General features: G+C 65.7%; 51 protein-coding genes (2 of these 51 cut by a window edge). 16 read left to right on the plus strand and 35 right to left on the minus strand.

Annotated features, from left to right (window positions below):
• From purF to BLV04_RS06770, 15 genes are all read right to left on the minus strand, one after another.
• A protein-coding gene (gene purF / locus BLV04_RS06700) for an amidophosphoribosyltransferase (protein WP_093029330.1) crosses the window boundary here: on the minus strand, nucleotides 1–802 show its 5' portion. The gene continues 713 nt to the left of window position 1, outside the view; only the first 802 of its 1,515 coding nucleotides appear in the window; the start codon lies at nucleotides 800–802; its stop codon lies beyond the left edge, outside the window.
• A 223-nt stretch (nucleotides 803–1,025) separates the two neighbouring features.
• A complete protein-coding gene (locus BLV04_RS06705) occupies nucleotides 1,026–1,517 on the minus strand; it encodes a CvpA family protein (protein WP_093029332.1) in 492 nt (163 codons plus the stop codon).
• Between the two features lie 54 nt (nucleotides 1,518–1,571).
• Entirely contained in the window at nucleotides 1,572–2,204 is a 633-nt protein-coding gene (locus BLV04_RS06710) for an SPOR domain-containing protein (protein ID WP_175534517.1), read from the minus strand.
• 234 nt (nucleotides 2,205–2,438) lie between these two features.
• Nucleotides 2,439–3,737, minus strand: a complete 1,299-nt coding sequence (gene folC / locus BLV04_RS06715; protein ID WP_093029336.1) for a bifunctional tetrahydrofolate synthase/dihydrofolate synthase — start codon at nucleotides 3,735–3,737, stop codon at nucleotides 2,439–2,441.
• A 171-nt stretch (nucleotides 3,738–3,908) separates the two neighbouring features.
• Nucleotides 3,909–4,802, minus strand: a complete 894-nt coding sequence (gene accD, locus BLV04_RS06720; RefSeq protein ID WP_093029490.1) for an acetyl-CoA carboxylase, carboxyltransferase subunit beta — start codon at nucleotides 4,800–4,802, stop codon at nucleotides 3,909–3,911.
• A 199-nt stretch (nucleotides 4,803–5,001) separates the two neighbouring features.
• Nucleotides 5,002–5,823 (minus strand): tryptophan synthase subunit alpha, encoded by an 822-nt coding sequence (trpA, locus tag BLV04_RS06725; protein WP_093029338.1) that lies wholly within the window; start codon nucleotides 5,821–5,823, stop codon nucleotides 5,002–5,004.
• On the minus strand, nucleotides 5,820–7,085 hold the full coding sequence (gene trpB / locus BLV04_RS06730; RefSeq protein ID WP_281241812.1) for a tryptophan synthase subunit beta: 1,266 nt from the start codon (nucleotides 7,083–7,085) through the stop codon (nucleotides 5,820–5,822). Before trpB ends, trpA begins: the two co-directional genes overlap by 4 nt.
• On the minus strand, nucleotides 7,066–7,695 hold the full coding sequence (locus BLV04_RS06735) for a phosphoribosylanthranilate isomerase (RefSeq protein ID WP_245731765.1): 630 nt from the start codon (nucleotides 7,693–7,695) through the stop codon (nucleotides 7,066–7,068). Before BLV04_RS06735 ends, trpB begins: the two co-directional genes overlap by 20 nt.
• Before the next feature lie 108 nt (nucleotides 7,696–7,803).
• Entirely contained in the window at nucleotides 7,804–8,601 is a 798-nt protein-coding gene (gene truA / locus BLV04_RS06740) for a tRNA pseudouridine(38-40) synthase TruA (protein WP_093029340.1), read from the minus strand.
• Between the two features lie 128 nt (nucleotides 8,602–8,729).
• On the minus strand, nucleotides 8,730–11,648 hold the full coding sequence (locus BLV04_RS25535) for a FimV/HubP family polar landmark protein (RefSeq protein WP_093029342.1): 2,919 nt from the start codon (nucleotides 11,646–11,648) through the stop codon (nucleotides 8,730–8,732).
• A 162-nt stretch (nucleotides 11,649–11,810) separates the two neighbouring features.
• On the minus strand, nucleotides 11,811–12,926 hold the full coding sequence (gene asd, locus BLV04_RS06750; RefSeq protein ID WP_093029344.1) for an aspartate-semialdehyde dehydrogenase: 1,116 nt from the start codon (nucleotides 12,924–12,926) through the stop codon (nucleotides 11,811–11,813).
• Nucleotides 12,927–13,038: 112 nt separating this feature from the next.
• The gene (gene leuB, locus BLV04_RS06755) at nucleotides 13,039–14,112 is read right to left on the minus strand and encodes a 3-isopropylmalate dehydrogenase (RefSeq protein ID WP_093029346.1); all 1,074 of its coding nucleotides are present in this window, start codon (nucleotides 14,110–14,112) and stop codon (nucleotides 13,039–13,041) included.
• A gap of 229 nt (nucleotides 14,113–14,341) precedes the next feature.
• Nucleotides 14,342–15,004: a 3-isopropylmalate dehydratase small subunit gene (gene leuD / locus BLV04_RS06760; protein WP_093029348.1), complete on the minus strand. Its 663-nt coding sequence runs from the start codon at nucleotides 15,002–15,004 to the stop codon at nucleotides 14,342–14,344.
• The gene (leuC, locus tag BLV04_RS06765; RefSeq protein WP_093029350.1) at nucleotides 15,004–16,407 is read right to left on the minus strand and encodes a 3-isopropylmalate dehydratase large subunit; all 1,404 of its coding nucleotides are present in this window, start codon (nucleotides 16,405–16,407) and stop codon (nucleotides 15,004–15,006) included. The genes leuD and leuC overlap by 1 nt, the downstream gene beginning before the upstream one ends.
• An 89-nt stretch (nucleotides 16,408–16,496) precedes the next feature.
• Entirely contained in the window at nucleotides 16,497–17,462 is a 966-nt protein-coding gene (locus BLV04_RS06770; RefSeq protein WP_093029351.1) for a metallophosphoesterase, read from the minus strand.
• Nucleotides 17,463–17,541: 79 nt separating this feature from the next.
• Here BLV04_RS06770 and BLV04_RS06775 point away from each other — a divergent pair, with 79 nt between their 5' ends.
• The 4 genes from BLV04_RS06775 to BLV04_RS06790 all read left to right on the plus strand — a co-directional run bounded on the left by BLV04_RS06775 (nucleotide 17,542) and on the right by BLV04_RS06790 (nucleotide 20,165).
• Nucleotides 17,542–18,537, plus strand: coding sequence for a serine/threonine protein kinase (locus BLV04_RS06775; protein ID WP_093029353.1), 996 nt, complete (start codon nucleotides 17,542–17,544; stop codon nucleotides 18,535–18,537).
• Nucleotides 18,538–18,577: 40 nt separating this feature from the next.
• Entirely contained in the window at nucleotides 18,578–19,468 is an 891-nt protein-coding gene (locus tag BLV04_RS06780) for an alpha/beta hydrolase (protein ID WP_217633663.1), read from the plus strand.
• 34 nt (nucleotides 19,469–19,502) lie between these two features.
• Entirely contained in the window at nucleotides 19,503–19,829 is a 327-nt protein-coding gene (locus BLV04_RS06785; protein ID WP_093029355.1) for a DUF4342 domain-containing protein, read from the plus strand.
• A gap of 135 nt (nucleotides 19,830–19,964) precedes the next feature.
• Nucleotides 19,965–20,165: a hypothetical protein gene (locus BLV04_RS06790; protein WP_093029357.1), complete on the plus strand. Its 201-nt coding sequence runs from the start codon at nucleotides 19,965–19,967 to the stop codon at nucleotides 20,163–20,165.
• A gap of 208 nt (nucleotides 20,166–20,373) precedes the next feature.
• Here the strand turns inward: BLV04_RS06790 and BLV04_RS06795 are convergent, their stop codons facing one another.
• Nucleotides 20,374–21,147 (minus strand): hypothetical protein, encoded by a 774-nt coding sequence (locus BLV04_RS06795; protein ID WP_093029498.1) that lies wholly within the window; start codon nucleotides 21,145–21,147, stop codon nucleotides 20,374–20,376.
• A gap of 219 nt (nucleotides 21,148–21,366) precedes the next feature.
• On the opposite strand from BLV04_RS06795, the gene hrpB reads away from it, so the two are divergent.
• Together hrpB and rlmKL are read left to right on the plus strand one after the other, a co-directional pair.
• On the plus strand, nucleotides 21,367–23,907 hold the full coding sequence (gene hrpB, locus BLV04_RS06800; RefSeq protein WP_245731766.1) for an ATP-dependent helicase HrpB: 2,541 nt from the start codon (nucleotides 21,367–21,369) through the stop codon (nucleotides 23,905–23,907).
• Nucleotides 23,908–24,182: 275 nt separating this feature from the next.
• Nucleotides 24,183–26,360 (plus strand): bifunctional 23S rRNA (guanine(2069)-N(7))-methyltransferase RlmK/23S rRNA (guanine(2445)-N(2))-methyltransferase RlmL, encoded by a 2,178-nt coding sequence (rlmKL, locus tag BLV04_RS06805; RefSeq protein WP_093029358.1) that lies wholly within the window; start codon nucleotides 24,183–24,185, stop codon nucleotides 26,358–26,360.
• A gap of 22 nt (nucleotides 26,361–26,382) precedes the next feature.
• Here the strand turns inward: rlmKL and pufC are convergent, their stop codons facing one another.
• The 7 genes from pufC to BLV04_RS06840 all read right to left on the minus strand — a co-directional run bounded on the left by pufC (nucleotide 26,383) and on the right by BLV04_RS06840 (nucleotide 33,049).
• A complete protein-coding gene (gene pufC / locus BLV04_RS06810) occupies nucleotides 26,383–29,043 on the minus strand; it encodes a photosynthetic reaction center cytochrome PufC (protein WP_245731767.1) in 2,661 nt (886 codons plus the stop codon).
• Between the two features lie 410 nt (nucleotides 29,044–29,453).
• A complete protein-coding gene (locus BLV04_RS06815) occupies nucleotides 29,454–29,783 on the minus strand; it encodes a high-potential iron-sulfur protein (RefSeq protein WP_093029361.1) in 330 nt (109 codons plus the stop codon).
• A gap of 152 nt (nucleotides 29,784–29,935) precedes the next feature.
• Nucleotides 29,936–30,247 carry a thiosulfate oxidation carrier complex protein SoxZ gene (gene soxZ, locus BLV04_RS06820; protein ID WP_093029363.1) on the minus strand — a complete coding sequence of 104 codons (312 nt, stop codon included), beginning with the start codon at nucleotides 30,245–30,247 and terminating at the stop codon, nucleotides 29,936–29,938.
• Between the two features lie 60 nt (nucleotides 30,248–30,307).
• Entirely contained in the window at nucleotides 30,308–30,832 is a 525-nt protein-coding gene (locus BLV04_RS06825) for a thiosulfate oxidation carrier protein SoxY (RefSeq protein WP_093029365.1), read from the minus strand.
• Nucleotides 30,829–31,224 carry an Lcl C-terminal domain-containing protein gene (locus BLV04_RS06830; RefSeq protein WP_175534518.1) on the minus strand — a complete coding sequence of 132 codons (396 nt, stop codon included), beginning with the start codon at nucleotides 31,222–31,224 and terminating at the stop codon, nucleotides 30,829–30,831. The genes BLV04_RS06825 and BLV04_RS06830 overlap by 4 nt, the downstream gene beginning before the upstream one ends.
• A 279-nt stretch (nucleotides 31,225–31,503) precedes the next feature.
• Nucleotides 31,504–32,019 (minus strand): c-type cytochrome, encoded by a 516-nt coding sequence (locus tag BLV04_RS06835; protein ID WP_139191869.1) that lies wholly within the window; start codon nucleotides 32,017–32,019, stop codon nucleotides 31,504–31,506.
• Between the two features lie 10 nt (nucleotides 32,020–32,029).
• Nucleotides 32,030–33,049 (minus strand): metallophosphoesterase family protein, encoded by a 1,020-nt coding sequence (locus BLV04_RS06840; RefSeq protein WP_093029371.1) that lies wholly within the window; start codon nucleotides 33,047–33,049, stop codon nucleotides 32,030–32,032.
• A gap of 611 nt (nucleotides 33,050–33,660) precedes the next feature.
• Between BLV04_RS06840 and BLV04_RS06845 the strand changes: the two genes are divergently transcribed.
• Entirely contained in the window at nucleotides 33,661–34,401 is a 741-nt protein-coding gene (locus tag BLV04_RS06845) for a YwaF family protein (RefSeq protein WP_093029373.1), read from the plus strand.
• Nucleotides 34,402–34,427: 26 nt separating this feature from the next.
• On the opposite strand, the gene BLV04_RS06850 is transcribed toward BLV04_RS06845, so the two are convergent.
• Genes BLV04_RS06850 through cobD form a run of 3 tightly spaced genes read right to left on the minus strand, consistent with a single transcriptional unit; the run spans nucleotide 34,428 to nucleotide 37,971 of the window.
• The gene (locus BLV04_RS06850; RefSeq protein ID WP_175534519.1) at nucleotides 34,428–35,318 is read right to left on the minus strand and encodes a nicotinate-nucleotide--dimethylbenzimidazole phosphoribosyltransferase; all 891 of its coding nucleotides are present in this window, start codon (nucleotides 35,316–35,318) and stop codon (nucleotides 34,428–34,430) included.
• Nucleotides 35,315–36,811: a cobyric acid synthase gene (locus BLV04_RS06855; RefSeq protein ID WP_093029377.1), complete on the minus strand. Its 1,497-nt coding sequence runs from the start codon at nucleotides 36,809–36,811 to the stop codon at nucleotides 35,315–35,317. The genes BLV04_RS06850 and BLV04_RS06855 overlap by 4 nt, the downstream gene beginning before the upstream one ends.
• Nucleotides 36,808–37,971 carry a threonine-phosphate decarboxylase CobD gene (gene cobD, locus BLV04_RS06860; protein WP_093029379.1) on the minus strand — a complete coding sequence of 388 codons (1,164 nt, stop codon included), beginning with the start codon at nucleotides 37,969–37,971 and terminating at the stop codon, nucleotides 36,808–36,810. Before cobD ends, BLV04_RS06855 begins: the two co-directional genes overlap by 4 nt.
• A 187-nt stretch (nucleotides 37,972–38,158) precedes the next feature.
• Between cobD and cbiQ the strand changes: the two genes are divergently transcribed.
• Both cbiQ and BLV04_RS06870 read left to right on the plus strand, forming a co-directional pair.
• Complete coding sequence (cbiQ, locus tag BLV04_RS06865; RefSeq protein ID WP_093029381.1) at nucleotides 38,159–38,932, plus strand: cobalt ECF transporter T component CbiQ; 774 nt, start codon at nucleotides 38,159–38,161, stop codon at nucleotides 38,930–38,932.
• Nucleotides 38,916–39,602, plus strand: a complete 687-nt coding sequence (locus tag BLV04_RS06870; protein WP_093029383.1) for an energy-coupling factor ABC transporter ATP-binding protein — start codon at nucleotides 38,916–38,918, stop codon at nucleotides 39,600–39,602. Before cbiQ ends, BLV04_RS06870 begins: the two co-directional genes overlap by 17 nt.
• A gap of 24 nt (nucleotides 39,603–39,626) precedes the next feature.
• On the opposite strand, the gene BLV04_RS06875 is transcribed toward BLV04_RS06870, so the two are convergent.
• Together BLV04_RS06875 and BLV04_RS06880 are read right to left on the minus strand one after the other, a co-directional pair.
• Nucleotides 39,627–39,983, minus strand: a complete 357-nt coding sequence (locus tag BLV04_RS06875; RefSeq protein WP_093029385.1) for a hypothetical protein — start codon at nucleotides 39,981–39,983, stop codon at nucleotides 39,627–39,629.
• Nucleotides 39,984–40,129: 146 nt separating this feature from the next.
• The gene (locus BLV04_RS06880; RefSeq protein WP_093029387.1) at nucleotides 40,130–40,906 is read right to left on the minus strand and encodes a metal-dependent hydrolase; all 777 of its coding nucleotides are present in this window, start codon (nucleotides 40,904–40,906) and stop codon (nucleotides 40,130–40,132) included.
• 122 nt (nucleotides 40,907–41,028) lie between these two features.
• Here BLV04_RS06880 and BLV04_RS06885 point away from each other — a divergent pair, with 122 nt between their 5' ends.
• A complete protein-coding gene (locus tag BLV04_RS06885; RefSeq protein WP_093029389.1) occupies nucleotides 41,029–41,505 on the plus strand; it encodes an MEKHLA domain-containing protein in 477 nt (158 codons plus the stop codon).
• A 68-nt stretch (nucleotides 41,506–41,573) separates the two neighbouring features.
• Nucleotides 41,574–42,467 (plus strand): carbon-nitrogen hydrolase, encoded by an 894-nt coding sequence (locus tag BLV04_RS06890; protein WP_093029391.1) that lies wholly within the window; start codon nucleotides 41,574–41,576, stop codon nucleotides 42,465–42,467.
• A gap of 30 nt (nucleotides 42,468–42,497) precedes the next feature.
• Here the strand turns inward: BLV04_RS06890 and BLV04_RS06895 are convergent, their stop codons facing one another.
• From BLV04_RS06895 to BLV04_RS06915, 5 genes are all read right to left on the minus strand, one after another.
• Nucleotides 42,498–42,989, minus strand: coding sequence for a hypothetical protein (locus BLV04_RS06895; RefSeq protein ID WP_342721894.1), 492 nt, complete (start codon nucleotides 42,987–42,989; stop codon nucleotides 42,498–42,500).
• Nucleotides 42,982–43,446: a DUF29 domain-containing protein gene (locus BLV04_RS06900; protein WP_093029394.1), complete on the minus strand. Its 465-nt coding sequence runs from the start codon at nucleotides 43,444–43,446 to the stop codon at nucleotides 42,982–42,984. Before BLV04_RS06900 ends, BLV04_RS06895 begins: the two co-directional genes overlap by 8 nt.
• A gap of 197 nt (nucleotides 43,447–43,643) precedes the next feature.
• Complete coding sequence (gene pbpC / locus BLV04_RS06905; RefSeq protein WP_093029396.1) at nucleotides 43,644–45,776, minus strand: penicillin-binding protein 1C; 2,133 nt, start codon at nucleotides 45,774–45,776, stop codon at nucleotides 43,644–43,646.
• A 21-nt stretch (nucleotides 45,777–45,797) separates the two neighbouring features.
• Nucleotides 45,798–47,435 (minus strand): methyltransferase regulatory domain-containing protein, encoded by a 1,638-nt coding sequence (locus BLV04_RS06910; protein WP_175534520.1) that lies wholly within the window; start codon nucleotides 47,433–47,435, stop codon nucleotides 45,798–45,800.
• 168 nt (nucleotides 47,436–47,603) lie between these two features.
• Entirely contained in the window at nucleotides 47,604–49,964 is a 2,361-nt protein-coding gene (locus BLV04_RS06915; protein WP_093029400.1) for a DUF4407 domain-containing protein, read from the minus strand.
• Between the two features lie 567 nt (nucleotides 49,965–50,531).
• On the opposite strand from BLV04_RS06915, the gene BLV04_RS06920 reads away from it, so the two are divergent.
• The 5 genes from BLV04_RS06920 to dmeF all read left to right on the plus strand — a co-directional run bounded on the left by BLV04_RS06920 (nucleotide 50,532) and on the right by dmeF (nucleotide 54,958).
• Nucleotides 50,532–50,780, plus strand: a complete 249-nt coding sequence (locus BLV04_RS06920; RefSeq protein WP_245731768.1) for a FeoA family protein — start codon at nucleotides 50,532–50,534, stop codon at nucleotides 50,778–50,780.
• Nucleotides 50,781–50,875: 95 nt separating this feature from the next.
• Complete coding sequence (locus tag BLV04_RS06925) at nucleotides 50,876–51,109, plus strand: FeoA family protein (protein WP_093029404.1); 234 nt, start codon at nucleotides 50,876–50,878, stop codon at nucleotides 51,107–51,109.
• Nucleotides 51,110–51,153: 44 nt separating this feature from the next.
• Complete coding sequence (feoB, locus tag BLV04_RS06930; protein ID WP_093029502.1) at nucleotides 51,154–53,484, plus strand: Fe(2+) transporter permease subunit FeoB; 2,331 nt, start codon at nucleotides 51,154–51,156, stop codon at nucleotides 53,482–53,484.
• A gap of 51 nt (nucleotides 53,485–53,535) precedes the next feature.
• Complete coding sequence (locus tag BLV04_RS06935) at nucleotides 53,536–53,778, plus strand: FeoC-like transcriptional regulator (RefSeq protein ID WP_093029406.1); 243 nt, start codon at nucleotides 53,536–53,538, stop codon at nucleotides 53,776–53,778.
• 124 nt (nucleotides 53,779–53,902) lie between these two features.
• Complete coding sequence (gene dmeF, locus BLV04_RS06940; RefSeq protein ID WP_093029408.1) at nucleotides 53,903–54,958, plus strand: CDF family Co(II)/Ni(II) efflux transporter DmeF; 1,056 nt, start codon at nucleotides 53,903–53,905, stop codon at nucleotides 54,956–54,958.
• 110 nt (nucleotides 54,959–55,068) lie between these two features.
• Here the strand turns inward: dmeF and BLV04_RS06945 are convergent, their stop codons facing one another.
• Both BLV04_RS06945 and BLV04_RS06950 read right to left on the minus strand, forming a co-directional pair.
• On the minus strand, nucleotides 55,069–55,731 hold the full coding sequence (locus BLV04_RS06945) for a PqiC family protein (protein ID WP_093029410.1): 663 nt from the start codon (nucleotides 55,729–55,731) through the stop codon (nucleotides 55,069–55,071).
• Nucleotides 55,728–57,180: the 3' portion of a PqiB family protein gene (locus BLV04_RS06950; RefSeq protein ID WP_093029412.1), read on the minus strand. It continues 233 nt past the right edge of the window; only the last 1,453 of its 1,686 coding nucleotides appear in the window; its start codon lies off the right edge, out of view — the gene reads right to left on this strand; it ends in the stop codon at nucleotides 55,728–55,730. The genes BLV04_RS06945 and BLV04_RS06950 overlap by 4 nt, the downstream gene beginning before the upstream one ends.

Consider the following 57,180-nt stretch of genomic DNA (forward strand, 5'->3'; position numbering starts at 1 on the left):
TGTTGTCGATGATGGAATCCGGGCGGGCAAAGTAGACGAACTCGAAGATGCAGGGCGACAGGATGGGCTGGGCGGCACACTGGTGCGTCTTGATCTGACCGTCGACGGTGATGCAGACCGCCTCGCCCGGCGCGACATCCGCCATCAGGGTGAAGCCGATGGTGTCTAGCGCCACGCTCTCGGAGGCAATCATGTACTCGGTGCCGAAATCGGTCTCGCGACGTCCGTAGACCAAGGGCCTAATCCCGTGCGGATCACGGAAGCCGAAAACGCCGAAACCCGGAATCATCGCGACCGCGGCATAACCGCCTCGACAGCGTCGGTGAACCCCCGACACCGCGCGAAAGACGTCGTGCTCGTCGATCCGCAGCTTGCCCTGGAGCTGGAGCTCATGGGCAAAGACGTTCAGGAGAATCTCGGAATCCGACGCGGTGTTGAGGTGGCGGAGATCTTCGACGAAGAGGTCGCGCTTGAGGTCCTCGGCATTCGTGAGATTGCCGTTGTGGGCAAGCACGATGCCGTACGGCGAGTTGACATAGAAGGGTTGGGCCTCGGCCGAGCTGGCCGCGCCGGCAGTCGGATAGCGGACATGTCCGACACCCATGTTGCCGCCCAATTGGATCATGTGGCGCGTACGGAAGACATCGCGCGCAAGACCATTGTCCTTGCGCAGGTGGAGCTTGTCGCCCTGACAGGTCACGATGCCCGCGGCATCCTGTCCCCGGTGTTGAAGCACCAGCAGCGAGTCGTAGAGCGCTTGGTTGACAGGACTTTTACCGACGATGCCGACGATGCCGCACATGACTTCCTCGCCCGCGCCCAGCCCCGGAGACCGAGACGGATGCTGCTGATTGGGAACAGCGGACTATACCCCGCGAGGTTGATCCGGGACAACATCGAACGCCTGATCGCCCGATCCAAGTTTCAGCCGCGCAACCCGCGTCGGTCGCATCTCCCGATGTCCACCGCGGAAAAAACCGATCACTGGAGGCAGGAGGCAGGAAAACCCCAAGCGACGCGATCCCTCAAAGACTCTTGACCCGGGCCTGCACCTCTTCCGGCACCAGACCGATGAGCCAGCCGGCCACCGCTTGGAACTGGCCGACGAGCCGTGATTCCTGCCACCAGGAATCCTCCGGCATGGGCGTGAGGGCCCCCAAGAAGACTGCCATCGCCACGATGACCACGCCGCGGCCCGCTCCGAAGACCAACCCGAGCACCCGATCAACGACACCGAGACCGGTCTTTTCGATCAGGGCCGACAGCAAGGCGCCCAAGAGGGCACCGATGACGAGCGTCGCCAGGATCAAGCCGATAAAGGCCGCGGCCAGACGCACCGAGGGCTGCGACAGGTAGGGCACCAGCAGCTCGGCGACCTCGCGGTGGAACAGCCAGGCAAGCAGGATCGCAGCGATCCAGACCCCCAGTGACAAGATCTCGCGAATCAGACCGCGCCCGAGCCCGACCAAAGCGGACAGCAGGATAACCCCGAGGATGGCGTAATCGACCCAATTCATCGTCAGCTCCGACGCACCGGACTAGAGGGAAACGCGGCTCGGACCGGAACCTGCTCAGGGGTAACGCTGAACAAAGGGGTCCTTGTATTTCTGGCGGAGCTTGGCGGCCGTTTTTTCGGCGCTCGAGCGGTCCGCTTCGGGTCCGACACGGACGCGGTAGTAAGTGCGCCCTCCGACCTCGGCGGACTCGACGAATGCGGAGTAGCCCTCGCTTTGAAGTTTCGCCGCCATTTCCTGCGCGCTTGCCGATGTCCCCAGACTCGCGACCTGGGTGACGTAGGACGGCATCCCGTCGTCGCGCGCCATCGGCGGCGGTGCCTCGGGCACCCGAGCGTTCCCGGCCGGCGCCGTGCGGGGAGCTGCGACCGACGGGGGCGCCGCCGAGTCTCCCACCGGCTCGTCGACACCGCCCTCGTACACGGGCTCGATCTCCTCGGCAGCGGGGAGCGCCAAGGTACTCGGTTCGATCCAGGCTTCTTCCGGAGTCCCGCCGACGCCCGAATCGGCCGGTGTCAGAAAGGACTCAGACCGAAAGCGCTCGTCGACGACCGGCTGCTCCGGAATCACCGCCGGCAACGGAGGCGGATCCGTCACCGTCTCTTCCTCGAACAGCATCGGGACGAAGATGACCGCCAGCGCGACGATCACAATCGCCCCCACCAACCGTTTCTTTGCGCCTTCTTGCATAAATCGCCACCTGAATGTCGGACATCGTGCGAATCGCCGGCGCCCTGAGATCATGTTTGTCGATCGGCCTCGAAAGGCCGGAAGTATAGCATGGCCGAGCCGGAACCATACCGGTGAGCCTGAAATATCGCTATTGATTTCAATCGGATAATATCACTTCTTCGGGTCACGGCCGGAGCCGCACAAGGGCTCGGGAGACCCTCGACGCCCGAATCGGATACCGCGACCCGAGGCTCAGCCCCGATCGCCGCGACCCGGATCGAGCCTGCGCAGTGCCGCCCCGACCGTCGTGAAAGAGCCGACGACCAAAAGGGCGTCCCCCGGCTCCGATGCGGCCTCGGCGGCATCGAGTGCGGCATCGAGATCCGACAGCAACACCGCAGCAGGTGCAGGCAAGGCCCCCTCCAGACGTTTGCTCAACACCTCGACGGGCATGGCGCGCGGATCCCGGCTCTGCGCGAGATACCAATCGCCCACGAACGGCAGAAGCGGCCCGACGATCGACTCGGGCGACTTGTCCTCGAGGACCGCAAGGACCGCGCGCAGCCGACCGCGACAGGCGAAGGCGCGCAGATTCGCGGCCAGTGCCTGCGCCGCCTCGCCGTTGTGCGCAACATCCAGAATCCAGGTCAGCGATCCCGGGAATACCTGGAACCGGCCCGGCAAGCGCGCCCGCTGCAACCCTGCCCGGATCGCGTTGACCGAGATCGGCAAGCACTCCTGCAAGGCGCGAAGTGCTGCGATCGCCGCCGAGGCGTTGTCGTACTGGAACGGGCCGCGCATCGCCGGCTCGGGCAAGGCCAGACGCTCGCCCGAGGGCGCGCTCCAGATCCAGCCTCCGCCATCGCCGAGGCTCCAGTCGATCTCCCGACCGAGCTGCATGGGCAGACTCCCGCGCAGCTGCGCCTCGGCCCGCAGCCGCGCCGGGGCATCGCGTTGCCCGATGACGGCCGGACGGCCGGGACGAAAGATCCCAGCCTTCTCGTAGGCGATCTCGTCCAAAGAATCCCCCAACCAGGCCATGTGATCCAGCCCGATCGAGGTGACTACCGAAACATCCGCATCCCACAGATTCACCGCGTCGAGACGCCCGCCCAGCCCGACTTCGAGGATCACGATATCGGGGGCGCTGCGCACGAAGATGTCGAGCGCAGCCAGGGTGCCGAACTCGAAATAGGTGAGCGCCATCTCGCCGCGCGCCCGGTCGATGCGCTCGAACGCCTCGCAGAGGAGCGCATCGGAGACATCCTCCCCGTCGATCCGCACACGCTCGTTGTAACGCAGCAGATGCGGCGAGCTGTAGACCCCGGTGCGATATCCGGCAGCCCGACAGATTGCCTCGGCCATCGCGACGCATGAGCCCTTCCCGTTGGTCCCGCCCACCGTGACCAGCGGAAACGGCAAGGACGCCGGACCAAGGCGGGCCCAAACGGCCGCCACCCGTTCGAGCCCGAGCGCGATGGCCTTCGGATGCAGCTGCATCTGCCAGCTCAACCAGGCATCGAGGTTGTCAAGGCGATTCATGTCGGCCATAACGCCCCTGAATCAAGCCGCCGCGCCGACCGGCATCCTGCAGCTTGTAAGGCCCGACACACCGCCTCTTTAACACTCATTCGACATCCTGAATCGCGTCCGCTCCAAGGCCCGCAAACATACGCAAACCCGCCCCCAAACGCGATCCGTCCGAACTGCACGAGACGCGATTCAGACGGGCACGACAGTGCGCACATACCGCGGCCGATGCGTCAAGATCGCAAGCAGATCGGCAATGCGCTCGCGCAGGTCGCGCCGGTCCATGATCATGTCGAGCGCGCCCTTTTCGATCAGGAACTCGCTGCGCTGAAAACCCTCGGGCAGCTTCTCATGCACCGTCTGCTCGATCACGCGCGGACCGGCGAAGCCGATCAGCGCGTTGGGCTCCGCGATGTTGAGATCGCCGAGCATCGCGAGACTCGCCGAGACGCCGCCCATGGTCGGATCCGTCATCACCGAGACGAAGGGAAGCGAGTGCTCGCGCATGCGTCCCAAGGCCGCGCTGGTCTTGGCCATCTGCATCAGGGAGAAGAGACTCTCCTGCATGCGTGCGCCGCCGCTCGCCGAAAAACAGACATAGGGCGAATTCTGCTCGAGCGCCGCCTCGACACCCCGCACGAAGCGCTCGCCGACCACCGAGCCCATGGACCCGCCCATGAAGCCGAACTCGAAGGCCGAGGCCACGATCGGCTGACCTTTCAGCCGACCACGCATCACGATCATGGCCTCCTTCTCGGAGGACTGCTTCTGGGCCTGGACGAGACGGTCTTTGTATTTCTTCAGATCCTTGAACTTGAGCGGGTCCAGAGACTCGAGCTCGGCCCCGATCTCCTCGCGGCCCTCCGGATCGAGAAACGTCTCGAGGCGGCGGCGCCCGCTCAAGCGGCTGTGGTGGCTGCACTTGGGGCAGACCTCCAGGTTCCGCTCCAGCTCCGCCCGGTAGAGGATGGCCTGACAGCCCGGGCATTTCGCCCAGACACCCTCGGGCACCGCGCGCTTGGTGCTGGCATCGGTACGGATGCGGCTCGGGATCAGCTTCTCGAACCAGCTCATACTCTTGTCCATCGCCTGCTTGATGGTGGCCGCGCGATCGCCCTTGAGCTCTTCGGCGGTTCGGCGCAGTGCGGATTGGCCCTGCGTGGTTTGGCCCTGCGTGGTCTGAGCGGGCGTGGCTTGGCCGGACGCGGATTTCCCGGACGGGCTCGCGCCGGGTGCAGCTGGCTTATCCAAACGCGTCAGCGCGTGGCGAACCCGGCTGGGGGGCTTAGGCGACATGAGCATCCACCTCGTCGATGGCCTGGCGTAGACCGGTGAGAAACTCGGAGACAACCTCGGGGATCCGCTCCGGGGTCGCGGCAAGCGCCTCGATCCGACTCACGATGGCGCTGCCGACGATGACCGCGTCGGCGACCCGGGCGACCGAGGCCGCGGTTTCGGGGTTGTTGATGCCGAACCCGACCCCGACCGGGAGTCGGATTAGCGACTTGATCAGACCGACCTTCTCGGCGACCGCGGCGGTGTCCAGGTTGCCGGCCCCGGTCACGCCCTTGACCGAGACATAGTAGACAAACCCGGAGGCGACCTCGCCGATCCGCTCGATGCGCGCCTCTGTCGAGGTCGGCGCCAGGAGATAGACCAGATCCAGCCCCTGCGCCTTGAGCATCGCGACCAGCGCGTGCCCCTCCTCGGGCGGTACGTCGACAATCAGGACGCCGTCCAGCCCTGCCGCGTGCGCCGCGACCGCGAAGGTCTCGTAACCCATCACCTCGATCGGATTGAGATAACCCATGAGGATCACGGGCGTCTCGGTGTCGCGCTCGCGGAACTGCCGGACCATGTCGAGCACGTCGTCAAGCGAGACGCCTTGGGCCAGAGCCCGCTCGGTCGCCCGCTGAATGACCGGGCCGTCGGCGATCGGATCGGAGAAGGGCACGCCCAGCTCGATGAGATCCACGCCCGCGGCGACCATCGCGTGCATCAGCGGAACGGTCACGGCAGGCGATGGATCGCCGGCGGTGACGAAGGGGATGAGCGCGGTGCGACCGCGGTCGCGAAGCTGCTCGAAACGTGCGGCGATTCGACTCATAAGACCAACCCGTCGTGACTGGCGACCGTGTGCATGTCCTTGTCCCCGCGACCGGAGAGATTGACGATGATCGTCTGATCCTTGCGCATCGTCGGGGCAAGCTTGTGCACGTAGGCCAAGGCGTGACTGGACTCGAGCGCGGGGATGATCCCCTCGGTTCGGGTCAGATGATGGAAGGCGCGCAGGGCCTCTTCGTCGGTGACCGAGTCGTAGCGGGCGCGTCCACTGTCCTTGAGCCAGGCGTGCTCCGGGCCGACACCCGGATAGTCGAGCCCGGCCGAGATGGAGTGGGTCTCGACGATCTGACCGTGGTTGTCTTCCATCAGATAGGTGCGGTTGCCGTGCAGTACGCCCGGCCGGCCCGCACAGAGCGGCGCGGCATGGCGACCGGTCTGCAGACCGTCGCCCGCGGCTTCCACGCCGTAGATGGCCACGCCTTCGTCCCCGATGAAGGGATAGAAGAGCCCGATGGCGTTGGAGCCACCGCCCACGCAGGCGACCAGGGCATCGGGCAGGCGCCCGCTGCGCGCGAGCATCTGCGCGCGGGCCTCGCGGCCGATGACCGCCTGGAAATCCCGGACCATTGCCGGATAGGGATGCGGGCCGGCGACCGTGCCGATGATATAGAAGGTGTCGTCGATGTTGGTCACCCAGTCGCGCATCGCCTCGTTCAGCGCATCCTTGAGCGTACGCGAGCCGGAGGTCACCGAGACCACGCGCGCCCCGAGCAGGCGCATGCGATAGACGTTCGCCTCTTGGCGGGCGATGTCGACCTCGCCCATGTAGACGACGCACTCCAGACCCAAGCGGGCGGCGACGGTCGCGCTCGCCACACCATGCTGACCGGCACCGGTCTCGGCGATGATGCGGGTCTTGCCCATCCGCCGCGCGAGCAGGGCCTGACCGATGGTGTTGTTCACCTTGTGCGCGCCGGTGTGATTCAGATCCTCGCGCTTGAGGAAGATCTGCGCGCCGCCGAGCTCGTGGCTCCAACGCTCCGCGTGATAGAGGGGCGAGGGCCGGCCGACATAGTCCTGGAGGTCGGCATCGAGCTCGGCCAGGAACTGCGGATCGGCCATGTAGCGCTCGTAAGCCGTGCGCAGCTCTTCGAGCGGATGCATGAGGGTCTCGGGGACGAACATCCCGCCGTAGGGTCCGAAATGACCGCCGGCGTCCGGCAAGTCATAGGCACCGGGATGCGAGCGCCGCGCATGCGCGGCACCGGCAAAGGCCCAGTCGAAATTATCGGGAGATGTCGACATCGTTCACCCTCTGCATGAAATCACGAATCTTGTCATGGTCCTTGATCCCCTTCGACGCCTCCACACCGCCGCTCACGTCGACGCCGAACGGGCGGACCCGGCGGATCGCCTCCGCGACATTGTCCGCGTCGAGACCGCCGGCGAGGACGATCGACGGCGCGATGGCCGCTGGAATGCGATCCCAATCGAAACGCTGTCCAGTCCCCCCGGGGCGAGCCGGGTCGAAGGTGTCGAGCAGAAGTCCGGCGGCCTGCTCGTAGCGCTTTAGCTGGGCCGCGAGATCGATGTCGGGGCGCATCCGCACCGCTTTGATCCATCGCCGACCGAAGGAGGCGCAGAGCTCCGGGGCCTCATCACCGTGGAATTGCAGCAGCTCGAGCGGAACCTGGTCGAGGGTCGCGCGGATCTGCTCGGGAGAGGCATCGACGAAGAGCCCGACGGCCGTCACGAAGGGCGGCAACCCGGCGCAAAGGTCTCGGGCATCCTGCGCCGACACTGCCCGTGGACTCGGCGGATGGAAGACGAAGCCGATCGCGTCGACCCCCGCGGCCACGGCCGCATCCACGTCGGCCCGACGCGTCAGGCCGCAAATCTTAACGCGGGTTCTCATGATTGGCGAATGCCGGCTGAACCGCGTCCTTGAGCGACTGACCAACGGGGGTCGGAGCATCGCACGTCGGGGCGACATGCGAGGTTCGAGTCGACGCGGTTCAGGTGATTACAAGCAAGAGCGTGTGACATTGTGCTGATCCGTCGATGGTGCCAGCGCCCGACCGGACGGCAGTCGAAAACCTTCCGGGTAGTCGGCGCGTACGAAATAGAGCCCTTGAGGTGGGGCGGTCACACCCCCGAGGCGGCGGTCGCGCAGCTCCAGAAGCTCGCGCGTCCACTCGACCGACGCCTCGCCGCGGCCGATCGTCATCAGCACGCCGGCGATGTTGCGAACCATATGGTGCAAAAACCCGTTGGCACCAACCCGCAGCTGAATGAGGCCATCCGTCTCGCTCAGCTCGAGATAGTGCAGATGGCGGATCGGACTCTTCGCCTGACAGGCGACCGCGCGAAAGCTGGAGAAGTCGTGCACGCCGACGAGTGCCTGTCCGGCCTCGCGCATGCGCTCGATATCCAAGGGCCGGTGGCTCCAGACGGCGCGGTCGCGCTGCAGGGGCGAGCGCGTCGCACGCACCATGATCAGGTAGCGATAGTGACGGGCCTGCGCCTCGAAACGGGCATGAAACCGTGGATCGACCGGACAGGCCCAGCGCACGGCGACATCGGGCGGAAGATTGACGTTGGTCCCGAGCACCCAGGCGCGCTCGGTGCGACGGGCCGCGGTGTCGAAATGCACCACCTGCTCGTCGGCATGAACACCGGCATCGGTGCGTCCGGCGCACTGGACGCGGATCGGGTGATCTGCGACGCGACCGATCGCCTCTTCGAGCGTCGCCTGGACGCTGCGCACGCCGACCTGGATCTGCCAGCCGCGAAACGCCGAGCCGTCGTATTCGATACCCATGGCGATCCGTTGCGGGCTCGCCGCGGTAGCCGGCGCCGATCCCTCGGGCTCGGGCGTGGAATCCGGACTCGGCCCGGATGCCCGCACGGTTCTCGGCGCCTGAATCGGCACCGGGGTCACCTCGGCATTCAGGCGAGTGTCCTCAACATGTCTTGCGCCTCGCTGCGCTGCTCCTCGCGACCGTCCGCGATCACTTCCTGGAGGATCTCGCGCGCGGAGGCGACATCGTCCATATCCATGTAGGCGCGAGCGAGGTCGAGCTTGGTGGCGTTTTCGTCCCAGATCCCGGAGTCCATCGCCCATTGATCGGAGAGCGCATCGCCGGGGGACTCGAGCACGTCCTGTCGTGGCGCGCTTCGAGGCTTATCCGGTTTCGCTTGCGAGAGGCCTGCCTCGTCCCCGGGAAGCTCCAACCGCGAGAGCGACGCCTCCGGCTCGGACTGCGCCGAGGCAGCCGGCGACGACGCAGCCGGAAATGAGTTAGCCGGCGGCGATCCTGCGTCGAGGAAGGCGTCGAGATCCAAATCGCGCGAGTCGCGAAGATCGTCCAGCGTCAGGATCAAGTCGTCTTCGGCGAGAAGGTCGGCCTGCCGATCACGCTCGTCGGGATCCGCGGATTCGGGTAGGTCCAACAGACCGGAAAGCTCGGGCAGATCCGGCGGGCTATCCAAGGCGGAATCGTTGAACAAAAGCGGAAGATCCTCGTCCTCCGTCGGGAGGGACGGCACTTCTGCCGCCGGCGCGGGTGTCGCCGATCGGGAAGTTGGGCCGGGAGTCGGCCCGGGACGAGGTTTGGACTCGATCTCGTCGAGATCGAGCCTGAAGAAGTCGTTGTCGTCCTCGCGAGCCTCGCCGAACAACGCATCGGCAGCGCCGTCCGAAGGATGTCGTTGGTCGCCCGTTTCGGTTGCGGGGACGCCGGTCGCCTCGGTTATCGCCATGGTGGCCCCCGGGTCCCAGGTGCCGCCTTGCTCGACCACCGCGGCAATCGCGCTCAGCCGCTGCCAGCGCGCCGGCTCGGCGGTGTCCGCGCCGGCGGCCTTGAGATGCTGCATGAGCTTGCGCAACGCATCCGGGTTCTCGGATCCGGCATAGACCTCCGCCAGCTTGAATCGCACGTCGAGGCGTTCCGGCGAGCGCTTGAGCTCGCGCTTGAGCAGCTCCTCGGCCTCCTTGTAACGACCGTAGGCGATGTAGATATCGGCCTCGGAGAGTGCATCGGCCTCGTCGGTCTCCGTCTCGAAGTGCCCGAAAGAGGCCAGCTGGGAGGACGGCGTCAGCAACCCGGAGTCGATCTGCGGCTCTTGGGCCGCCGGCTCGGGTGTGGGCGGCTCCGGCTCGCGCGGCGGCGCGAGGCTGGCATCGGCCCGCGACCGGGCCGCTGCATCGGCCGAGAGACGCTCGGAAGCATCGGGCTCGTGCGTAGCCGGCTCAGGCTGCAGCTCATGATCGGGGAAGTCGAGGACGGCGGAGTCGATACTCCATTCGTCTTCGTTATCCTCCTGCTCGCGGCGACGACGACGTGCCGACAGCAACGAGAATGCGAGGACGCCGAGGGCGGTCACCCCGGCGAAACCGGCCAACGGGAGCAGATAGTCATGCCAGGTTGAGGTGGACGCGGTGTCGGTCTCCGCCGGAGTCGCGATCTCCTCGTCCTCCACCGACGCCGGGGCCGCCGGGGATATTTCGGCTTCGACCTCGGCGACGCTCGGGTCGACGCCCGGAGCCTCCTCGCCCGGAGCCGTCTCGATCTCCTCGGCAATGGACTCCGACCCCTCGGGGGCGGCGATCTCCGTCTCCACAACCACCGGATCGGGCACCTCCGCGGAAGATTCCGAATCGACCTCGATCGCGACGGATTCGCCCGACGCTCCCTGAAGGCGCGCCACCTCGGCGTTTCTCAGTTGCAGCAGGTTCTGGATGTCGGTGAGCTGCGTCTCCAGGTCGCGGACCCGTTCGCGAAGCTCCTCGGTCTCCTGACGGGCCGATTCGCTCGCCTCGATCACCAGCAGTAGCTCCTGCTCCAGATCAGCCCCTGGTGACAGCGCGCTCCCGGAGTCCGGTCCGGTATCAACGGCGGCTTGCGCCGGCGCCGCCTCGACGGTGCCGGGGACGGTTCCGGACACCGCACCGGCAGCTGCGCCCGCGATGCGCAGACGGGCGCTCTCAGCCGCTGCGGCGTCCTCGATCCGAGCAACCTCGGTGATGGGCGTACGACGCACCGTGCCACCCTGCAGCGCCGCCTGAAGCTCCGCCGCCGCGGCGGTCTCGTCGAGCGCAAACAATTCGGCACGCGTGGGGATGACGAGTGTCTTGCCGGCGATCAGACGATCGATGTCGCCGTTGATGAAGGCGTCCTGATTGTTGCGATAAAGCGCCAGAGCGGTCTGGGCCGCCGTCGCGCCTGCGGTTTGAGCCCCGCGCGCCAGTCGCAACAGACCCGTCCCGGAACGCACGGGACCAAAATAGGCGGGGAACCCATCCGCCCCGCCCGGGATCCGAGAGACTGGCTGCGACGGGGGCCGATCGACAGCATCGCTGCGCGGCGGTGCGGGGTCGGCGCGCGCAGCCGATCGAGGTGGCGCAGGGGGCGTCGCCGGTCGACGATCCGCAATGGCGGGCGGGCGAACCGCCGGTGCGGGACGCTCGGACATCGAGGGAGGATCCAGGAGAACCGTAAATTCCTTGACCAGTTGACCGGCCGGCCAGACGACCTCGACGAGAAAGTCCATGAAGGGCTCGCGGATCGGCTCGCGACTCGTGATGCGGATCACCGCATCCCCGCGCCCGGACATCTCAGGTTTAAAGGCGAGCTGCGTCAGAAAGTGATAGCGCTCGATGCCGGATTTCGCGAAGGCATCCGCGGTGGCGAGCGACGCTCTGATGGTGTCGAGCTCGTCGGATTTGACGTCGAAGAGAGCGATCTCGCCGACGAAGGGTTGGTTGAGGGCAGACTCGGTACGTAATCCTCCGAGACCGAGGGCAAAAGCGTCGGTGCCCATCAGGGCCAAGACAATGATCGACGCCGGAATGACCTGACGAGACATCCGCCTCCCTCGTGCGCTGGCGGCATCGGACCGCCGGGATTGGGAGGGCCGGCGGCCGATGGCTCGTCCGGCCCGAATTCCCCCTGAAGCAACCGGACTATATCCGAACGCGTCCGTGCACACCAAGAACGGCTTGTGCCCCGGAGGTCGAATGCGACCGGATCAGCGCGCGATCAGGATGCGCAGCATACGTCGCAGCGGCTCGGCTGCACCCCAGAGCAACTGGTCGCCGACCGTGAAGGCCGTCAGATAACGTTCGCCGAGATTCATCTTGCGCAGCCGCCCGACCGGGACGGTCAGGGTGCCGGTGACCGCAGCCGGAGACAGGCCCTGCACCGTCTCTTGCCGATCGTTGGGGACGAGCCGCACCCAGTCGTTGGAGGCGGCGATGATCTCCTCGATCTGCGCGATCGAGCAATCACGTGTCAGCTTGACGGTCAGGCCCTGACTATGGCAGCGCATGGCACCGATGCGCACGCAGAGACCGTCGATCGGCACCGGATCGCCCTCGCGCCCGAGGATCTTGTTGGTCTCGGCCATGCCCTTCCATTCCTCGCGGCTCTGACCGTTCGGCAAGGCGGTGTCGATCCAGGGGATCAGACTGCCGGCCAGAGGCGCCCCGAAGTTCTCGGTCGGGAATGCGGTGCCCCGCATGGTCTCGGTGACGCGCCGATCGATCTCCAGAATGGCGGATGCGGGATCGTCCAGGAGCGGCGAGACCGCGCCATGCAGCGCGCCCATCTGGGACAGCAGCTCGCGCATGTTCTTGGCACCCGCGCCGGAGGCCGCCTGATAGGTCATGGCGCTGATCCATTCGACCAGACCCTCGCGAAACAGCCCGCCGATCGCCATCAGCATCAGACTCACGGTGCAGTTGCCGCCGATGAAGTCGCGCTTACCCTGCTCCAGTGCAGCATCGATCACCGGCTGATTGACCGGATCCAGGATGATGGTCGCGTTCGGGTCCATGCGCAGCGCCGAGGCCGCATCGATCCAATAGCCGTCCCAGCCGGTGGCGCGCAGCTTGGGATAGATCGCCTTGGTGTAGTCCCCGCCCTGGCAGGTCAGGATGAGGTCCATCTCGCGCAGTGCATCGATGGACTCGGCATCCTGCAGCGGACGTGCGCCCTGTCCGACGTCCGGACCCGGCTGACCGACCTGCGAGGTGGTGAAGAAGACCGCCTCCGGGATCAGGTCGAAATCGCCCTCCGCCCGCATGCGGTCCATCAAGACCGAGCCGACCATGCCACGCCAGCCGATGAATCCGACACGCATCATTGAGCTACTCCGCAATCGTGGATCGTTGTGTCTTTCGTTGGGCTTCCTGCCTCCTGCCTCCTGCCAAACCGAAGCTAATGGCTAATGGCTGGCGGCTGGAAGCTGGCGGCCCCTAAAGCTCCGCCACCACCGCGTCGCCCATCTCGGCGGTGCCGACCTGGCGCATGCCGCTCGACATGATGTCCGCGGTGCGCAGGCCCTGATCAAGCACCTTGGACACGGCGGCCTCGATGCGCTCGGCGGCGGGTACCGCGTCGAGCGAATAGCGCAGCATCATGGCGACCGAGAGGATGGTGGCGAGCGGATTGGCAACGCCCTTGCCAGCGATGTCCGGCGCGGAGCCGTGGATCGGCTCGTACATGCCCTGCCCTTTTTCGTTCAGGGAGGCCGAGGGCAACATGCCGATGGAGCCGGTCAGCATGGCCGCGCAGTCCGAAAGGATGTCGCCGAAGATGTTGCCGGTGACCATGACGTCGAATTGCTTGGGCGCACGCACCAGCTGCATGGCGGCGTTGTCGACGTACATGTGCGAGAGCTGGATCTCCGGATAGTCGGCGGCCGTCTTGGTCGCGACCTCGCGCCACATCTCGGTGCATTCGAGCACGTTCGCCTTGTCCACAGAGCAGACCTTCTTGCCGCGCTTCATGGCGATGTCGAAGGCGACCCGGCAGATGCGCTCCACCTCGGACTCGGTGTAGACCATGGTGTTGAAGCCGCGCCGTTCGCCCGACGGCAGGGTCTCGACCCCGCGCGGCTGGCCGAAGTAGATGTCGCCGGTGAGTTCGCGCACGATCATGATGTCGAGACCGGAGACCACCTCGGGCTTGAGCGTGGAGGCATCGGCCAACTGCGGATAGAGGATCGCCGGGCGCAGGTTTGCGAAGAGACCGAGACCCGCGCGCAACCCGAGCAGGCCCTTCTCGGGACGCTTGGAGATATGCAGCGGCTCCCACTTGGGTCCACCGACCGCGCCGAGCAGGACGGCATCGGATGCGCGCGCAGCCTCCAGCGTCTCCTCGGGCAGCGGATCGCCCGCGGCGTCGTAGGCCGCGCCGCCGACCAGGCCGTCCTGCAGAGTGACATCGATGGCCCCTTCCGCTTGCAGGACGTTCAGAACCTTGACGGCCTCGGCCACGATCTCCGTGCCGATCCCGTCACCCGCCAACACCAATATTCTTTTGCTCAATGGTTTCTCGCTCAATCCAGTCTCGTGTTATTCCGCTCTCAAACCGCGCCCGGTTCAGTATGCGTCGTTTGTCGGAGTGGCTTGACCGAGCCGGCTCCGACGACCGTCGGAGCCGGCTCGGCTTAACAACGATTCAAAAACAACCGAAAGACGTAGGATGGGTAGAGCGCAGCGAAACCCATCCTCCAAGCACCAAGGTCTCACATCTCCATCCCAAGATGGCAGCGAATCAAACGCCCAATCCGGGCGGCGGCGCGACAAAGAGCCAGGGCGCCTCGCGCCGCCGCCGCTCCTCGTAGGCACGGATGGCAGCGCCTTGCTCCAAGGTCACGCCGATGTCGTCCAGGCCCTTGAGCAGACGCTCTTTGTTGCCTGCGTCGACCTCGAACGCAATGCGGGTGCCGTCGTCCAGCACGAGCACCTGCCCGGGCAGATCGACCTCGACCCGCAGCGCCTGCGGACCGCCCGCGCGGGCAAAGAGGTCGTCGACGATCGTCGGCGCCAGAACGATCGGCAGAAGACCGTTCTTAAAGCAGTTGTTGTGAAAGATGTCGGCAAAGCTCGGGGCAATGATGACGCGCAGCCCGAAATCGGCGATCGCCCAGGGCGCGTGCTCGCGCGAGGAGCCGCAGCCGAAGTTCTCGCGGGCCAACAGGATCTGCGCGTTCGCGTATCTCGGGTCATTCAGCACGAAGGTCGGATTCACCGGCCGGTGCGTGCAGTCCATACCCGGCTCGCCGTGATCCAGATAGCGCAGCTCGTCGAAAAGATACGGCCCGAAGCCGGTGCGCGCGATGCTCTTCAGAAACTGCTTCGGGATGATGGCGTCGGTATCGACGTTCGAGCGATCGAGCGGCGCGACGATGCCGGTGAAGTTTTGGAAGGGTTCCATCAGAGCTCCCTCACGTCGACGAAGTGACCTGTCACCGCCGCGGCGGCGGCCATCGCGGGGCTGACCAAATGGGTGCGACCCCCTTGACCCTGTCGGCCCTCGAAATTGCGGTTGGATGTGGAGGCACAGCGCTCACCCGGCTCGAGCCGATCGGCGTTCATCGCCAGACACATGGAGCAGCCCGGCTCGCGCCACTCGAAACCGGCCTCGGTGAAGATACGGTCCAGGCCCTCGGCCTCGGCCTGCGCCTTGACCAGACCGGAGCCGGGCACGACCAGCGCCAGTTGGATGCTGTCGGCGACCTTGCGGCCTTTGACGACCTCGGCCGCGGCGCGCAGGTCTTCGATCCGCGAATTGGTGCAGGAGCCAATGAAGATCTTGTCCGGGCGGATGTCGCGGATCGCGGTGCCGGCCTCGAGACCCATGTAGTCGAGCGCACGGCGGATCCCCTCGGCCCGCACCGGATCCTGCTCGTCGCGCGGATCCGGAACCTGACCATCGATCGGAACCACCATCTCGGGCGATGTGCCCCAGGTCACCTGCGGCTGGATCTTCGCCGCATCCATCCGGACCACGCGATCGAAATGGGCGTCCGGGTCGCTGACCAAGGTGCGCCAATGGGCGGCTCCCTGCTCGAAGAGGTCGCCGGCCGGGGCATAGGGACGGCCGCGCAGATAGTCGATCGTCTTCTCGTCGACACCGATCAACCCCGCCCGCGCCCCGGCCTCGATGGCCATGTTGCAGACGGTCATGCGCCCTTCCATCGAGAGTGCGCGGATGGCATCGCCGGCAAACTCGATCACCGAGCCCGTTCCGCCGGCCGTGCCGATCTCGCCGATGATGGCGAGCACGATGTCCTTCGCGGTGACGCCCGGCCCGACCTGTCCGTCGATGCTGATCAGGAGCGTCTTGGACTTGCGTTGGATCAGGCACTGGGTCGCGAGCACATGCTCGACCTCGGAGGTACCGATCCCGAAGGCGAGCGCACCGAAGGCGCCGTGGGTCGAGGTGTGGGAGTCGCCGCAGACGACGGTCGTGCCCGGCAAGGTAAAACCCTGCTCCGGGCCAATCACGTGCACGACACCCTGGCGCGGATCGGACATCCGAAACTCGGTGATCCCGAACTCGGCACAGTTGCTGTCGAGCGTCTCGACCTGGATCTTGGAGACCGGATCGGTAATGCCGGCCGCGAGATCGCGCGTCGGGACATTGTGATCCGGCACGGCCAGATTCGCCGCGACCCGCCACGGACGCCGACCGGCCAGACGCAGCCCCTCGAACGCCTGCGGCGAGGTCACCTCATGCACGAGCTGGCGGTCGATGTAGAGCAGGGCCGTGCCGTTCTCGTCGAGATGGACGACATGCTCGTCCCAAAGTTTAGCGTAGAGGGTCTTGGCACCCATGGCTCCGGCCTCGAAACAAAAACGAATCGCGAAGGATAAACGCCGGGGCAGTCAAACTCAATTGCGGCGGCGCAGCATGTCCACGAGCTTCACTCCTGTATCAACCGATCCCGCGAAATCGGATACATCTCGCTGACCCCGAACGGCTCCTCGGCCTGCGCATCGACACTGATCCAGACCCCGCCGACCACGGGCGAGCCAGGTACCTCGGTGCGCACGAAGCGCCTGAAGGGCGCGCCCGTCGCCGGGTCGATCAGGGGGCGATCGTGCTTGAAGCGATGCGTGTCGCCGTGGATCGCAAGCACTGGCCCCGGATAGGCGCCCATCAGCTCGACGAGTGCGCGCCGCAGCCGAACGAAACCACGCGCCGGACGGGCCTTCTCGAATTGCGGATTCGAGTGAAAGACGATGACCATCGCGGACGCGTCGCGCTCCGCGGCCAGCGCGGTCGCTTGGCGAAGAAAATGCACGTTCGCGACGTCGCGCGCCTCGAATTCGGCGACCGCGGCCGGGTCGTCCGGCGCATAGCCGTTGTTGCTGCCGACGACATGGACCGAGACGAAAAGGACCCCGTCGCGGATGAAGGTGTAGTTCTCCGGATAGTCGGTCGCGTCGGCGCCCTCGCCGCGAAAGGCACCGAGACGATCGAGCCGCAAGACGCCCGGATCCCCGTAGAAGATCTCGCGCACCCGCGCGAGCCGCTCCCGCGGGTCCTTGGCGCCGGCACGCTCACGATTACAATCGGTCCATTCATTGTCGCCGGGCGTGAAGACGACAGGCACGGCCCGCGCCCGAAAGAGATCCGCGATCGCCTCGAGGTTGGCGTCCGTGCAGGGACTGCTGCCGGACTTGATGTCGCCGACATGGATCAGCAAGGGCGTCCCTTCGGCCTCGGCCGTGTCGAAGAGTTCGCGAAGCTGCTCGGTCTCGGCGGAGAAATAGGGCAGATCGCCGGCCGCGAAGAAGCGGAGCGGCTCGGCCCGGGCGGACGCTGCGCTCAGGAGGACGAGCAAAGCGACTGGCCAAACGCCGAGCTGTTTCGGATGTCGATACATGACTTTCGTGCTCCCGCGGTTCCCTTCAACCCAGATCCGTTTTCCGACCCCGCGGATCGGGATCCGTTAGAATCGGCTCATGATAACGCCCAATCCCACCCCCTACGCCGATCTCAGCCCGGATCTCGTGCTCACCGCGATCGAGAGCCTCGGGCTGCCGACCGACGGTCGCATGCTCGCACTCAACAGTTACGAGAATCGCGTCTATCAGATCGGGATCGAGGATGCGCAGCCGCTCATCGCCAAGTTCTACCGACCCGGACGCTGGAGCGACGAGGCCATCCTGGAGGAGCACAGCTTCACCCGGACGCTGGCCGAGCATGAGATCCCGGCGGTGCCGCCGTCGGTCATCGAGGGCCGCACCCTGCACGCCTATGCCGGCCACCGCTTCTCGCTCACGCCTCGGCGCGGCGGTCGCACGCCCGAGCTTGACGACCCGAGCGTCCTCGAGTGGCTCGGGCGTCTGCTCGGGCGCATCCATGCGATCGGCGCACTCGAGCCCTTCGCGCACCGCCCGACGCTCGACATCGCCTCGTTCGGCGAGGAGCCGCGCGCCTTTCTGCTGGAGCACGATTGGATCCCGAAGGATCTGCTGCCCGCCTACACGAGCGTCGTCGAGCAGGCGCTCGTCGGCGTGCGCGCCTGCTACGCGCGCGCCGGCTCGCCGGCCTTGATCCGGCTGCACGGCGACTGTCATCGCGGCAACATGCTCTGGACGGACGCCGGACCGCACTTCGTCGACTTCGACGACGCACGCATGGGCCCGGCCATCCAGGATCTCTGGATGCTGCTCTCGGGTGATCGCGAGGAGATGAGCGGGCAGCTCGCCGACGTCTTGGCCGGCTACGAGGACTTCTTCGAGCTGGACTACCGCGAGCTTCATCTGATCGAGGCGCTGCGCACACTGCGCATCATCCACTATGCCGCGTGGCTCGCCCGACGCTGGGAGGATCCGGCCTTCCCCGCCGCCTTCCCTTGGTTCGCGGCTCCGCGCTTTTGGGAAGATCACATCCTGCAGTTGCGCGAGCAGATCGCGGCGATGGAGGAAGGGCCTTTGTGGGCGAACCCGCCCTAACGCGCTCTGAAAGCCGATCGACCACCTAGGCGCCCTGAGCATGCTCGGACTCCCGACGTCGGTTGCCGACCTCGCCTCCGGTCTGCTCTCCGGTCTCGGCTGGATCGCATCGGCGATCCTGCTGCTCAACGCCGCAATGTGGCTGCTGCAACCCGGCATGGTCTTCTACCCGACGCGTGTGCTGGATGCGACGCCGGCCGATTGGGGTCTCCAGTTCGAGGACGTCGAGCTGACCGCAAGCGACGGCACCCGGCTCCACGGCTGGTTCATCCCGCACCCGGACGCGACCCATACCCTGATTTTCTTCCACGGCAACACCGGCAACATCAGTCATCGGGGCGACTCGATCGCTATCTTCCATCGGCTTGGGCTGTCGGTCCTGATCATCGACTATCGCGGCTACGGGCGCAGCTCCGGGCGCCCGAGCGAAGCAGGGATCTACCGCGATGCACTCGCCGCCCGGGATCATCTAGTCGGGGTGCGCGGGGGCGACCCCGCGTCGATACTCATCTTCGGACGCTCGCTCGGTGCAAGCGTCGCCGCCGATCTGGCCTCGCGCGGCCCCTCGGCCGGGGTCATCCTGGAGTCCGGCTTCAGCTCGGCACGCGACATGGCGCGGCATCTCTATCCGGGACTCCACCGCGTTCTCTACCTGCGTTTCGACTTCGATGCCGCCGAGCGGCTGTCGCGCGTGCGCAGTCCGGTCTTGGTCCTGCACAGCCCGGACGACGAGATCGTGCCCTACGCGCTGGGCCGGAAGCTCTTCGAGGCCGCACGTGAGCCGAAGCGCTTCGTCGATCTGCGAGGCGACCACAACAACGGCTTTCTTGCCAGCCAACCCGACTACGAACGCAGCCTTGCGGCCTTCATCAGCTCGCTCGGGCCGTCCCAACCGCCCGAAACGAGTGACGAATCGGCTCGAAACCGCTAGGATGCCCGGCCAACCAAGACCGCGGATCCCGACCATGCGTAACCACAAGACCGGCAACCGAAGCGGACGCGGCACGACCGAGGAGATCACCGTGATGGGCAGCACCTTGGTCGAGAAGGTCAAGGAGCTGATCCAAGAGGGCAATGTGCGTCGGCTGATCATCCGCCGCCCGAGCGGGGAGGCGTTGGTGGAGATCCCGCTGACGGCTGGGGTCGGCGTCGCCGCGCTCTTGACCTTCCTCGCGCCCGTGCTCGCCGCGCTCGCCGCCATGGCTGCGCTGATCGCTCAATTCCGGGTCGAGATCCAACGCGACGGGACGGAGCGATTCCGCAACCCGCGCGACATCGACCAGGACGATTAAACCGCGCCCGGTGCGGTATGCGCCGTTTGCGGGAGTGTCTTGGCCGCGCCAGCTCCAACGACTGTCGGAGCTGGCGCGGTTTAAAATGTTAAAAATGATTCGAAAACACCCGCCAGACAACAGAAGAGAACCACGATGAACGAAGTCAAGAAGACCGCCGAGTATCGGATCTATCAGAAGAAATCCGGTCGCTATGCCGTGCAGGCCAAGGGCAAGCAATGGCTCCACGGTGCAGAAAAGGAGAAGGTCCTGCTCGACGAGCAACTGATCACGCGCCTCCGTCCGAAGGCGCCGCCGGCACCCGAAGCGGCCGAAGAGACCGCAGCCGCCGAGTAACCCAAACGGCACCGACGCCTAAACCGCGCCCGGTGCGGTATGCGTCATGTGTTGGAGTGGCTTGGCCGCGCCAGCTCCGACGACACTCGGAGGTGGCGCGAATTAAAATATTGAAAAAATTAAATTTTAAACCGCGTCTCACCGAGGTCGAGGACATCGCCAAAGCCAAACGCAACATGAATATGACGCATGTCGCTCGGGACGCGGTTTAGATGCGTCGCCGCATTCGCACGGGTGCGATCGGCAACATGATCAAGAAGCCGATGCCAGTGACCACGGCCATCCAGGTCGCAAACCCGAAAAGCCGACGCACACTCAGATTGGCCTTGTGGAGCACCTCGAACTCGTCGAGATAGACGGTCTCGCAGGCGCCGTTGCCCGTATCTTCGCGTGTCAGGCTGGTCTTGCGTGCGTAGCCGTTTCCGGCATTGACGTACTCCGCCAGGACACCCTTTAACCGAATCTGATCCCCCGGCTCGGCGGACATCAGGGCATCCTTGATGGCCCGGTCGTCGGTGAGCAGGTGGTTGTTGGAGAGTGCGTTCATCTTGAATCGGGCGGTAACCGCGGGATCCGACCAGGAGGCCCAGCAGGTCCAGCTGTCGTTGCGGAAGCGCATGTCGCGATAGACGCCGGACGCCACATTCTCGCCCCAGACGACGCAGAGATCCCGCAGGTTGAGAAAATCCTTCCAGCTCTTGTGATGCCAGATATTCTTGATCGCATCGGCGTTGCTGTAGCTGACCACGACCCCGTCGAGCGCGTACTCGGCCTTCGGCTCGATCCGATACTCCTGATCGTGCACCCGCACGGTAAAGGGCTCTCGATCCGTCGGCGTCTGAATCGGGGCCTCGAGCCTGCTGCGATCGAAGGTCTCGGGCGCAGGAAGGTCATCCTTCTGCCAATAGGTCACCCCGAGCAACACGAGACTGGCGAGGAAAAGCCATTTGAAGGCCGATTCAAGCAGGCATGTGATCGGCACGTCGATCGACTCCGGTATCGTTTCGGGCAAGGTCCGATAAGGTCGAGAATGTCATTTGGCCGCGCTTACGGCGCGACGGCACGGGCGTTGGGTGCGGGCATTACGCGACATCGCTGCAGGGCCAAGTCCGCGTGTTGATCGCATGATCGGTCGGACGCTGAACAAGTTCACGCAAAGGTCGCGCCTGCTCTATCCTGATCGATCCCCTGGACGAGGCCGATGACCCCGAACGCGACCCAGCACACGAGCCCGCCGATGGAATCGCTGCCGATCGAGCCCGTCTTGGACGACCTGCGCGCCGCGCTGCGTCGTGGCCATGCGGTGCTCCAGGCGCCGACCGGCTCGGGTAAATCCACGCGAGTTCCGCTCGCCTTGCTGAACGAGGACTGGCTCGGCGCCGGCCGTATCCTCATACTGCAACCGCGCCGGCCGGCGGCACGCATGATCGCTGCGCGGATGGCCGCGCTCCTAGGCGAGCCGCTCGGCGAGCGCGTCGGCTACCAGATCCGCTTCGAGCGCCGAATCGGCCCGCGCAGCCGCATCGAGGTCATCACCGAGGGCATCCTGACCCGACGCATCCAGTCCGATCCAACGCTCGAAGGGGTCGGACTCCTGGTGTTCGACGAGTTTCACGAACGCAGTCTGCAATCGGACCTAGGGCTCGCGCTCGCGCTGGACCTAGTCGCCGGGCTGCGCCCGGATCTACGGCTGCTGCTCATGTCCGCGACCCTGAATGCCGAGCCGCTGGCCGAGCTCTTGGGCGATGCCGCCGTCATCCGCGGCGAGGGACGGAGCTTCCCCGTCGAGGTCCATTATGCCGATCGCGCCCCCGGCGCCGATACCGTCGCGGGCGTGATCACCTGCGTGCGCTCCACGCTGGCCGAGCATTCGGGCGACATTCTGGCATTCCTGCCCGGCACGGGCGAGATCAATCGCTGCGTCGCGCGGCTGCGCGAGCTGCTGGACGGGCGGATCCGGATCCTGCCGCTGCACGGCAGCCTCCCGACCGAGGAGCAGGAGAAGGCGCTGGTCCCGAACGCAGGATCCGACCGCCGTGTGCTGGTCGCCACCGATATCGCCGAGACCAGCCTGACGATCCCGGGCATCCAGGTCGTGATCGACAGCGGTTTGACTCGCAAGCCGCGCTTCGATCCGGGCTCCGGGCTCACGCGTCTGGTGACCGAGCCGATCGCGCGCGCCTCGGCCGAGCAGCGTGCCGGGCGCGCCGGGCGTCTGGGTCCAGGTGTTTGCTATCGGCTCTGGACCCACGCGCAGGAGCAAGGCCGGCCCGAGCGCCGGACACCCGAGATCCTCCAAGCCGATCTGGCCTCGCTCGTCTTGGAGCTGCGGCTTTGGGGCGTGGCGGATCCGACCGGGCTGCGCTGGGTCGATCCGCCGCCCGGCCCGGCGTGGGATGCCGCCGCAGCACTCCTGACGCGCCTCGGCGCCTTGGATGCACGCGGCGCCATCACCCCGCTTGGCCGGCGGATGGCCGAGCTGCCGGTCCATCCGCGACTGGCCGTGATGCTGCTAGGCGCCGCCGAGTCGGCCCGCGGCGACGCCGCCGATCTGTGCGCGCTGATCACCGAGCGCGACCCGCTGCTCGACACGCCCGGACAACGCCGGCCCGCCGATCTGGGTCTGCGTCTGCAAGCCCTGCACGCCTGGCGCGAACGGCGCTCGGTGCCGGGGGCCGATCCACGTCGGCTGGCCGCGGCGGATCGGGTCTCGCAACAGTTGCAGCGGCTGACGCGCAACGCCCCGTCCGGATCCGCCCGGTCGGCCGCCGAGCTGCTCGCACTCGCATACCCGGAGCGTATCGCACAGCGTCGCGAGGGCACCGACGGGCGCTATCGTCTCGCTGGCGGCTCCGGTGCGCTCTTGCCGCAGGACGACGCCTTGGGGATTCATCCCTATCTGGTCATCGCCAGCCTCGACGCCGCAGGCGCGGACGGCCGGATCCAGTCCGCACTCCCCATTGCCGAGTCCGAGCTCCGCACGTGCTTCGCCGAGCGGATCGAGGTGAGCCGCCGCCTGTCCTGGGACGCCCAGCGCGACGCGGTAGCCGCCCGTGCCGTCGAGCGTCTGGAGGCGATCACCCTGCGCGCACAACCGGTCGCCTTGGAGGCGACGGACAATGTGGGCGGCATCCTGCTTGAGCAGATCGCCGCGCGATTCGACCAAGCCCTCGCCTGGAGCGATGCCGCGCTCCAACTCAGCGCCCGCGTCGCCCTGATGCGTCGACTCGAGCCCGACGGCGGCTGGCCGGATCTCTCGCCCGAGGCGCTGCGCGCGGATCTCCATGTCTGGTTGGCGCCGTACGTGAGCGGGATGTCCCGGCTCGCGCAGGCTCAGAAGCTCGACCTCGTGCCGATCCTCGCCTCCCGGCTCGACTGGGGTCAGCGACAACGCCTCGACAGCGAGGCACCCACCCGGATCGAGACTCCGGCAGGCCGCGAGCGAGCGATCGACTATCGTGCCGGCGAGACCCCGATCCTCGCGGTCCAATTGCAGGAGCTCTTCGGCCTCGCCGAGTCCCCGCGCATCGGTCGCGGGCGCTTGCCGCTGCTGCTGCACCTGCTCTCGCCCGCACGCCGCCCGATCCAGGTGACCCAAGACCTCGCCGGCTTCTGGGCGCGGGGTTACGCGGAGGTCCGCAAGGAGCTGCGCGGGCGCTATCCCAAACACGCCTGGCCGGAGGATCCGACGACGGCGGCACCGGTCGCGGGTGTCCGGCGTCCCCGCCGAGCCGAGGGCTGATCAAGCGCGTAGGTCGGGTTAGGTGCGCCGCGATGAGGCCGAATGGTGCCCACCGGGACCGATGCGCACCGTAACCCGACGTTCGGCGGTTACATGCGCCCGCGGCTGTCGGATTACGCTATCGCTAATCCGACCTACGACCCATCGACCAACGACACGGAAACTCCCGCACCGTCTCCTGGTTGCGCCTCGCGATGTTCGGCACGCCCTCGCAGGGTTTCCGGACGGCAGGTATATACTGCGTGGCCCAATCCCCTGACGACCCGCCGCCCAAAATGCCCCAGCACACCTTCTTCGCCTCCGCACCCAAGCACATGGGAAGTCTACTCGCGGAGGAGCTGGCTCGACTCGGCCTGCAGGGGGCGGTCGAGGCACGCGGCGGGGCGCGATTCGTTGGCGAGATTCAGGACGCCTATCGGGCGTGCCTCTGGTCGCGGGTCGCCAACCGCATCCTGCTGCCGCTCGCGCAGTTCCCGGCGACTGGACCGGATGAGCTCTACGCCGGGGCGGAGAAGATCCGCTGGGAGGAGCATCTCTCGCCCGAGAGCACCTTCGCCATTCAGCTCGACGGCGTCGTGAACGGCGTGACGCATGGCCAATACGCCGCCCTGCGTGTGAAGGATGCGATCGCCGATCGATTCACCCGGCTGTTGGGTTACCGGCCGAATGTGGATGCCCAGTCGCCGGACCTTCAGATCCATGTCTATGTCCATCAGGATCAGGCATCGGTCAGCATCGACCTGTCCGGCACCTCCCTGCACCGACGCGGCTACCGCAGCGAAGGCACCTCGGCGCCGTTGAAGGAGAATCTGGCGGCGGCCATCCTGCTGCGCGCCGGCTGGCCCGCTATCGCGGCCGAGGGCGGCGCCTTGCTCGATCCCATGTGCGGGTCCGGGACATTGGTCATCGAAGGGGCTTTAATCGCGGCAGATATCGCGCCGGGTCTGTTGCGCGAGCGTTTCGGGTTCATGGGCTGGCTACAGCACGACCCGGCGGCCTGGCAACGTCTGCTCGACGAGGCCGAGATCCGGCGCAGTGCCGGGCTACAACGTCTCGGCTCGCTGCGCGGCTACGATCAGGACCCTCGCGCGATCCGAATCGCGATCGAAGACCTGGCGCGGGCAGGACTGGCCGGGCTGGCGCACTTCGAGCGCCGCGAGCTTGCCGACTGCCGGCCGGGTCGAGACGACGACCGCGGTCTCGTCGTCGTCAACCCGCCTTACGGCGAGCGACTCGGCTCGGAGGCCGAGCTGCCGGCTCTGCATGCCCGCCTGGGCTCGGTGCTGAAGGAACGCTTCGAAGGCTGGCGTGCCTCGCTCTTCACCGGCAGCCCGGACCTCGGCAAGCACATGGGCCTGCGTGCGCACCGGATTCACCATCTCTACAATGGCCCGATCGAATGCCAGCTCCTGCATTTTCGGATCGAGCCCAGTGATTTCGTGGCCAATCGGCCACGTACGCTCGAGCCGACCGAGCGCAGCGACGGCGCGACCATGCTCGCCAATCGGCTCGCGAAGAATCTTAAGGCGCTCGGGAAATGGCGCCGCAAGGAGCAGATCGACTGTTTTCGGGCCTACGACGCGGACCTGCCCGAGTACGCGGTGGCCGTGGATGTCTACGAAGGCGAGCCCGAAGGCGACGCGCCTCAGCGCTGGGTGCATGTGCAGGAGTACGCCGCGCCGACGAGCGTCGACCCGAAACGTGCTCGGCATCGGCTGCGCGAGGCATTGAGCGTGATCCCGGAGGTGTTCGAGATCCCGGAATCACGGATGTTCTTCAAGATCCGGCGGCCGCAGAAGGGCAACGCCCAGTACGAGCGGCTCGCCGAGACGCGCCGCTTTCACGCGGTCAAGGAGGGCGGGCTCAAGTTCCTGGTCAATTTCGAGGACTATCTGGACACCGGGCTCTTCCTGGACCATCGCGACATTCGCCGCATGATCGGCGAGCTGGCCGAGGGTAAGAGCGTCCTGAATCTCTTCGCCTACACGGGGACGGCGACGGTCTATTCTGCCAACGGCGGCGCGGCCCGCACCACGACCGTGGACATGTCCCGGACCTATCTGGACTGGGCGCGCGACAATCTCGCGCTGAACGCGATCCCGATGCAGCGCCATGAACTGGTTCAGGCGGACTGTCTGCAATGGTTGGAAGAGGCCGCCGGCAAACGCCAATTCGACCTCATTTTTTTGGATCCTCCCAGCTTCTCGACCTCCAAGCGGATGACGGAGACGCTCGACATCCAGCGCGACCATGTCGGCCTGATTCGAGCAACCGCCCGGCTGCTCAAGCCGGGTGGTCTGCTGGTCTTCTCGAACAATCTGCGCCGGTTTCGGCTGTACTCCGAGGATTTGGCGGATCTCGACATCCAGGACATCAGCCGCGAGACCATCCCCCGCGACTTTGCCCGCAACCCGCGGATCCACCAGTGTTGGCGCATCACCAAGCCTGGGTGACCGTGCCCGCCGACAAATCCGCTCAGCTCTCGGTGAGGTTGCTCACCGTTCCGTTGTCGGTCTGGTCGATCATCACGATCTCGACGCGCCGATTCTCGCGCCGCCCCCGATCGGTCGCGTTATCTGCGATCGGCCGTTCGGCGCCGTAGCCTTCGGTGCTGAGTCGGGCGGGATCAACCCCGCGATCGATCAAGGCCTGCATCACCGATTCCGCACGCTGCCGAGACAGGGCCTGATTGATCTCCGGATTGCCCAGGCTGTCGGTGTGCCCGGCGATCTTCGCCTTCAGATCGGGTCTCGCCGCCAACATCTCGGCGATACGGTCGAGCGTCGGCAGCGCACCTGCCGGCAGGACGGCACTGCCGCTCGGGAACCGAAGCTCCTCCCCGCCGAGATTGACCAGAATGCCCTCCGGGGTGATCCGTCCGCCGACCTCGGCTGCACCCTCGTACAGCGTGCGTATCCGCGCAATCGACCCCTTGACCTCTGCCAGCTCACGCGCATGCTCGGCCGCTGTAATCTGCATCTGCGCACGCAGGTCCGCGGCGGCAGCGTCCGCCTCGGCGAGCTTTGCCCGCAGGGCATCCATTTCCTCCGTCAACGCGGCGATCCGCGACTCGGACTCGGTGTCCGCCAAGGCGGCTTCGCGCTGCCCACGGACCACACCGAGCTGCTGCTGCAGGGCGATTCGCTCCTGATCGAGTCTCGCTTCGGCGGCCCGCAGCGTCCTTGCGTGCTCCGCGGCCAGCTCGGCGATCTGCGCCTCGGCATCGGCCGCGACCGCATCGCGCTGCCCGCGAACCACCGCAAGCTGTTGCTGCAGGGCAGTGCGCTCCTGATCGAGCCTCGCCCCGGCGGCCCGCAGCGCTGCGGCCCGTTCATCGGACAACCTGGCGATCTGCAACTCGGCCTCGACTGAAACGGCATCGCGCTGGGCGCGAACCACCGCGAGCTGTTGCTGCAAGGCGACACGCTCCTGATCGAGCCTCGCCCCGGCGGCCCGCAATGCTGCCGCACGCTCTTCGGCCAGCATGGCGGTCTGCATCTCGGCATCGGCCGCAACGGCATCGCGCTGCGTACGAACCACCGCGAGCTGCTGCTGCAGCGCGGTGCGCTCTTGGCTCAGCCTCGCCTCTGCCGCCCTCAGCGCTGCCGAGCGCTTCTCGGCAGACTCTTCCAGCAGCCGTGCGATCCGCGCCTCGGCATCGGTCGTGGCGGCGTCGCGCTGGCCACGAACCAGCGCGAGCTGCTGCTGCAATGCCGTGCGCTCTTGCTGCAACCTGGCATCCGCGGCCGTGAGACGCCGCTCGACTTGGCTCAACTCGGCTGCATGCAGACGATCGAGCTCGGCGGTCTCGACCTCGGACGCGACCTCCTCGAGTGCCGGCAACGCCTCGGTCTCGGCAAGCCGGGTCTCGCCTGCGGAGGCGATCGTGTCGCCGGCCTCCTGCTCATCCTCCTTCAGGGCCAGCGTTTGAGGCACCGGCTCTTGCGCGGCATCGCCCTCCGCCAAGGTCTCTTCGCCCGTTCCAGCATCGGAGATCTGCGTTGCCGACTCGGAAACGGACTCCTGGGCCAGGTCAGCCACGCCTTCCTGCGCTTCCGCCTGCGCATCCTCCGCTGCTGCAATCAGTGCGCTGTCGGTGCCCGCATCCGCGAGGTCGAGTGCCGCCTCGTACTCCGGCACGACGCCGGGTCGTTCCGTGCGATACCCAGCCAATTCGGGATAGTCGCCAAGCATGCTGACCCCGAGAAGCGGTTTGAATGCACCCTTGTGGCAGGTGTCGCAGGCCACTTTCGGCGCATCGCCGGTGGGCCCCAGTCGCTCTGGGGGATACAATGTTTTCAGCGGGTTGAGATAGTCTCCGTTGAGATTGCGCACCATCCGAATGCCGTGCCAAGCGGTGACACGTTGCGGCGTGCTCTGCTCCCAGACGCCCATCGCTCGGGTCTGGTGACAGTAAGTGCAATTGACGCCCAGCGAATTGGACATGTACATCATCAAGGCGTATGTCCATTCCGCCTTTTTGACCGAATTCTGATTGTCCGACGGCAGTGCCGTGGTTCCCTGAACCGAGACCTGCGTGTCGCCATCTAGATAGGGCGTCAAGGGATCGAACGGGAGCGCCGCGTTGCCGACGGTCCGCATGCCCGCAGTATTCTGCCCTGCTTTGACCCCGGTGATACCGGCCGATGGGGTCTGCTGGCCGAGGTTCGTGAACCAGGTTCCGGAGGGAACTGCCTGACCGCGGTGACAGGTCCAACAAGTCACCCCGGTCCCCGCGACATGGGACTTCCAGTTCGTGTTGATTTCCCGGGTCATCCGCAGCATCTGCCGCGAGACCACCTTGGTGTATTTCTCGTCCGAGGCCAGGTTTTCGGTGTTGTGGCAATATTCGCAGCCCTGCTCCGGGGCGACCCAGGTCGAGATGGCCTGCATCAGGCGTGCGAATTCGAGGGCATCCAGGTCGGTGAGGACCTGGACATTCTCATTGACGTCTTTCGCGAGAGGTATCTCCGGATCGGGCGGATCGCGCGGCTCGGGCGCCGGGATGCTGTGAATATCGGCCGCCGATTGTAATCGACCGGGTTTGTCGATATGAATCATGGAGGTACCGCGCTCGCCCCACTGCACGCTCTCCGTGCGATCGCAGCCGACGAGGCCCAGGAAACTGCAGATCATCAGGCCCGTCACCATCCAGGTCGGGCCCCGCCCGCTCGATTCTCGATGTGGCCGAAATGTCGCGTTCAGGGTTGAAGGCGGCAAAGCTCCGATGGCTGTTTGCCGGTCGATCCGCTGCATGCGCCGGTGCTCGATATGCACCCACGCTTGCTCCGAAGTGCCTGCGGGACACCTCATCGCTGTGACCTCCAATGCTCGATGCCCTGCGTCCGGCGCACCGGACGACCGGCTTTGTTTTGTGGCGGGGTTGCGAGGCCAATCCCCGATTTCCGGCCCGTGTATCCGAGCCGATCGATCTTTTCGCCCGAGTCCAGCGAGCGGCCCTGTCGCGTCGATCGAGCCCGCTCCGAGGGGAGTCGGTATTGCTGCGCCGACCCGCCATTGTTCTTATCGGTCGGCGCGCCGGACGACTATGCTGCGCCTTTAGGTTTGAAGTTTCGGCACCATCCATCGACCGGAACCAAGCGCTTCCCGAAAAAGGAGCAGGGTCCGAGCGGCTCTCCCGGCCCTCCGGAGAACAACTGACATTCGCTGCATTTCTGCTCGGCCGTGTGCTTGGGATACTTGGCCTGATCGACCTGCGTGGTATCCAAGCGGAAGCCCATCGACTTCGCGTAGGCGTCGTCTTCGGTTAGAACAGCCTTCTTCGCTTCCTCGGCAAGGCTCAAGCGACTCAGGGCGAGCGCCGAGCCCCCAGCAACAAGTCGAAGCATGAAAGTCCGGCGATTGTATTTGCTCATGATGTATGCCCTCGTTTGGTGGTCTGTGTCACGTCGCAACGGAGGGTCTCGTCACCGACGCAGAGCCCGTTGCGCCTGGTTTTCGAACGATCGCGGACAGGGGCAAAGGCGCGATCGGATGGTCGGCCGCCGCCATATTCCGGTATCGACGGTCAAACAATCGAGGCCGACCCGGTTCCTCGGTCACCGAAGTTATCCGTCCAGGTGACGCTGATGCGATCACCCGACTCCCCCCCCTTGAATCGAAACGAGATCAAGGGATCCTTCGAAACGGCGATGCTCAAACGAGCCCGCAGCACCGTCCGATCGCCTAGCTTGATCTCGACGTCGCTGATGTAGTGGGCGCGACGCCCCGTCCCCGATGCATCCAACCCTAGTCCCGTCTCCATCGGATGCGGCATCAAGACCATGACCTCGGTGATGCCGCCGTTGCTTTTTGCGCGGATTCGTATCGGATCAGCCATCCTGTCTCACTCTCGAACGAGTGGCCCGGTAAAGATGCCCGTTGCGTAGGACCCGAACGTTCAAGCGCATCCGCCAACCGTCACCCGAGTCTCCGCGACCCTGGAATAAAGACGGCCATTCGCTCTCACCACGGCGTATACCGCACCGGTTTGCGCCAGCTTCAGGCGTATCGAGACGAACGGCTCGGTCCCGTCCGGGATCTCGAAGCGAACCGCGACCGGATACGGATTGCTCGCGACCAAGACGTAGATTTCCTCGACATCTTCGAGTGTGCTCGACACCGTCACGGGAACCACGGCTCCGTCCTCGACGACGCCGGGCAGAATCAACTCGACCGAAGCGTCGTCTATCGGGGTGCTCCCCAGCGCGGCGAGAGCGTCGTCGAGCGTCGTCGCGGTAAATAGATCGTCGTGTCCGAGTGCTTCCGCGCGAACCGAGCCGAGGAGATCAACCTGCAACAACGCCAAGAAGGTCCCGCCGGCAGCAATAATGCGTCGCCGTTTGTGATCGACACCGTCCTCGGCACCGGTCGGGAGTCGCCGCCCAGCGTCGTCACGGTGCTTGAGAATCCCGTCGTCGATCATGGCGCGGTGCGAACGAGTCGCACCTCGTGCCGCTCGGTTTTCGCACTGTGCTCCACACCTTCCGGTCCGAAGCTCAGTGCGTACGCAAAACCTTCGAAGCCCTCGCCCGGTCGTAACGAATCGGTCCAGAAGAGGCTCGGCGGGGTATTCGGAAAGACGGTCAGATTGATGCGAGGATTCTCGCATTGCCGCTCGGCAATCATCGCCAGCTCACGCAGTTTCGGAATCCTCCAGTCGTTGAAGAATCGGGATCCATTCGCGTTCAGCGCGGACGCAACCTCCTGTGCCGCTTCCCAGCCGTAAGCGGCTGCTTCCCCGAGGCAGGTGCCGCCGGACCAAGTCTGCCCGACCGAGCACCGCATCCACATCAGTTGGGCCACAACATCCGTCACGGTGCCGTCGCCGTTGTCGTTGAATCGATCCGTCGGTGAAGACAGCGGGTATCGGCCGGTATCGCAGATTTGTTCGGCGATGGCCGGGGCGACAACTCCGCCTTGGACAATCAGTAATAAGAGGAAAACCGCTCTCATAAGCACAACCGGCAACCGATTAGAAGGCCCGACAAAAACGCCGTTCCGGCGCTCGACGCAAGATTGTGGACATCACCCACGATCCATCTGCGGGCGCCCGCAAAACAGGAACCCGCAGATGCCCGAAAGTCCGAGATGGCCTCAGGGTTTGGTATCGACCCCGACGCCCGTCGGGGTCCGTGCGTAGCCCGCACCGTATTCCACGACAATGGGCGTGGTTTGCTCACTGGCTAGACCAGGTGTTATTTCCTTCCCGCGATGCAGGTAGAAGGCGTAGGCTTCCATCGCGGTCATGTCGTCACCGTTGACGTCGAGCCGAGCCCCTGCCTGCGGATTCTCGATGCACCAATTCACCATTTCGCGAAAGGGAATGACCTTACCGTACATCGTCATGTACTTCGGGAAGGTTTGTGGATTGGACGCAGCCGTATCGGGATGACAGTTTCCGCACGCGAGGCCGTTGGTCGTCATATCCGCGCGGCTGCCGTGCCAAAGGTCATATCCCAAAGCAATAGACTCCACTAAAGCGGCCTTCTGCTCCGCGAGCTCTTCATCCGTGAATGGTGCACGGGCCCAACTGGTTCCCGCAGCAAAAACCGCGGCGGCCGCGGACACGGCCAAGATCCGTTCGATTTTCAGCATCTGATTCGTCATCATCGCTATCCCCTTAGACCTTGAACCCATCTCTCATGAATGGTGTAAGCGAGTCTTCGAACGGCTTGTATTGAACCAGACCTTCGAACGACCCGCTAAGATCGATGACTTGCGTACCCATACCGTCGGTCGCAATCGAGGGATCGGCCCGATTCATCCGAGTCTCGGGGAAGGCGAGCTCGACCGGGGGATAAGGCCAAGGCCACGCAGTGCCCAGTGCCGCAACCGAGCTCATGTTGCCGATCCGGTTGTACAGGGTTTGATGGACATGGCCGTGGTAGGACATGACATTGTCGAACTTCGACAGGATCTCGCGAATCTCCGGCGCATCCGAGGTTTGGAAGTTCCAGCGTGGGTAGTAGTCCCACAGCGGCGAGTGCGTGAAGATCACGACGGGGGTATCCGGAGCCAGGTCCTTGACGTCGTTGGCGAGCCATTCGAGCTGCTTTTCATGCACACCCCAAGGACCGGGAATCGGGCTTTCGAGCATTTCCATGACGGTCATGCGCTCCAGCGGGGTCATTCCCGCCTCGGTCCAGAAGTCGCGGACCAGGATGGAGTTGAGGCCGATGAAATGTACGCCTTTGTGGTTGAACGACCAGGTCTCGTCGCCGAAAAGACCCCGCCAAGCATCGCCCATGTCGAGATACCAGTCGTGCTCGCCGGGGATGAGCTTCAACGGCATTTTAAGACCAGCGAGGATCTTGTTCCCCTTCACCAGCTGGTCTTCCGTTCCGTTTTGTGCAACGTCGCCGCCGAACAAAACGAAATCCGGCAGCGGCGTCATCGCATTGACCTGTGCAACCGCATCCGCGAGCTGTTGGTCGAACTTATGGTCGGGCATGCTATAGAGGTGCGCGTCGCTGATGATCGCAAACCGGAACGGCTCGACACCCCGTTTACCCGTCTGCGCGCGAACGATATCGACGACACCGAGATTGATTCCGACCGCCTGTGCGACCAGGGTCGTCAAGCCGGCCTTTCCCGCAAACGACAGAAACTGCCTTCTGCTGTGATCTACAATGTCAGACATTGTTGTCTCCACCTCGTTGTTGGCGTCTTCTGAACAGCGCCGATAGTGTTTTCACGTATCCAAGACCTATTCAACGCATCGACAGGGCAATGAACGGCTGCTGACCTAGCGAGGCGATTACGCGGATATCCAGGCCGCGCTCATTCGAGCGGAGATATCTATCGCTGTAGTCGTTAACACCTATCGTCATTATTGACGTGATTAGGATGTAGTGTCGACAGGAATGGTGTCAAGAGTCCGACCAAAATAATTTTATCGGTGTGCAGCCTTCCGATTATTCCATAATATTAGTAAAATCGAATGCTGTGGATCTATTGAGGTCCAACGCATTTCCAATCCGGACGACGCTAATTCATTTATTGAATTGTGGTAATTCGAGGTGTCGGGCTTCGCAGAGTGAGCCGGGGTTGATCGAGACGAAAATACAGTGGCTCGGATACCCAATCTCATTCGCTCGGATATCTCGTCAGATCAAAAGTGGCAGACATATCCGGTGAGTACGCTATCATCCAAAACCATCGGGGTGATGAACGAAGGCAGACACCTCGAAATCAAAGCATCGATCAGGGCGCGGACTCGCGCAACGACACCCACACCTCAGGAGTAGATCGATGAGCACGGCGGGCCCACTCATCCTTTTCGGTACGGCACATTTAAGCAGCGTGCTCGTGATCGCCGCGGTCGGGATCGGGTTACCGTTTCTGGCGCGCCGCACGCTGAGCAGCGCGGCGCAATACCGAGTCGGGTTCTTAATCGCGGCCCTTTTGATCGGTCAGGAAGGATTTCACATCTGGTTGTTGGCGAACCACTACGATCGGCTCTTGAGCAGCCTGCTTCCTCTGCATCTGTGCGGACTGTCGGTCCTGCTCACGGCATGGACCCTCGCGGCACGGTCGTCTTCCGCGTACGAGATCGTCTACTTCTGGGCTTGGGGCGGGACCCTGCAGGCGCTCGTCACACCGGATCTGGACAGGGGATTTCCCGATCCGGCCTTCATCGCCTTCTTTCTCGGGCATGGGCTCGTCATCGTCGGCGTCCTTTATGCCACCTTGGTCTATCGTTTCAGACCGCGACTCGTGTCCATCTTCAAATCCCTCGGTGTTTTGCTGCTCGTGGTCGCCGTCGTTGCTCCCGTCAACCTCTGGCTGGGGACGAACTATCTCTTCCTCTGCAGCAAGCCCGAGCAGGCGTCCTTGATGGATCTTCTCGGTCCCTGGCCTTGGTACATCCTGAGCCTGGCCGGATTGGCGCTGGTGTCGAGCTTCATCTATTACCTGCCGTTCCTGATCGGGGATCTCGTCGCGGCGAGGTCGCGTGCGACGCGGCGCTCGCCGCCGTCATCGACGCCGTGAAGCCAGGCGCACCGGGCCCAATGGACTCAAGCGGCGCACAGGCTGCGCGGACGCTCCGGGGAAGGTCGCGAGAACGGGCGGACGACGGGTATCGGGTCGAGCCAGGCACGCACGCCGGGGTTCAAGCCGACCGCCGCGTCGACCGCGATGCCGCCTGCAGGATCCGGTAGACAGAACGGGATTCCCATCTGCGCAGCGGCGACGGCAACGCCGACCAATGCGGCGATCTCGGGGCTTCCGAGATCACCCAAGGCATCATAGGGGTCGAAGCAAACGGATGGCTCCGGGAGATATCCGTCGAGACCGGGCAGCTCATGCGCCGCATCAGGTGCAGAGGCATCCGTCGTGCCGAGCCACCACTCGGTCGCGGGGTGCACCGACGGGGCCACACCGATCAGGTGCGCGACCCCTGCAAGCTTGGCCCGCTCCGCCGCGTGGCGGCCGGCGCTCAAGGCGATGTCCAGACGGTGCTTGTCGAGTGGACGGGCCATCCGACACGGCGGATCCTCGCCGCGGATCCATCGACAATCCGGGGCGAGACTGTCCGAACACACCTCGGAACAGGCCCGGAGCCGAAGGATCTCGATCTTGAGGTTCGCGTCGTCTTCGAGGTCATTCAGGCGCCGGGCAACAACGGGCAGGTTGGGCAACGCGACCCGCACCCGTCCCGCGCCGGAGAAGGAAAGGCTGCCGCCTTCCGAATCGAGCTGGACGCGCACCACCCGGATGCCTGGCGCGACCGAGATCGCCCGATCGACCGTCAGCGCGACATCGGATCGGGCTGCACCGAGATCATCCGCCCCATTGTTGCCGAGCGAGCCCGATCGCTTGCGGTGAGCGCAGACGTCATCGGATCCCTGCGAACCCCGGGGGCGATCGCGATGCGCCGCGGGAACGCTCAGCCAGCCCGGTCTCAAGAGGATTCGGTCCCGCTGCCCGGCGCCGCGTCGCACAGAATCCGCTCGATGCGTCCGAGATCCAGATGCTGCTCGATGCTGTCGGCCAAGCGCTCCAGGGCCGCCTCGCGGATCGCACGATAGTCCGGGGTCTCCTGTACCGCCAGGCCGGCCCAACGCAGCAACGCCGACGTCGCGGCGGGCGACTCGAAGAGTCCGTGTAGATAGGTCCCCAAGATCCGTCCGTCCTCCGAAACCGCACCGTCCGGACGCTCGCCCCGTCCATCGTTCAGAAGCACCGCCGGATGCTCGAGCGCCGGACCGCTCGTCCGGCCGGCATGGATCTCGTACCCCGTCACCGCGGCGTCCTCCAGCCGGAGTCGGCCGGAGACATTGGCCAGGATCTTCTCGGGCGCGAGCCGGGTCTCCAGATCCAACAGACCAAGACCCGGCCCCTCGCCCGGATCGCCTTCCAGACCCTGAGGATCGAGGATCCGGGTGCCGAGCATCTGAAAGCCGCCGCAGATCCCGATCAGCCGGCCGCCGTAGCGCAGATGCCGCGCGATCGCGGGCTCCCAGCCCTCGCGACGCAACCAATCCAGATCCGAGCGTACCGACTTGGATCCGGGAAGGATGATGAGATCCGCAGGCGGCGGAACCTCTCCGGCCAAGACATACCGCAGGTCGACCTGAGGATGGAGCCGCAGGGGGTCGAGGTCGGTGTGGTTGCTGATGCGCGGCAGCCGCGGGACGATCACCCGCAGGGCGTCGCTCGGCTTGTCGCCCTGGCGCACGGCAACCGCATCCTCGGCCTCCAGATGCAGACCGTGCAGATAGGGCAAGACGCCGAGCACCGGCTTGCCGGTCTCGCGCTCGAGCCAGTCCAGACCCGGCTGCAGGAGCGCAATGTCGCCTCGGAAGCGATTGATCACGAATCCGACCACCCTCGCCCGCTCGCTCGGCGCGAGCAACGCCAGCGTGCCGACCAGATGGGCGAAGACCCCGCCGCGGTCGATGTCCGCGATCAGGATCACTGGGCAGTCAACCGCCTCGGCGAACCCCATGTTGGCGATGTCGTGCTCGCGCAGATTGATCTCGGCCGGACTGCCCGCGCCCTCCACGACGATGCGATCGAAGGACGCGCCGAGCCGGGCATGGGACTCCAGCACGGCGGCGCGGGCGACGCGTTTGTAGTCGTGATAGGCGACGGCGTCCATGTTGCCGACGGCCCGGCCCTGGATGATGACCTGGGCGCCGCGGTCCGAATTGGGTTTGAGCAAGACCGGGTTCATGTCGACGGTCGGCGCCAGCCCGCAGGCCTGCGCCTGAACGGCTTGGGCCCGGCCGATCTCGCCGCCGTCGGCGGTCACCGCGCTGTTCAGGGCCATGTTCTGCGGCTTGAAGGGAGCGACCTTCACGCCGCGTCGGCTGAAGCAACGGCACAGACCAGCCACCAGGACACTCTTGCCCGCGTCCGAGGTCGTGCCTTGGACCATGAGGGTCGCTGCGGTCATCTTGGAGCTCCGGGGACGGGGGCGGGAACGGGGGCGGGGGGCGGGGAAATCGACGAGAAAGGCCGAATGCCGGGGGTCTCGGCGACTGCTTGCGGGAACACATCCGTGTGCGCATCCGACGCCAGACACCGCAGCCCCGACTCGAGCCGCGCCCAGCCCGCCTCGGTACCCGGCAGTCCGAAGCGAAGACTCGGCGGTGCCTCGAAGCGCCGTACCCAGATCCCCTGACGCGCGAGTCGATCCTGGATGGCCGGAGCCTCCGCCGTGCAGATCCATTGAAACAGATCGGTTCCGCCCGTCGGCGCGAGACCGTAATCGGACAGCAGGGCAGCAAGCCGAACGGAGGCCAGGCGCAGCGACGCGCGGGTCGCCTCCTGCCATGGCGAATCGGTCAAGGCGAGCCGCGCGACATGGCGGGCCGGGCCGCTCAATGTCCAGGGTCCGAGACGCGAACGCAGGGCCTCGCGCAGATCGGACGTGCCGAGCACGAACCCGACGCGCACCCCGGCGAGCCCGAAGAACTTGCCCAACGAACGCAGGACGATCAAACCCGGGCGATCGGTATAGGGGGCGAGGCTGTGCTGCGGGGTCGTATCCATGAATGCCTCGTCGACCACGAGCCAGCCACCCCGTGCGGCAAGCCGCGCATGCCAGTCGAGCAACCGACTTACCGGCCACACTCGGCCCGTCGGGTTGTTCGGGTTGATGACGAGCAGGACGTCGAGTCCGTCCGCACCCGCGCCGGGCCCGTCCCCGGGGTCTCCGTCATCGAGGTGCACCAGGGTGTGACCGGCGCGCCGCCAAGCCCGGGCATGCTCCTGATAGCCGACCCTCGGCACCCCGACGCGTCCGGGCACTCGCAGCTCGGGCAAACTCTGGATCGCGGCCTGCGAGCCGGCAACCGGGAGGAGCGCAGACGCGCCGTAACACCGCGCGGCCGCCTCTTCCAATCCATCCTCCTCTTCGGGCAGTCGTGCCCATGCGGTGCCGGGCACCTCGGGCACGGGCCAGCCATCGGGATTGATGCCGGTCGAGAGATCCAACCAATCCTGCGAGGGGATGCGGTAACGCGCGGCGGCCTCGCGCAGACGCCCGCCGTGGTCCAGAGGCGGCGGCGTCGGAGCGAGCGATCGGGCAGTAGGCAAGCGATGGGCAGTCATCGCGCCAATCTGCCAGCGGGGTCGGTTTTGTGCAAGCGCACAAGCGGCCGACATTGATGGTGCCGGGGCCGTTCATTTAGACTGACCGGCCGGGTCGCAGGTACGGCGCGCTCGTCACGACGGCGACGCCCGATCCGTCTTCGGCCGAACCACAACCACCCAGACGGGCGTCCCCGCCGAGGTCAACATGCACATCGTCGACGCCTTGTCGGATCGGGCCGAGCACGGCTTGCTCCGAACGCTCGACCCGCGTCTGCGCATCATGGCCGCCGCCCTGTTTGCCTTGGTCGTGGTCTCGCTATCCGGTCTCGCGACACTCCTGACAGCGTTGGGCCTGGCCCTCTCGGTGATGCTCGCGGCGCGTCTGCCGGCCGGCCCGACGCTGCGACGCATGGCCGCGATGGACGGCTTCATGCTGATGATCCTCGTCCTGCTGCCCTTCACCGTGCCGGGCACGCCGATCGTCGAAAGGGGCGGATTCACCGCGAGCGCGGAGGGACTGATCAAGGCCGTCGAGATCCTGCTCAAGGCCAATGCCGTCGTCTTGGCTCTCTTGGCCCTGGTCGGCAGCCTGGATGCGGTCACGCTCGGACACGCCTTGGCGCGCCTGCGGATGCCGGCGAACCTGGTCCAGCTGCTCTTTTTTACGGTGCGTTACATCGGCGTCATCAGCGAGGAATATGCCCGCCTGCGCACCGCCATGCGTGCGCGCGGTTTTCGGCCGGCGAACACCCTCCACACCTACCGCAGCATCGGCTATCTCGTCGGGATGCTTCTGGTGCGCAGCCTCGAACGCTCGGAGCGCATCCTCGCGGCGATGCGTTGCCGCGGGTTCGAAGGTCGCTTTCATCTGCTCGACGCCTTCGCCTACGGCCGAGCCGACGCCCTCTTCGCCGGGCTTACCGCCGTCGCCTGCACGGGACTGCTGATCATGGATCTTACGTATGCCGCTGCTGTTTGAGCTGACCGGGATCCGCTTCGCCTATCCCGGCCGCCCGCCGGTGCTGAACGGGCTGAGTCTAAGGCTCGACGAGGGCGAGCGCATCGCCTTGGCCGGGCCCAACGGCGCCGGCAAGAGCACGCTCCTGCACATCATGGTCGGACTGCTGCGCCCGCAGGCGGGGACGGTTGTCGCGTTCGGCGTGCCGCGCCGCAACGAGCGGGAGTTCCATGAGGTTCGACGGCGTGCCGGCTTGGTGTTCCAGGATCCGGACGACCAACTCTTTTGTCCGACGGTGGCCGAAGACATCGCCTTCGGGCCGCTCAATCTGGGCAGATCCAGGGCCGAGGTCCTTGAGATCGTCGATCGCACGCTTGCGCGCCTGGACTTGTCCCATCTGCGCGATCGCGTCACGCACAAGCTCTCCGGCGGCGAGAAACGCCTGGTGAGCCTCGCCACGGTTCTGGCGATGGAGCCGGATGTGCTCTTGCTCGACGAGCCCGGGAACGGGCTCGACGAGGAGACCCGCGGGCGCCTGGTCAGGATCCTGAACGACCTCCCGCACGCCTTGGTGGTCATCTCGCACGACGCCCGGTTCAGACGGGCGGTCACCAGTCACCAATACCGTCTCCGCGATGGCCGGATCGGTCCGTCGGAGACGCACGTCGCCGGCGGTGCGGTCGAACCCTGATCCGCGGCGCGGCGCTGGACGCGCTCACTCGGTCTGCTTGGCGTCCAAACCGATCGGGCTGTATTGGATCCGCACCGCCATCCAGAAGGCGTAGGCCGCAAGGACCATCAGGAACCCGAGGATGTCGAGGACGGAAAAGACCCGCTCGCGGTCGACGACGAACCAGATCGCGGCCAGAACCATCCCCGTGAAGAGGATTCCCATCACATAGAGAGGTGCGAGGCCGAGCCGCATGCCTTCAAGGTGTTGATGGATCTTCTGCTCGCGGTTCTGCGCGGCGGCGCGCTCGCGGGCCCCGATCACGGCACGTCGATGGGCCAACGCTTGGTATACCAACCAGGCGCCCATGAGGAGACAGACTGCTCCGAGATAATATTTCATCGCGTGGTTACCTCGATCTTCGGTCCAGGACAGAGGTCTCGGCACCCCGCCGAGCCGGGGGCGATGCTACTCGCGAGCGCCGATGCCAACAAGCCGGCGCGGTCTGCTGCATGGCCCGCCCGGGGGCAGCGGGAAGCGATCAGCTGTCAAAGGTTTGCCGCTCCCGTGCGGATCCAGTCGATCAGGGACTGCACCGCCAGTCCGGCCCCCTCGATCAGGCCCCCGAGCGTCTCGACTAAACGATCGGCGACGACAACGGCCATCTGAGGCAGGTTTTCGGCCGGCAGCAAACCCCGATCGAGCGCGGGTGCAAACCACGCCAGCGCGACGACGACGGCCAGCATGCCGAGACTGCTCCGAGGATCGGTCAGACTGAAGGGCTTGAGCGCGGTCCCGAAAGAGCGCTTGACCCGACTGTTCAGGAGATCGACGCTGTAGAGCTCGTCCAGGACAAGATGGGTGAGGTAGCCAATCCCGACCATGAGGCCGGCGATCCAGGCCGACTCCGCGGTCCGGTCCATCGTCCAATGCGCGATGTTGACGGTCGCCAGCGCCGCCGCGGCGATCCCGAGCCAGGAATGCCAGATGCCGCGGTGGACCGTCGCACGGGTGAAGATCTCGATGATCAGGTAGCGCACGCAGAGAAAGACGCCGACCCAAATGAGTGCAACCTCGAGCGGAAGAAACTTGCCGATCAGAGGAAGGGTCATGGCGAAGGCGACCGCAACCCCGAGCACATTGAAGAAGGCACGCACGGGCTTGGAGGCATCGGCATCGATGTCCGGAAGGAGACTCCCGGCCACGCCCAGTGCAAAATAGTCGAGTGTTGCGCCCTGCTCGACCAATCCGGCGCCGTGCAAACCGAGCACCGCGGTCACGCTCACGAAGATGCCGCCGTTGAGATGAGTCTGAAAATTGGCCATGCGCGACCTCGGGTTCGGGAACAGAGGGGACCGATTGCCGGCCCCGAAACCCGCAGAGACTAACAGGGCGGAGGCTCAAACGGTGAGCCTGCCCCTTCGAATTCAGACAGGATCATCAGGCGATGCCCTTCCCCTACCCCGACCCGTCCAATGACTTCCTCAGCGACCATACCCGACTGCTGTGCGCCAGCTATCGACGGCTCACGGGGCGCGATCTGATCGATCCCGGCTTGGATGACCGCGAGGCCGCACGGCGTTTATTCGCGGCGCCCTTCGCGCTCCTGTCGCACAATGCCGACCCGGATCCGATCCTGACCTACGGCAACCGAAGGGTCCTGGATCTGTTCGAGCTCGATTGGGAGCAGCTCACGCGGATGCCCTCGCGCTTGACCGCCGAGGCACCGGATCGCGAGGAGCGCGCACGCCTGCTCGCGCAGGTGACGGCCCACGGCTTCATCGACCATTACAGCGGGGTGCGCGTATCCTCGGGCGGTCGGCGGTATCGCATCGATGGGGCTGTTGTCTGGAACCTGATCGATCGAAAGGGACGGCATCTCGGGCAGGCGGCGACCTTTGCGTCCGTGCAACCGCTCGTGTAACCGAGCACACTACCCGCCGCGCTCAGTCAGTCACACACCTGGATCTACTATTTTCGGAGGTTGGCGTCATGTCGGGATCCCCTTTCACCATCGCACTCGTGCAGGAAACCGATCACGGCAGCGTCGCGGCGAATCTCGACGCCTGTGAACGGGGTATCCTCGAGGCCGTCGCGGGCGGTGCGCGGCTCGTTCTGCTCCAGGAGCTGCACAACGGCGCCTACTTCTGCCAGACCGAGGATCCTGCCAACTTCGACCTTGCCGAGCCGATCCCGGGTCCAAGCACCGCGCGACTCGGTGCGCTGGCAGGTGAGCTGGGCGTGGTCATCGTCGCCTCGCTATTCGAGCGCCGCGCCCCCGGGCTCTATCACAACACCGCCGTGGTCCTGGACAGCGACGGGCGACTGGCCGGGGTCTACCGTAAGATGCACATCCCGGATGATCCGGGCTACTACGAGAAGTTCTATTTCACGCCCGGAGACCTCGGCTTCGAGCCGATCGACACCTCGGTCGGACGCTTGGGCGTGTTGGTGTGCTGGGATCAATGGTATCCGGAGGCCGCCCGTCTGATGGCTTTGGCCGGTGCGGAGATCCTGCTCTACCCGACCGCGATCGGCTGGGATCCGAACGACGCGCCGGAAGAGCAGACCCGACAGCGCGAGGCATGGGTCGGGATCCAGCGCAGCCATGCGATCGCGAACGCCCTGCCCGTCGCGGCCTGCAATCGGGTCGGATTCGAGCCAGATCCGAGCGGCACGACGGCCGGCGCACGGTTCTGGGGCCACTCCTTCGTCTGCGGCCCCCAAGGCGAGATCCTCGCACAGGCCTGCGATCAGAGCCCGCAGATCCTACTCGCACAGATCGAGCCCGCCCGTACCGAGCAGGTCCGCCGACTCTGGCCCTTCCTGCGCGACCGCCGCATCGACGCTTACGGCGACCTGACCCGTCGCTATCGGGATCGGTAATCCGCCATCATCGCCAAACCCGAACGCGATTCAATCCCTCCGCGTCTCGAATCGAAACGGCGCCGCCAAGATCCCCTCGGCCGTGTGGACCAGCACCCTCGCCTCCCACTCCATGCGCGCACGCACGCACACCGGCAAGGTCCCCTGCCCTGTGTAGACGCCCGGACCAGCCGGCTCAAGCGCAGCGCGGTTGTACCCCATGTTCATGTCGACACCCGCGAAATCGACCTCCACGGCGCGGACATCCAGACCGCTTGTCTCCACGACGAGCCGCAGCGGCGTGACGACCGGGATGCTCTGCGGCTCAATCGCAAAGCGCACGCTCCCCCCGCCTGCAAACCGAGTGGCGCAGGGTCCGGCACGCAAGTCGCAACTCGGATCGAGCGGCGCGACCTCGACCAGCATCGGGTTCAGCAGCGGCCACGCCTTATAGAGTGCGACCGCGACAACGGCGACGAGCAGCAGGCCGGCGACGGCCCAGAGCAGGGCCGTGGTGCGTCGGGGCGAAGAGATATCAGTCACGGCGGGTTGCATCGGTTTCATCGGGACCCGGGGAAAATGAAGGATCGAGGACCTGTTTAGACCGATAGGGACAATTTTGGGGAAACTCGCTCTCGTCCTTCCCCGTTTCATCGGCAGCCCATCGAACCGCGCTGTCGTAGGCATCGACAAGCAGATCTGTCAGCCGGGGCTTCAGGCTCGGGCTGTCATCCAGGAGCTTGGCGACCTGCTTGCGCTGCTCGATCAAGGTCCGCTGCCAACTCTTGGAACGCTGCTCCGGCTGGTACTCCCATTTGAGGAGGTGAACGAGCAACACCACGAGACGATGCTCCAAGGCGCGGCGCTCGCTCTTGCCCATCGACTCCACCTCCTCCGCAAGATGCAGCGTATCGATCTCGGCGTAACGCCCTTCGCGCAACAGGCGAGCGGTCTGCATGGACCAGTCGTATAGATCTCGGTCGTAAAGCGTTTGAGACATGATCACGGACTCCGGGATTGGCGCCGACCTCGACTCGTGCAACACGGCAGATGTATCGAGCCCGTTCGTTGTCGTTGTCGTAATCGACCATCGATACGACCACGACAACGACAACGCAAATGATCTCGGACGGGCTCGGAATCTCTGCACTGCACCACTAGCCGGAAGTGTGAGGGTGAATCTTCCCGAACGCCAGATCACTCGAGAAACACACTCACCCTCGCCGCACCGCCGCGTGCATCGACGACCGAGATCGCGACATATCCCGGGCCGTCCGGTGTCCAACGGGCCGTTCTGGCATAGGGTTCGCGCAGGACCGGCGCGCCGTCGACGAACCAGGTGAAGGGCGGGACACCGTCGCGAACCCGCAAGACCAGATCGGCGGCCCGACCTCGCCCGAGACCCAGCTCGACGCGCGCACCCTCGGGTGGATAGGCGATCTGCGGGGCCTGGGCCCCACCAAGCGATTGGCCGCCCGAGGCGGCGCGCGGATCCTGAACGCGACGTAGCGGCGGGGGCAGCTCCGCAGAGGTCGTGGTCAGGATGCCGGGAGGCGCCGGAGGAAGCGGTGTCGTCGGACCGAGACGCGAAAAGACCTCGACCAGCACGGGTGCTGCGGCATCGATGCCGGCGAGTCCGGGCACGGGCGTGCCGTCGGGACGGCCAACCCAGACGCCGGCCACATGGCGCCCGTCGAACCCGATCGCCCAGGCATCGCGATAGCCGTAGGAGGTCCCGGTCTTGAAGGCGAGCACGCCGGGCGCGCTGTTGGTCGGTGCCGGCGCTCCGGCGAGGATCGAGGCGACATACCAGGCCGCGCGCGCCTCGAGCACGGGCGCACCGGCATCCGCGCCGATGCCGACGACGCCGAGCGATTCGAAGTCCGCGCCATCGTCGTCGAGGGTGTCCCGCAAGCTTACCGGCCGGCCGCCGCGCGCGATGGACGCGTAGATGCCGACGAGGTCCGTCAACGACACGCCGACCCCGCCTAGGCCGACGGCAAGCCCGGGCGGGCTGAGATCGGGAAGCTCCGGACGCGCACCGGCTCGTCGCATCCGAGCGACCAGACGCGCCGGTCCGACTGCATCCAGCAGCTTGACCGCCGGGATATTGAGCGAGAGCTGCAACGCCCGACGCACCGTGACCGTTCCTTGAAAACCCAGGTCGAAATTGGCCGGGACATAGCCGCCGAAGGCGCTCGGACGATCCTCGATCAGGCTCTCCGGATGGGCGCGGCCGTCCTCGAAGGCCAGTCCGTAAATGAGCGGCTTGAGCGCCGAGCCCGGCGAGCGCACCGCGCGCGTCATGTCGACATGACCCTGCCGAGCGGTCTCGAACAGGCCTGCGGAGCCCACGCTGGCCAGGATCTCGCCGCGCCCGTGATCGGCGACCAGGATCCCCATCGACACCCGCGGACCGAGCGCCGCGGCTCGCGCGTTTGCGAGCTGCTCGAGGCGCTCCTGTAGGCCGGCATCCAGCGTCAGGCGATGGACCGCGCGCTCGGGCCGGGCGCGCCTGAGTCGATCGGTGAGATGCGCCGCCAGCATCGAGGCATTCAAACGCGTGGTCGGAACGGGCTCGGCGCGTGCCGCAGCCGCCTCGTCCGCGTCGATGACGCCGGCCAGACGCACATGCTCGAGTACCCGATCGCGCGCGCGACGAGCGGCCTCGGGGTACCGATCCGGCCGGCGTGTCTCGGGCGACTGGGGCAATGCGACGAGCAACGCTGCCTCGGCCGGGGACAGGCGTCGCGGCTCCTTGCCGAGCCAAGCGAGCGAGGCCGAGCGCACGCCTTCGAGGTTGCCGCCGTAGGGGGCGAGGGTTAGATAGGTTTGCAGGATGGCGTCTTTGTCGAGACGTCGCTCCAACCAGAGCGCGGTGCGGATTTGGCTAAGCTTGCCGCCCGCGTCCCGTGTCGATCGCATCTCCAGCAGCCGCGCCAGCTGCATGGTGAGGGTCGAGCCGCCCGAACGGATGCCTCCCTGGCTCAGCAGCTGCCAGCCTGCGCGCATGAGGGCGAGTGCATCGACACCCGGGTGCGAGGCGAATCGGCGATCCTCGTAGGCTAGGAGCATCGCGATATAGGCCGGATCGACCGCATCCAGATCGACCGGCAGACGCCAGCGTCCGTCGGCGACCGTGAAGGCCCGGAGGAGACGCCCGTCGCGATCCAGCATGAGGGTCGAGGTCGGGATCCCCATGTCGAGCGGCGGCGTGGTCTCGATAAAGGCGTCCAACCCTGCTCGACCGCCCGCCAGCAGGAACAAGACGGCGCCGACGGCCGCAAGCGACTTGATCAGTGCGCCATTCACCGACAGCACCAGGGACATGTCACGGCGGAACCTCCTCCGTCAGCCGTTCGTCGTGCCGTTGCCTCCCGGAACCCCGGCCTCTGACTCGCGCGGCTGGGCGTCCGCAACCAGCAGCCCCGCGCGCGCAAAGATGCCGAGCAGACGCTCGAGACTGGCCGGTGCAATCTGCTCCGACCGGCCCTTGACCTCGCCGGGCGACCCCAGCGCCGCGGCCAATTCCGGGTCGGTCCGGATCTCGGACGCGAGGTCCGTCAACAAGGCGTTCAGATCACGCGTGCCGTCGAGCAGCATGAGCAGCCGGGCGGACAAGGCGTCGAGCCCGAGACTGCGGTGACGCACGCTCGCGACATGCCCCTCGCCGGATGCCGCCTGAGCACGGGCCAATGGGGTGGCCCGGGGCCATGCGCCGACCTGGTGCGGCCAACGGCCGGCGCGTCGGGTCAGCCCGATCCCTTGCGAGATATAGAGGTTGAAGAGCTCGCTCAGACAGGCATCGCGGTCATCCGCATAGCGTCGCCCGCCGGCCCCGGCGACCTCTTTCGCCGCCGCGTCCATGAGAGGTCCCAACGGCATCGCATTCGGATAGACCAGTGCAAGCCCTTCCAGAACGGCCTTGGTCAAGGGATGCTCCACCTGCAGACGGCCGCCGTCCGCCGTGGCGTATTCCTGACGCTTCACGCGGTTCAGATGGACCCGCTGCAAGGGGGTCAGATCGGCATGGATCGAGAAGTCGTAGAGTCGCTCCAGATCGATCTCCAGACAGGGCCGCGCATCCGCGCGCACGAACAGGGTCTGCCGAAAGGCCCGCAGGCGCAGGAAATCCATGTACTGCTCCTGCACGAGCTGATCGCCGAGCCCGTCGAGCGCGGCCTCGGCCGCAGGCCCGAGGGTGGAGGCGAACATGGTGTGCAGCTTGGACTCGGCGAGGAAGGCAAGCCCGTGACGACGCCCCCGCGCCATGACATCGCTGAACAGCTCAGGGCTGTTCGTCTCTTCCAGATACTCGTGATAGAGATAGCTCGGGCGGGCGGTGCGCAGATACTCGACCTCGCGCCGCAGCGTCTCGGCCTCGGGTCGCGGCTGTCCGTCCGGATGCTTGGCCGAGACCCCTCGGGCGAGCCGATCGAGCAGATCGCGCGCACGGCTCAAACGCTCGCCGGGGGACGTCGCGCCGCGACAGCGAAACAGGAGCATGTCGCGCAACATGCCGCGCTGACGCCAACCCGGCAGGACGTTGTAGCTGACATAGGCGATCCCGCGCTCGCTCAGGAGCCGACCGCAGAGGTGCAGGATGTGCTCCTTGACCGCCTCCGGCACCCAGGAATAGACGCCGTGGACCAGGACGAAGTCGAACGGGGCTTGTGTCTCGTCGACGTCGAGGATGTCTTGATGGAGCAGACGCAGATTGGTCAATCCCAGCTCGGCGATCATGGCCTGCCCGCGCCGGGCCTGCTCGGCCGAGAGTTCGACCCCGACGAATTCGCTCCACGGCAGATGAAAGGCCATGGGGATCAGATTCCCGCCGCTCGCCGCGCCCAGCTCCAACACCCGGCAACGCTCCGGATCGGCCGTAGTCAGACCGAGCAACCGGCCGAGCGTCGCGAGATAATCCGGATGGGTCTCCGGGATCGCGAAGCTCTCGTAGGGGATTTGATCGTAGCTGTCGAGCGTCGTCATGGGTGTCGAACCGGGAAGCGCTTTAGCTCTGTCGAGCGGGTGCGTGCAGCCTAACCCGACGCTCGGTCTTTCGACAGACCGCAGGCGTCGGGCGACAGGGCCAAGGTGATGTCCGCCGACCCCGATGCCGAGCATCCGATGACCGATCGCGCCCTGTCCGCAGGTCGCCTAGACCTCGGCGTCGTCGGTCGTCGCTCGCTCCACCGTCAGCAGGGTGCCGATCGCGTCTTCGTGGAAGAGGATGCGTGATCGGATACCGGAGATTCGCGTTTCGATCTCGTGCAGTTGGTCCTCGTGGGTGATTCGGCGCAGCTCCAAGGCGCGTCGCTCCTCGCTCAAGCCCGCAAGGCGCTCGCCCTCCTCGCGCAGCCACTTCTCGAGCGACTTCAACTCACGCCTCGCCTCGCGAGCGCCCTTCCCATCCTCGGGCCGCCCCGTACGCGACCAAAAGCCGCCACCGGAGGGACGAGCGGTCTCTCCGAGGTCGTCGGTCCGGCCGTCCGCGATCCGCTTCAGCTCGGCCATCCGTGCGCGGGCCGATGCCAGCGCGCTCTCGCTCGACCCGATCTTCCCCCTCAATGTCTCGATCGCGTCCTTCAGACGGTAGCCGGCCTCGCGCAGTGTTGATGCCTCGGTCATGTCGCGCGTCTCCAGCTCACGCAGACGGCTCAGCTCGTCGCGCATCCCGGCGAGACGCTCCAGACGCTCCTCGCGGCGGCGTCGGGCTTCCAGCTCCGCGACCTCGACCCGATGACGGTGCAAGCGTTGCACATCGGCCTGACGCAGCTCCTCCTCGCGCTGAATACGGCGGATCTCCATCTCCTTCTCGCGCAGACGCCGGTCCTCGCGCGCCAGCTCGATGGAGCGCTCGAAGGCGGCCATGCGCTCGCGCATGTCCTCTTCGTCGTGGGCCTTCTGCAATGCCCAGGACTCGCGCGCCTGCTGCAGCTCGTGCTCGAGCTCGGCGCGCCGATAATGGTGCTTGGCGCGCGTCTCGTCGGCCAACTGCGCGCGCAGCTCGCCGGCACGCAGACGCTGCTCGTTCTCGTAGGCCGCGACCTCGATCTCGCGACGGCGCCGCGCCAGATCCAGCTCCTGATCGAGGTTCTCGCGACGACGCTCCATGAGGGTCTCAGCGAACGACTCATCCGCCAAGCGCATCCGCATCGGCTCGGCGGCCGCCAGGCGCGTCTCCTGCTCGGCGAAATGACCCTCCGGATCGCGCTCGTAGCCTTGCCAGAGGCGCGCGAACTCGACCGGACTCAGGCGTTGTGCGGGATCCTCCGGGCAGGCGAAACCGGGTATCCCGGCCAGTGCGCCGTCGAGATACTTACGGTACTGGTACTGCAAGGATTCGCTGAAGTAGGCCCGCACCGCGGCCGGCTCGAACAACTTCAGCGCGATCAGCGAGAAGAAGAGGATCGCCAGCGCCGCCTGCGCAAAGCCCTCGACCGTCTCGAAATGCGGCACACCCGCCTCGTCGGGACTCTCGCGCAGCGCCTGCAGGGCCTTGGAGCGCGCGGCGAAGGTCAACCGCGGCGGCAGCTCCTCGGGCTGCGCGGCGGCCACCTCGGCACGGATGCGGTCCATGCGCTCCTGTTGTTCCAGACGGATGCGTTGCAGCTCGTCCGTGCGCGCGCGCAGGCGTTCTTCTTGGTCGGCGATCGTCTGCGCGACCTCGGCGATGCGCCGATCGATCTCGGACTGTTTGTCGGCCAGCGCGGCGACGAGCGCATTGACCCGCGCGTCCCACTTGCGCGCCTCCGGACCATAGCCCTCAGGCCGGTCGCCCCGCCCGTGGATCTCGTCGCCGAGGCGCTCCTGTGCGGCGGCCAGCTCGGTGCGCAGCACCGTGATCTCCGGGGTGTATTCGGCCGCGATTTGATCACGGCGTTGCCGCTCGGCATCGAGCGAGCGATTCAGACGTTCGACCTCCTCCTCCAGGGGAGCGATCAGCCCGCCGTAGCGCGTCTCGATCTCTCCGGCACGCGCGGCGACTTGCGCCTGGAAGGCCGCATCGCGTTGGGCGTAATACTGCTCGACCAGGCGCTGGTGATAGCTCTCGATGTCGTCGGCACGGATCAGCTTGGCCAGAAAGGGCGCGGTCACATAGAGCGAGACCGCCACGATCAGCACCCGGATCAGCAGACCGAAGAACCAGCGTGCACCCGCGCCGCGCTCCTCCGGCCGGGCGTCCCGAAGGCCGCCCCCGAGCGCACCCCGGGCGCGGGTCGGACGCTCGGACATGATGAGCGAGGCGTCGACGATCCAGATGATCGCGAACATGAGCACGAACATGAAGAAACCGGCGACCGGCCGGAGCCAGGCGGCGGCCTGCGGGACGATCGAGGCACCGACGAAACCCCAGACGATGCCTTCGATGCTGGCCATCAGCAGGATGATGACCCAGGCGAAGCCGAGCCAAACCGCAACGGCCGGTGTCGCGAGGCTGTCGCCGTAAGGACGCAGCCGCAGCGTATTCAACGAAGGGACCTTGAAGAAGCGCCGAGATCGCCGCCCGAGATCCATGTTCCTACCCTCCCTTGACGAGTGCGAGCACCGCAATCAGGACAGGATAAACCATCGGTGGCCGCCGACCGATACGATGTGTGAATGCGAGAGCTCCCCCCGACGGGCCGGGCGATGCGTCTAGCCGGCGGCGCGCAAAGCAGGCATGCCCGACACAGTTGTCGTGAGCGGGTCCGTCACTCTTCCTGAAAACCCGATTCCGATCATGTGCCGCGGCTCTGAAAGCTGCTGAAATAGGCAACAACCGCAGCCTCTCGGCAAATCGTCTTTCGACGCAAATGACGATCGAATCGTCACCGCCGAGCACCTCCGCGTTGAGAATCATTTGCAATTAGAGCCGAGCTGGACTAGCATTTCCATCAGACAGGATGCCTGCCGGTCGAGCCATCGCAGCGCCCCGCGATAGGCCTATCCAGCCGATCCATCCAGACGTTCAACGCCCCTCGCGAGCGCCGTGCCGCCCTTGAAACTCGGCGACACCTCCGGATCCCGGGGACCTCAAGAATTGGAGAATCGACGATGTTCGGTCAACACGGCCTCTCAAACCCCGTCCGCCATGAGCCCCTCATGATGGGCGTCCCAACCGTGAAGGGATTTCCGCTCATGATGGCCGATGAAGGCGCCCGCGTGAGAATCGTCGCCCTGCATGGCGGCAAAGGATTGACGACGCGCCTGACGGAGCTGGGTCTGAACGTCGGATCCGAGCTCGCCGTCGTGCAACGCCAAGGCGGCGGTTTACTGATTGCCCGCGGCGAGGCGCGCATCGCGCTCGGCGGCGGCATGGCGGCCAAGATCCAGGTCGTTCCCCTCGCCTGACGGCGCAATCCCGACCGCTCGGTAGACGACCGAGATCCGGCCCGGACGGCCGGGAAACCGACCTCATTCGATTTTCAAGCGATGTAGCAGCACTCATGACCACACTCAGAGACATGAATTCCGGCGATCACGGCCGAGTCAAGGGCTTTGACGCCGGCGCACCCGCCTATCGCCGCAAGCTCCTCTCGATGGGGTTGACGCCCGGGGCGGAGATCCAGGTGATCCGGGTCGCACCGCTCGGCGATCCGGTGGAGATTCGCGTGCGCGGCTGCTCGATCAGTCTGCGTAAGGACGAGGCGGCCGCCTTGCTGGTGGAGGGCCTGTCGTGAGCAACCCCTCGAACGGAACCGGCAGCGAAGCCGGGAAGCAAACCATGAGCAAACCCTTAACCATCGGCGTGGTCGGCAATCCGAACTGCGGCAAAACGACCCTCTTCAACGCCTTGACCGGCTCACGTCAACGCGTCGGCAACTGGCCGGGCGTGACCGTGGAGCGCAAGATCGGGCGTTATCGCTTCGAGGGATCCATCGTCCATCTCGTGGACCTGCCCGGCACCTATTCGCTGGATGTCTCGGATCACGATCTCTCGCTCGACGAGCGCATTGCACGCGACTTCATCCACGATCGCGAGGCGGATCTCGTCCTCAACATCCTCGACGCGACCAACCTCGAACGCAATCTCTATCTCACGACTCAGCTGATCGAGATGGGCCGCCCCTTGGTCGTGGCGCTGAACATGATGGACGTGGCCCGCGAGCGGGGCATGAAGATCGACGTCGCGGCCCTCGCCAAGCGTCTGGGCTGTCCGGTCGTTCCCATCTCGGCCGCCACCGGCTCAGGCATCGCGGATCTCAAGCGCGTTTTGCTGGAAAGCCAGGCGACCCATCCGATCCCGCAGATCGAGATCCCCTACCAGCCGCTGCTCGAAAAGGCGATCGCCGCGCTCTTGCCGCGGGTCACGCCGATCGCTCGCGAGAACGGCGACTCGCCGCGCTGGCTTGCCGCCCGTCTGCTGGAGGGCGACGATCTGGCGCAGCGCCTGGTCGGTGATCAGGTGGCACCGGGCGAGGTCCGCGCGCTGCTCGGCGATCAGGCCGATGATCTCGACATCCTGGTCGCGGATGCCCGCTACAGCTTCGCGCACGCACTGACACAGGCTACGGTGACGCAGGTCGGCAAGGTCTCGCGCAACCTCTCCGACCGCATCGACCGGGTCATGCTCAACCGCATGCTCGGCATCCCGATCTTCCTGGTCGTGATGTATCTGATGTTCATGTTCACCATCAACATCGGCGGGGCCTTCATCGATGTCTTCGATCAGGCCGCCGGCACGCTCTTCGTAGACGGGACGGCCCATATCCTGGCCGGCCTGGGTGCGCCCGCATGGCTGATCCTGTTGCTGGCCGACGGCGTCGGCGGCGGCATCCAGGTGGTGGCGACCTTCATCCCCATCATCGCCTTCCTCTACATCTTCATGTCGATACTGGAGGACTCGGGCTACATGGCACGCGCTGCCTTCGTCATGGATCGCTTCATGCGCGCCATCGGCCTGCCGGGCAAGTCCTTCGTGCCGCTCCTGGTCGGATTCGGCTGCAACGTGCCTGCGATCATGGCCGCGCGAACCTTGGAGAACCAACGCGACCGGACATTGACGGTCCTGATGGCGCCCTTCATGTCCTGCGGCGCGCGTCTGCCAGTCTATGTGCTCTTTGCCGCGGCCTTCTTCCCGGTCGGCGGTCAGAACATCGTCTTCGGGCTTTATCTCATCGGCATCGCGGTCGCGGTGCTGACCGGCTTCGTCATGAAGAACACCCTGCTCAAGGGCGACGCCACACCCTTCATCATGGAGCTGCCGCCCTATCACCTGCCGACCCTGAAAGGCGTCGCCTTGCGCACTCTCGACCGCACCGGCGGCTTCGTCATCCGGGCGGGTCAGGTCATCGTCCCCATGGTGCTGGTGCTCAACGTCATGAACAGCGTCGGCACGGACGGCTCCTTCGGCAACGAGAACAGCGACAAGTCGGTCCTCGCCGAGGTCGGGCGCACGCTCTCGCCCGCCTTCGCGCCCATGGGTCTGGATGCCGAGAACTGGCCGGCTACCGTCGGCATCTTCACCGGCATCCTGGCCAAGGAGGCGGTCGTCGGTACCCTGGATGCGACCTACTCGGCCCTCGCCGTCGCGGATGCCGGCGAGACCGAAGAGGAAACACCCTTCGATCTGAAGGCCGGCCTGCTCGGCGCCTTGGCGACGATTCCCGCGAACCTCGCCGATGCACTCGGTAGCTGGGAGGACCCGATGGGCTTGAATGTGGGCGACCTGACCGACACGGCCGCCGTGGCCGAGTCTCAAGAAATCACCACGGGCACCTTCGGGGCCATGGCCTCGCGCTTCGACGGGGCCGCCGGCGCCTTCGCCTATCTGCTCTTTATCCTGCTCTATGCACCCTGCGTCGCGGCGATTGCGGCCATCTATCGAGAGACCTCGCCGGGCTGGGCGGCCTTCACGGTGCTCTGGACGACCGGGCTCGGCTACATCGTTGCGACCGTCTTTTATCAGAGCGCCATCTTCGCGCGCGACCCGACCAGCTCGGCGGCCTGGATCGCCGGCATGCTGGCCCTCTTCGCCGCCGTGGTGATCGGGATGCGGATCAGTGCGGAACGCGGGGGCCCGCGGCAGACCGAATTGGTCCGCGAGGGCGCATAACCGCCGGTTCGGATCGACGCCCTCGACCCCACATCATCAAGGAGACGTAGAATGATCCTCTCGGAGCTCACCGGTTATCTCGAGCAGCACCGCCGGGTCGGCTTGATGGACTTGGCCTATCGCTTCGAATCCAGTCCGGATGCGTTGCGCGGCATGCTGACCATTCTGGAGCGCAAGGGCCGGGTCCGTCGGATCACGGGCGCGGCCGGATGCAGCTCGGGGTGCAGCAAATGCGATCCGGCGACGGTCGAGACCTATGAGTGGGTCGGCGAGGGGGCTCGGACGGAGTCCTGATGTCGGGGGAGAGGAGTCATCCGTGGTCGGCGATGAGTTCTCGGTCATCAGCTCTCAGCTAACAGCTAACAGCTACAGCTACAGCTCGGATTCGATAGCGGCTTCGATCACAGACGAGATGCCTATGCACACACACGACATCAGCGACTGGGGTCACAGCCACGACTTCGCGACCGCCGACCAAGCGGATGCCGAGCGTCGGACGCGCTGGGTCGTGGGTCTCACCCTCGCGGCCATGTGCGTGGAATTGGTTGCCGGCTGGATCACCGGCTCGATGGCCCTGCTGGCGGACGGCTGGCACATGGGCAGTCATGCCGCGGCGCTCGGTATCGCCGCCTATGCCTATGCCTTTGCACGGGAGCGCGGGGCGGATCGGCGCTTCACCTTCGGGACCGGCAAGGTTTCCTCCCTCGCAGGCTATACGAGCGCGCTGCTGCTGGCCGCCGGCGCCCTTTGGATGCTGTTCGAGTCACTGAGCCGCCTCGTCGATCCAGTCGAGATCCGCTACGAGGAGGCGATGATCGTCGCTGTCTTTGGACTCGCCGTGAACCTGCTCAGCGCCTGGTTGTTGGGCCACTCCGGACATGAGCACCATCATCACGGGAATGATCATTCTCACGAGCATGATCATGAGCACGATCACCATCATGCACACGACGACCATGCCCACGACCACCATGGGCACGACCATCATCACGGGCTCGCCGACATCCAGGATCACAACCTCAAGGCGGCCTATCTGCATGTCATCGCCGATGCCCTGACCTCCGTCTTGGCGCTGGTCGCATTGGCGCTGGGCATGCTCTACGGTTGGGCCTTCATGGACCCGCTGATGGGAATCGTCGGCGCCGCTCTGGTCGGCCGCTGGGCTTGGGGGCTCGCTCGCGAGAGCGCACGGGTGCTGCTCGACGCGGGTGACAACGGCGCGATCGAGCAGGAGATACGCCGGCGTATCGAGGCCGATGCCGACAACCAGGTTGCGGATCTACACGTCTGGCGGATCGCACCGGCCGGACGCGCCTGCATCCTGTCGCTGGTCACCCACCACCCGCGACCCGTGGAGCACTATCGCGGTCTGCTCTCCGGCATGACCGGCCTGCTCCACATCACGGTCGAGGTAAATCAGTGCAGAGAGCCCGCGTGCGGGGCAAGACTCGCCCCGGGGCCGCGAACCGCATAACTCGACTCCCGTCGTAGGATGGGTAGAGCGCAGCGAAACCCATCATCCCCCGCGTCGCTCCAGCCAAAGCTCACGTAGCTGACCCCGACCCGCGCGCCGCCAACCGCAAATCAGGGAATGCGCAGCGAGCCGTCGCGACCGTCCGGCTGCTCCGGCGCCGGCGGCTTCGGCTTCGGGAGCTGCTTCAAGGTCACCGCAACATCCCGGCTGAAATCACCCAAGGTCTCGCTCATCGCCGCGATGAGTGCACCCTCGTCTTTCGGCACGGCCAGCGGACGACGGTAGTGCGTTTCCTCCACGCGCAGGACCTGATCCGTGCGGTGCTCGAGCACGATCCAGCGCGCCCGCAGCACGGCGTATCCATCGTAGGTCCCTTCGAAGGCGAGCACGTCGGCCGTGACCCGAAAGTCCAACGGATAGCGGACCTCGTTGGGAAAGGCAAAGACGCTGGTCGTGCCCAACAAGGCGGACATGTTCTCGATCCAGACCCGCAGGAAATCGTCCTGGATGGTCCCGCCCCAGCGGTGGAACTCGTCGATGGCCAACCGATTGCCGGCGTCGCGCGTCACGATCTGGGGGCGGTCGAGAAACTGAGGAAAGTTGACGGGGCCAAGCCCGACGCCCAGCGTCGTGCTCGGCGAGCCGCCCGAATCGGGCATCGCACGCATCGGCGTGAGGGTGTAGAAGCTCGACGGCGGCGAGGTCGCACAGCCCGCCGTGACCAGGACGGCGACGGCGACCGCGAGGGCCAAACCAAATCCACGCACCTTCATCGACCTCCTCCTTTGCCCCTCAGCAGGGCTTCCGGGTGACGCTCCAGATAGTCCGTCAGGACCTTCAGCGATCGCGCCGCACCCGAGACCTCGTTGAGGGAGCGTCGCAGCTCGACGGAAATGGGGGAGCCATCCTCGATCATCTGACGCACACCCCGCAAGGTCGCGGTGGTCTGACGCAGGGTCTCGGCAAGCTCGGGCGCAATACCGGTGTTGAGCTGCTCGGCCAGCGCACGGATCTCGGCCAGCGATTTCTCAAGCTCCACGATACCCTGTTTGAGCGCCGCGGAGTTCACGATCTCGTTCGCACCGGCGAGCGTGTCGGTCAGATCCTTTCCGATCCGATCGAACGGAAAGGCTTCGAGTCGGTCGAGGATCGCCGTGACCTTGTTGGTCAGCGCCTCGAGCGAGCCCGGGATGGTCGGCAGGACCTCGTAGTCGCCCTCCTGCGCAAGTACCTCGGGCGACGCATCCGGGTAGAAATCGAGCTCGACATAGAGCTGGCCAGTGATCAGGCTGCCCGTCTTAAGCTGAGCCCGCAGACCCTTGGCGACCAATTGCCTGATCATGCCCGTCTCGTCGAGCGCCCGCCGGTCACCGCGAACCGCGACCCGCTCGGGCTCCACCTCGATCAAGACCGGGATGTGAAACTGTAGGTCCTCGACGCTGAGCTGGAGTTGGATATCGAGGACCTTCCCGATCGCGATCCCGCGCAGCATGACGGGTGCGCCGACGGTCAAACCGCGCACCGAGCCCTCGAAGAAGAGGAGATAGCGCTCCTTGTGTAGATAAATCTTCTCATGGGCGTTGTCCCGGCTCGCATAGAGCGGAAACACATGATCCGCGCCCGGAGGTTCGCCCGGCGCATCGATGGTATCCGGGGTATCGAAGGCCACACCACCGATCAAGACCGACATGAGCGATTCGGTATCCACCTTCACGCCGGCCGCACTCAAGGAAAAATCGATCCCGCTCGCGTTCCAGAACCGGGTGCTCGTCGACACCAACCGATCGTGCGGCGCGAAGACAAAAACGTCGATGCCGACTGCCTCCCCGTCATCGTCGAGCGCGAAACCCGCGACCTGACCGACCTGAATCTGGCGGTAATAGACCGGAGCACCGACGTTCAACGACCCCAAGGTCGGCGAGCGCAACAAGAATCGTGTCCCCGCCTCCGAGGTCGTAAACAGCGGCGGCTCCTCGAGACCTGTGAACTGAAGCACTTCCTTACCGCCGCGCACCGGATCGATCGCGATAAAGGAGCCCGACAGCAGAGTTTCCAGACCCGAGACACCGCTGGCGGTCACCCGCGGGCGCTCGACCCAGAAACGCGTCTTCTCGGTCAGAAACTGCTCCGAGCCGTGCTTGAGCTCGGCGGTGACGATCACGCTCTTCAGATCCACGCTCACGTCGATGGAGGTGACTTGACCGATGTCGACATCCTTGAAC

Origin of the sequence: Thiocapsa roseopersicina (genome assembly GCF_900106925.1) — a bacterium.
Classification (GTDB): Bacteria; Pseudomonadota; Gammaproteobacteria; order Chromatiales; family Chromatiaceae; genus Thiocapsa; species Thiocapsa roseopersicina.

Bases quoted from the DNA above. Each gene is read 5' to 3' on its own strand.
- BLV04_RS06705 (WP_093029332.1), bottom strand. From the start codon at position 1,517: ATGAATTGGGTCGATTACGCCATCCTCGGGGTTATCCTGCTGTCCGCT.
- BLV04_RS06710 (WP_175534517.1), bottom strand. From the start codon at position 2,204: ATGCAAGAAGGCGCAAAGAAACGGTTGGTGGGGGCGATTGTGATCGTC.
- folC (WP_093029336.1), bottom strand. From the start codon at position 3,737: ATGGCCGACATGAATCGCCTTGACAACCTCGATGCCTGGTTGAGCTGG.
- accD (WP_093029490.1), bottom strand. From the start codon at position 4,802: ATGGACAAGAGTATGAGCTGGTTCGAGAAGCTGATCCCGAGCCGCATC.
- trpA (WP_093029338.1), bottom strand. From the start codon at position 5,823: ATGAGTCGAATCGCCGCACGTTTCGAGCAGCTTCGCGACCGCGGTCGC.
- trpB (WP_281241812.1), bottom strand. From the start codon at position 7,085: ATGTCGACATCTCCCGATAATTTCGACTGGGCCTTTGCCGGTGCCGCG.
- BLV04_RS06735 (WP_245731765.1), bottom strand. From the start codon at position 7,695: ATGAGAACCCGCGTTAAGATTTGCGGCCTGACGCGTCGGGCCGACGTG.
- truA (WP_093029340.1), bottom strand. From the start codon at position 8,601: ATGGGTATCGAATACGACGGCTCGGCGTTTCGCGGCTGGCAGATCCAG.
- BLV04_RS25535 (WP_093029342.1), bottom strand. From the start codon at position 11,648: ATGTCTCGTCAGGTCATTCCGGCGTCGATCATTGTCTTGGCCCTGATG.
- asd (WP_093029344.1), bottom strand. From the start codon at position 12,926: ATGATGCGTGTCGGATTCATCGGCTGGCGTGGCATGGTCGGCTCGGTC.
- leuD (WP_093029348.1), bottom strand. From the start codon at position 15,004: ATGGAACCCTTCCAAAACTTCACCGGCATCGTCGCGCCGCTCGATCGC.
- leuC (WP_093029350.1), bottom strand. From the start codon at position 16,407: ATGGGTGCCAAGACCCTCTACGCTAAACTTTGGGACGAGCATGTCGTC.
- BLV04_RS06770 (WP_093029351.1), bottom strand. From the start codon at position 17,462: ATGTATCGACATCCGAAACAGCTCGGCGTTTGGCCAGTCGCTTTGCTC.
- BLV04_RS06775 (WP_093029353.1), top strand. From the start codon at position 17,542: ATGATAACGCCCAATCCCACCCCCTACGCCGATCTCAGCCCGGATCTC.
- BLV04_RS06780 (WP_217633663.1), top strand. From the start codon at position 18,578: ATGCTCGGACTCCCGACGTCGGTTGCCGACCTCGCCTCCGGTCTGCTC.
- BLV04_RS06785 (WP_093029355.1), top strand. From the start codon at position 19,503: ATGCGTAACCACAAGACCGGCAACCGAAGCGGACGCGGCACGACCGAG.
- BLV04_RS06790 (WP_093029357.1), top strand. From the start codon at position 19,965: ATGAACGAAGTCAAGAAGACCGCCGAGTATCGGATCTATCAGAAGAAA.
- hrpB (WP_245731766.1), top strand. From the start codon at position 21,367: ATGACCCCGAACGCGACCCAGCACACGAGCCCGCCGATGGAATCGCTG.
- rlmKL (WP_093029358.1), top strand. From the start codon at position 24,183: ATGCCCCAGCACACCTTCTTCGCCTCCGCACCCAAGCACATGGGAAGT.
- pufC (WP_245731767.1), bottom strand. From the start codon at position 29,043: ATGATCTGCAGTTTCCTGGGCCTCGTCGGCTGCGATCGCACGGAGAGC.
- BLV04_RS06815 (WP_093029361.1), bottom strand. From the start codon at position 29,783: ATGAGCAAATACAATCGCCGGACTTTCATGCTTCGACTTGTTGCTGGG.
- soxZ (WP_093029363.1), bottom strand. From the start codon at position 30,247: ATGGCTGATCCGATACGAATCCGCGCAAAAAGCAACGGCGGCATCACC.
- BLV04_RS06825 (WP_093029365.1), bottom strand. From the start codon at position 30,832: ATGATCGACGACGGGATTCTCAAGCACCGTGACGACGCTGGGCGGCGA.
- BLV04_RS06835 (WP_139191869.1), bottom strand. From the start codon at position 32,019: ATGATGACGAATCAGATGCTGAAAATCGAACGGATCTTGGCCGTGTCC.
- BLV04_RS06840 (WP_093029371.1), bottom strand. From the start codon at position 33,049: ATGTCTGACATTGTAGATCACAGCAGAAGGCAGTTTCTGTCGTTTGCG.
- BLV04_RS06845 (WP_093029373.1), top strand. From the start codon at position 33,661: ATGAGCACGGCGGGCCCACTCATCCTTTTCGGTACGGCACATTTAAGC.
- BLV04_RS06855 (WP_093029377.1), bottom strand. From the start codon at position 36,811: ATGACCGCAGCGACCCTCATGGTCCAAGGCACGACCTCGGACGCGGGC.
- cobD (WP_093029379.1), bottom strand. From the start codon at position 37,971: ATGACTGCCCATCGCTTGCCTACTGCCCGATCGCTCGCTCCGACGCCG.
- cbiQ (WP_093029381.1), top strand. From the start codon at position 38,159: ATGCACATCGTCGACGCCTTGTCGGATCGGGCCGAGCACGGCTTGCTC.
- BLV04_RS06870 (WP_093029383.1), top strand. From the start codon at position 38,916: ATGCCGCTGCTGTTTGAGCTGACCGGGATCCGCTTCGCCTATCCCGGC.
- BLV04_RS06875 (WP_093029385.1), bottom strand. From the start codon at position 39,983: ATGAAATATTATCTCGGAGCAGTCTGTCTCCTCATGGGCGCCTGGTTG.
- BLV04_RS06880 (WP_093029387.1), bottom strand. From the start codon at position 40,906: ATGGCCAATTTTCAGACTCATCTCAACGGCGGCATCTTCGTGAGCGTG.
- BLV04_RS06885 (WP_093029389.1), top strand. From the start codon at position 41,029: ATGCCCTTCCCCTACCCCGACCCGTCCAATGACTTCCTCAGCGACCAT.
- BLV04_RS06890 (WP_093029391.1), top strand. From the start codon at position 41,574: ATGTCGGGATCCCCTTTCACCATCGCACTCGTGCAGGAAACCGATCAC.
- BLV04_RS06900 (WP_093029394.1), bottom strand. From the start codon at position 43,446: ATGTCTCAAACGCTTTACGACCGAGATCTATACGACTGGTCCATGCAG.
- pbpC (WP_093029396.1), bottom strand. From the start codon at position 45,776: ATGTCCCTGGTGCTGTCGGTGAATGGCGCACTGATCAAGTCGCTTGCG.
- BLV04_RS06910 (WP_175534520.1), bottom strand. From the start codon at position 47,435: ATGACGACGCTCGACAGCTACGATCAAATCCCCTACGAGAGCTTCGCG.
- BLV04_RS06915 (WP_093029400.1), bottom strand. From the start codon at position 49,964: ATGGATCTCGGGCGGCGATCTCGGCGCTTCTTCAAGGTCCCTTCGTTG.
- BLV04_RS06920 (WP_245731768.1), top strand. From the start codon at position 50,532: ATGATGGGCGTCCCAACCGTGAAGGGATTTCCGCTCATGATGGCCGAT.
- BLV04_RS06925 (WP_093029404.1), top strand. From the start codon at position 50,876: ATGACCACACTCAGAGACATGAATTCCGGCGATCACGGCCGAGTCAAG.
- feoB (WP_093029502.1), top strand. From the start codon at position 51,154: ATGAGCAAACCCTTAACCATCGGCGTGGTCGGCAATCCGAACTGCGGC.
- BLV04_RS06935 (WP_093029406.1), top strand. From the start codon at position 53,536: ATGATCCTCTCGGAGCTCACCGGTTATCTCGAGCAGCACCGCCGGGTC.
- dmeF (WP_093029408.1), top strand. From the start codon at position 53,903: ATGCACACACACGACATCAGCGACTGGGGTCACAGCCACGACTTCGCG.
- BLV04_RS06945 (WP_093029410.1), bottom strand. From the start codon at position 55,731: ATGAAGGTGCGTGGATTTGGTTTGGCCCTCGCGGTCGCCGTCGCCGTC.